We start from the raw sequence: 49,932 nt of genomic DNA on the forward strand, positions 1-49,932 counted from the left end.
AGTTTATTGCAATAATTATCGCTATGACTGAGGCAAGAACCGATGTGATGCCATTAACTCCCCAAGCCCAGGCAATAAAACTAGGATAATGCTGCTCAATTTCTCTAATTACAGTGGGGAAGGGCATACCAAGTAGGATACCAAGAGGAATTAATCCAATAAGCGTTATACAACAGCGGGTGACTAAAGAGTAATCCATAGTCAGAGGTTGTACTAGGTTAATGAAGACCAGCCACAATATGATCGTAAGTGCTATTGCTGGCATGATAAATAAAATCATCCTACGCTGCGGCATTCCTGAAAACTTTGTAGAAATAGCGCTGCCTATACCCGTAGAAAGTAAAAGGCCAGCTAAGATAAGCGATAAGGAATGCATTGGATCACCAATATAAGCACTTACAACTTGCATCGCCCCGATTTCCAAGGTCATAAATCCAAAACCTAAGCAAGAAAAAAACAGAATCAGGGGAATTACACCTGGTGTTTTTAAGCCACGACTTTGGAAAATTGCCAAAGGCAGAAAGATGCTAATCGCGCAGATCATGAGGCAGTTAATTAATAAGATATACAAAATAGTGGGGCCACGAACTTTAGTTACTGTGAGATCTTGCATGAAGCTATCTTTGTGGTATTCGAAAAAAAACGGACGATTATCGTAAACTGGATCAATACGAAATTGGTAATCGCCAATAAATTGGTTTCGTTCTTCATCTGTAGCATTGATGACCTTGTTAAAGGCCATACGCGCAAAGTTTAATTGCTTGAATTTAGAACTTAGGTCTTCCTCAATTTTTTCTTGCAAGCCCTTTGGATAAATCTTCGGAAGATAGATGATCGCCATCGATGGTTCCTTCGCTACCAAAGAAAGAACTTGATTAACTTCTGCTTGGCTAAAGGCTGTTTTCTTGAAAAATGTTGCTCCCCAAAGAAGCCAGCCAAGATTGTCTGCAACCACCATAATTGATTGTTCAGGATGGGCAATTCTCAGTTCTTGTGCAGCTTTAACATAGATGGATGCTAAGCGCAAAGTTTCACGCGGCTCTGGGAACAACCAGCGATATATTCCTACAACGCCATTAGGTTTTATCGCTTTGAGATAATCTTTGATTGCCTCTACGGTATAAAGATAATTTTCTGATAAGACATAGGCACCTGAATTTAATGCAGAAAAGGTATCAATGCCGGTCATAACAATCGTGTCGAAATAGTTGGATTTTGCATGGATATAGTTTCGCCCTTCTGCGCGAACTAGTTCAACTCCAGACCAATTTGGCCATTGAACATAATTGCGATAAGGGCCGGTAATTAAGGAAAAAGTGGCGGGATTAATCTCAACGCCTATCACTTGCTCAGCGCCCATTAGTTTGGCCGTCAGCATGTCTATGCCGCCCCCAACCCCAATAACCAAAGCCTTGTGTGGATTCTTGTTAAGATAATAAATCAGTGCGATTGCTCTTAGGAGCTTTCCTTTAGGGATATCTCGGATCAGAGAGTTGACAAAATGAGGGCCAAGTAAGGGAGTTGGTGCCGTAGCATCCTGAGTTATTACTTTTATGTCAGCTGGTGGAAAGGAAAGAAGATCGCCTGGGTATGACGAAGCAGTCGCCAGATCGATGCGGGTAATGGGCGTCCAAACTGTTTGCTCAATCTGTACGCCTCCTTTCTTCTCCATATCGCCCAAGGTTTTATAAGCCTCGGGTTTGTTGCTAAGTAGACTGTTATTGACTAATAACAGGGCGCCAAGATAGATAAGGCTAATTGACCAAAGCCAGGATTTAGCAAAAAACGTATAGCTGTAGAATATAAAACCGAATAAAACAATAGCGCTACATAACCACAAAAACCAATCAGCACCGAGCGGATACAATAGAAAGACGAAGGCAACGACAGCTAGGCTGCTACAAACTAAATCTGTGGCATATAAGCGATTGATCGATTTAGCATGGTGCATAAAGATCCATCCAAGAGCAGCACCAAAGAATAAAAAGGGGATCACCAACAAGATATAGGAGCTGAGAAGTTTGCCAATGTTAAAGTTATAAGATTGAAAATACTCCGGAATGCGGCTAACAAAGAACAGGCAGATGAGAGGGGAAAAGACAGAGCCTAGGGTTAGTAAGGACAGGACCAACTGCTTATTTTTAGCTTTATCAGCGAATAAGCTGACTAAAACACCAGAAATACCAAAACCAAGTAAGGCAATGGTAACAGTCAAATAAACGATATTATTATAATAAAGAAAAGAAAGTATACGTGTTTGAACTAACTCGATACCCATTGTGGCAGCAGCTAGACAGCCAACCAGAATGTAAACTGGAAGCGAAGTAAAACAACTATCAGGATCCTTTGTAAGCATTTCAAATCAGTCAATTAGCTCGAGATCGCTACTATAGCATCGATAAAAGATACAAGGATATGGAGAAAATCTTTAGTTTCAGATAATTAAGAAGAATAGGCTATCGTCATTACGAGGAACGAAGTGATGAAGCAATCCAGAGTTTGGAGCTCTGAACCTTGGATTGCTTAACTCTGTTCGCAATGGCGGCAAGAGTTAAGACATGACATTAGCTTGTGATTTCTTTATGCTTAGCTCTCACTTAATCCATGGAGAGCTCTAAATGAAAAAAATAACGTCTCTGTTGCTCAGCTTCTTTTTAGCTACAGGCTTTATATCAGCACAGGCAGAAACTGCAATTATTAAGACGTCCGAAGGGGATATAACCTGTGAATTATTTACTAAGGAAGCCCCCAATACAGTTGGTAATTTTGTGGGATTAGCAACAGGAACTAAAGAGTTTAAAGATCCAAAAACTGGCGAAATGGTTAAGCGTCCTTTCTACAACGGTCTAACCTTTCATCGAGTGATTCCCGGTTTTATGATTCAAGGTGGCGATCCTCTAGGTAATGGAACTGGTGGACCTGGTTATCAATTTGATAATGAAAATACCAATGCAAGTTTTGCCAAACCTGGTGTGCTTGCGATGGCTAATGCTGGACCTAACACCAATGGTAGCCAATTCTTTATTACAGTTGCGCCAACCCCTCACCTGCAAGGTGGTTACAATGTCTTTGGTCAAGTTATTGCGGGGCAGGACGTTGCTGACAAAATCAGCAAGCTAGCAACAGATCCGCAAGATAAGCCTGTGACGCCGGTTGTTATTGAAAGTATTACAATTCAAAAATAGTTTATGCGGAAAGTAGCTGACATCTGGGGGTTGTGGTCGGAACTCCCGGAGTGAGCTATTACGCCCGTCATCCCGCACATAGTGAGGGATCTCCGGGATTAGCACTGTGCAACACATCAGGAGATGTCTCTCTGCGTTCGACATGACGTACGTCTTTGGGAGCATAGCGAAGGATCTCCGAGACTGGCACAATGCCGCATTCAGGAGATCCTTCGCTACGCTCAGGATGACGGAAGGGACGTGACCTATTACAGTTAGATAGAAAAATGCGATGAGTCACAATCTGGATCGTAGCTTTTATCCTTGTCTTTCCCGTTTCCATCCTCAGGAGTGGTTCTAATAGCTACCCTAAACATTTCTGGTATCACCAAGGGTACTTTAGTCGTCGTTGTTGTAGTTGAGAGCGTTGGTACATCAAACAAGATTTGATTAACAAGATCTAAGTCTTCATCCAAATGAAAAATAATATCAATCACCCGAGGAGCGAACCATTTTTGGAAATAGTGATTGAAATCCCCTTCAGGTAGTTCATCTAAGCGATACAAGTTATCAAGATAGAGCGCGCAATGCTCAGTTAGATTTCTTGTTTTTCGTAAATAGTCATATTTGGGACCCAGATATTGAGTTGGAAAATCTAATTTTGACTGGTCCATTTTTGCATGAATTTTTTCCAGATGCTGTAAGGCTTGGGCAGTACAGTATCCTAGCGCATAAAACAATTCCTGATCGTTAATTAACAGTTCTGTCAGGCAAGGGCCTCCTTGCGTAACATGAAACTGATCCCATTCTTCTAGGGTTTTAAATGGCTGCCCAGCGACTATATAACCTTTCTCCAATAGACATTCCCGTGCATTAGCAAGCGCCTCCTTTGCAGCTAAAACACGTTTTTTCGCCGTCATGCAATTTTCCTTAATTGGCGCTTCATGCAAGAGGTGGGCTAGATGACGAATATTTTCAAACCCGACATAATGATTTTGTTCTGCCAATTTTCTCTCTGCTGCTTGCTTTTGCGCTTCCTGCCTTAATTTTAGACGTTCTTTTTCGGGCATTTTGCCTTTGCTGACAGCCTTGTTGATAATCGTGGATAAGGCCGCAAACTCATCTCTATTTTCTCCTCGCTGAGGCAAATATCGTTTTAAAGTTCCCATTGTTTTAGTTTCAGGGATAGGGCCCGTTCCATCAAGAATCACTCTAAACTGTGTAATTACTTCTTGCGGAGCATTCTTAGTTTGCAAATTCCTTATCACTCTTTCTTCCTCGTCCTCACTAACTCGTCGTTCCACTTCCTTTACAGGCTTAGACTGTTTCCTAGCCTCTTCATTGCTAACAGCGAAGTCTCTTAAACGAGACCAATGATTATTAGGATTGCCATCATAGGAAAGAGTCTGCTCACGGAGGCTAAGAAGCTGATAGATTCTCTTTAGCAACTCAGGAAGATCGGTATCCATGATTTGCTCTAATAAACCGGTATTATCCATGAGAAGAGTCTCGATTTTATGTTTATTATCCCCTTCATCCTGGTGGACTATTGCGTCTCTAATTTCAATAAAAGCGCGCCAATTTACGCTATTATCCAGGCATAAAAGGCTGCTTGAGAGGTTTTTTCCAGTGATTAGTTCGCCAATCAGTTGTAGGCGTCGTAGAGCAGCAAATCGGCCTGTTCTTGTCGATAAATTAAGCATATCCTTGTAGCCTTCGCCGGGTTCTGGGGTTCTAAAGAAAACCAAGCTAGAAACTGTCTTTCTGGTGGCTGGGGAATCTGATAAATCGGTTTGAAATGTAGGTTGTGAATAATCGAGTAAGCTTAATAACTTTAAGAGTATCTCATTATCCATCATTCGAGTGGTCAGGGTTTTCATAGCCAACAAAGAGACTTTAGAGACGTTCGATGGTTGATTGAGAATCTCCACTGCAAAAATTTGAGAGAAAAAGTTTTTCAAGCTCAAAAGATCGCTGTTGATAATATCTTTGGTTGCATGCTCTATAACTACTCTGCTATCTAATATTTCCCGGTATAACTTACTGCTGTATAACTGACTGCCTTGCTTGGAAATAGACCTGGGGCATGGAAAGCCAATAATGGCGCCAATAATAGCTCTGGGTTTGGCAAAATAAGCAAATTGCTCCAGGGTAATCCATGTGAAAGGGATTGGCTGAAAGCAGTCGTTATATTTTTCCTGTAAGGTCGGCGACAATCCTTTAATTGCTGAACACAGCCGAGTGATATGCCTACTTGCAAGATTGACACTGTAATCTTTATGAGCCTTTTCGAACATTTCATTTGGCAGAGGCGTTTGTAAGGGGACTGCGACCTTGGAGAAGTATTTCGATAAATGATTAATCGTTTTGATAATAAAAATAAGTCGGTCATTATCTGACATAACGGCCTGAGACTGATTAGTCAATCTGGAGTAGCGCGAATGAAGAGTAGCCTCCTCATTTGCAAATTCGTCATTATGTAAGGATTCAAAAATTTGTGCTAGGCGTTGTTCCTTCTCTAAGAGATTATTATCCAGTTCTAACGCTGTTAACTCGATTAACTCCTGGCTAGTGAACTTGGCTCCGGCTTGTTCTAACAATTTCAATACGATTATATGGTTATTTCGTAGCGCATAAATGACAGGACGTTGGTAATGGTTTGCTGCGCTCTGATTGACATCAAGAGCAAGAGTCTGTCGCTGTTCAATTAACAACTTAATAAACTGAAATAGTGGATCCTTTTCATAATCACAATCGAAAACACATTGTTCACAGGCATATAACAAGGCATCCTGATACTGTTTTTTATTAGTTAAACGCTGAAGTTTTTTTCGAATATATGGGGTCTTAATTTCATGGATTGCAGCTTCCAGTTTTTCACGCATTGGTAGATCTCCAGTATGGTTAATACAAACCGGTATGCACTGCCATTAAGTTAAGGGTATTTGTCTTCCCGCGAAGGCGGGAAACCATCTCTACATTGGCACTGTGCTTAGCTAGAAATAGTTTCCCGCCTTCGCGGGAATGACAAAACCTTCCTTAACTTAATGGTAGTGAGACAGGTATGGGCATGTTGTGTATTAACCTTTAGTCTGAGCAAAAAAAGGACAGAGTATAGTTTAATACAAATGGTTATGTAAACCTTTGTTGTTTAAAAAAAGCGCTATAAAAACTGCTTAGGCTGAGTTGTGAAGCCTTTCACAGTGAGGCTGATAGTGAAAAGCAAGGCTAGGTATTCTGTACAGCTTAACATTCTGGCTCTAAAATAAATTTTTCAATAAAGGATGAGAACTAGAATGACAGGGGAATATCAGCTTATTAACCAAATGAATAAGGATCTAATAGTAAAGGCCATTGCTGATTTGGAAGTGATAAATTACGAAAGCGTTTCAGAATTATTGCCGGAACTCCTGGCAAGCAAACAATTAAAACTAGACCATTCTATTTACCAACCTGTCAATCTGGCAACAGCTGAAGCCTGTGGTATTGGACGATTCCTAATCTATGATCATCAAGATGAGAAGAATCCTTTTTCAATCTGGGTCTTTGCTTTCGCTAAACTGCAAAAGACTTCAATCCATGATCATTTATATAAAGGCACGGTTTCAGTTCTACAAGGCCCAATTACCGAGAAATTCTATCAACCAACAGAGGGAATGAAGGCAAAATTGGTTGGCTGCATTGACCGGCCAACCTTTCATACAAACAGAGATGATTTGAATGGTTTTTTTGTCCATCAGCTAAAGCGTAGAAAAGGCATTGAGGAAGGATTCAGCGTGACTTTGCATATCTACAATATGGCCGCTCATGTCATTGGGCCGGATGGAGGGCTAACTGACAGAAGGAATCTCAGCAAAATCTATACTAAGGATAAGCCTGCTAAGGAAAAAGAAAACACGGTTGAGCAAACTGAGAATAGCTCTCTGTCTATGTTGAACATCTTCTGAATATTTGAAACAATCGGTCGGTGCATTGTGCACAATCTTCAGGGCAGGGTGAAATTCCCTACCGGTGGTAAGCGTTAAGCAAGCCCACGAGCGCCTTTTAAGGGTCAGCAGATTTGGTGAAAATCCAAAGCCGACGGTTAGAGTCCGGATGAAAGAAGATTAACGTTCATTATCACCAATCAAATCTGAAGTGATCGTTGTCTTATAGCCCTATGTCCCTAAATTTAGAAAGGATATAGCGATGTCAGTGTTAGAGCAATTCGGTAAAAATTCTATAGAGCGCGTTAATAAAGCCTGTCAGGGTTTAATGAAGGGTAAAGGGATCGTTTTAATTGATGATGAAGATCGGGAAAACGAAGGGGATTTAATTTTTTCTGCAGCGCATCTCTCAATCGATGATGTTGTAAAAATGCTCCAGGATTGCAGCGGTATTATTTGCCTTTGTCTAACTGAAGAAAAAGCAGCGCAACTGTCACTAAAGCCAATGGTGGAAAAAAATACGAGTCTTTATCAAACAGCCTTTACAGTAACTATCGAGGCAAAGGAAGGAATTACAACGGGTGTATCAGCCCACGATCGCTGGAAAACCATCCACACAGCAATTAGCGCTAATTCTGCAGCGCAATTACGCCAGCCTGGTCATGTTTTTCCACTAATCGCAAGGCCTGGCGGTGTATTAGAGCGGCGAGGACATACAGAAGGCAGTGTAGACTTATTAAAATTGGCTAATTTAGCGCCCTATGCTGTTTTATGTGAATTGATGAATCGCGATGGGACAATGAAAAAACTTCCACAACTAATAAACTATGCTCATGAACATCATTTACCCTTAGTGTCTGTGGAAGATATCTACCAATATCGTTTAAGCCAAAGCAGAACGCTTACTGAGGCTTTGGCATAGGCGGGAAGGGCACGTTCTAACATAACACGTCATCCTGAGCGCAGCGAAGGATGACGTGGGGGGACGTGACCAATTACGATCCTTCACCGTGTTCAGGAAGACTTTTAAACCGAATGACTCACCGTATTTTCATCACTAAGTTGTGTTGTGAACTCATTAATGGCTTCCATTTCTTTGGATGTCTTGAATAAACCATAAGCGGTTAAACCACCTGCAAGAGCCCCCAGGGATACACTCGTGGCAACAACGGATGCTGCAGCATAGCCTGTTGTAATCGCTGCGAAAAATGCACCAGGTCCTGTCCACCAACTAAGAGCGAAGCCAATACCAAAACCAATTGAGCCAGCAACTACAGTAACAAAGGCTGCTGCAGCAACTGCGGCTACAGCTCTTAGAAGACCAGACTTTTCGCCGTCTAAGATAGCCTCGCAATTCGAGCTAAAAGCGTTAATTGTATTCGCTTTAGTTTGTGGCTCAGTACGAGGGGCAGAAATGTGTTGTTCCAGGGTCTCTAATTGTAAGTTAATTAAATTTTTCTTTTCTTGGGATACATCCTTTAATTCCGTTAACAATCTAGCTCGAGCCTCTGCATATACCGAGGGTTTGGGAAATTTATCGCCAAGAAGAGAAAAAAGCTCTTCTGTATTTACCCCTGCTTTTGCGGAAGTAATTACAGAGGCAGCGAATACCTTATTTTCTTGAAGTTGATTATAACGAGTGACGTTAGCATTTTGGGCGTCTGCTTTTGTGCCGACTAAAATAATCGGGGAATCTGGATTATATTGTCGAAAGAGCTTTATTTTTTCCTGGATATATACATCATCAATGTCTGTTGTCAAATCAATACAAAATACACCAAGCTGGCAATCCCTTAGGAATGGTTCGGATAGCTTTTCAAATCGCTCTACGCCAGGAAAATCCCATAATTGAAACAGCTTCATCTCATTGTTTTTACTACTCTTACCCTTGGGGGGCTCTTGGTTACGTACTAAAAAATCAGGTCCTACACTTGGGCGCGAAATCTCTTCAAATCTTGCTTTATTTTTGTAGACGATCTTATTGATAAGTTGAGTTTTCCCGCTAGCTTCTTTACCCAAAAACGCGACTTTAATTGTCATTTTCTACCCTGTAATGTAAAAAAATAGCCACATAGTAACAAAATAAGCCTGTCAAAAAAAGACCATAGAGCTCATGTTGCTAATGCACAAACACAGAGAAAAATTTCTAAAACACACCATTTCACCTAAATCATTATTTTTGTATGGTTTTTGTAAAATTTTCTACAAATGAACTAATTTCTGACGTATTCCTGTTTAATCCTTGGTGGTAGGAGGGGCACTGCCGTTAAGTTAATGAAGGTTTTGTCATTCCTGCGAAGGCGGGAAACTATTTCTAGCTAAGCACGGTGCCAATGTAGAGATGGTTTCCCGCCTTCGCGGGAATGACAAATGCCCTTAACTTAATGGCAGTGGCAGGAGGGATGACCCTATACACCTCAATATTACGTAGAACTTGTCATTTTTAGTTCATTTTGTCCATTTAAAATAAAGTTTTAAAGCTAGGAGAATCATAATGAGTTGTTTTAAACGAAAGATCTTTTCCTTAATTAGTTTATTTGTTTTTTCAACAGGCGGTTTTGCGGCAAGCCCGGGCGATCCAAATCATATTGATTTTGCGCTGATTTCCGATCCTCATGTTGATATTAATAATTATAGAGCCGTCAATATAAATCCTAGTAGCGGCGATAAAGGTCGCGATTTAGACAAGCCATCCTTTGTTACTCTGACATCCAAAATGGGTAATGAATTAGAAGAGTTACCCGAAAATCCATCCTTTGTGGTCGTTCTTGGTGATATACCATCGCATAATGCAGGAAAGAGACGGTCTCAAGCCCTGACTACCGTTTTTCAAACCTTTTATGATCAATTTAATCCAATGCCTATGTTTTATACCTTTGGGAACAACGATTCCCTGACTGGCGATTATGGCCCGTTCAAGTCTAGGGGTAACTCGGCCTATGAAATAGACAAAAGTGTAAACGAAAAAGACGGTTTTCTTTCCAGTGGTGAGCTCTGTCCTTTTGCAGGCCAGCCCTGTCTTTCTAATGAAAATAAGGATTATGGCTATTACAGCGCTTACATTGGTGACCATTTGAAACTTCTTTCTCTCAATAGCGTGCTCTATAGTTCAAAGCCAGGATTTACACCTTCACATGAGGGGGACCAGCAGCAATTACAATGGTTATCTAATGAACTCAAGGACAGTCAGGCTAAAAATGAGCAAGTCATTCTGACCATGCATATTGCACCAAATATCTGGCTTCCTGAATACAAGACTCAGTTCCAGAATATGCTCAAAAGCTATCCAAATGTTATAGTTGGCATATTTGTGGGACATAGCCACCGCGATGAATTCCGCGCAATCAAAACAAAACAGCAAATCATTCCCATTATTTTTGCTGCTGGTTTTAGTCCTACTAGCGGCAATTCAGCCTCTTTTAAAACGGTTAGTCTGGGGAGGTCTTCCGAGAGCAGCCCCTGGTCAGTTGATAATTACAGCACTTACTATTTTAAAGGTGACAAAGCCAATAATAGTGTTGTAACAAAATACTATGATTTTGATTCAGCATTTTGTCCGTCAAATAATGGATTTCTAACTAGCTGTTTAAAAATGCAAATGAAAGGTCGAGGTAGTCGTTACACCTTTAGCCCCCAGGCAAGCCAATTATTCAGCCAGCATATTAATGCAAATCCTGCTGTGCCAGGCCAAGCTAATGCAAAGTATTGGGTTTTAAATTATTGATTGTCAAATCCTGTGGTACGAATCCCCGGCATCGACCCATAGGTATCTACACAAGTGTCTGTAATAAGGTCACGTCCCTCCTTGTTTCAACACTACGTCATCCAGAGCGCAGCGAAGGATCTCCGGGATTAGCACCGTGCCACATTCAGGAGATCCTTCGCTGCGCTCTGGATGACGTGGCTTAAGGGGACAGGGTCATCTATTACAGACGCTTGTGTAGATACCTATGGGCATCGACCGTGGGATTTCGCAAGTCCTCCCTATCTTGAAAAGACAAGATCTTATATTGCATACTGCAAAGCCATTTTAAGAACAAAGGCTGTCGTGAAAAATCTCGAGAAAATTACCTGCCCAACCTGCGGCAAACAAAATACCTGGCGACCTGAAAATGCGTTCAGGCCTTTTTGCTCTGAACGTTGTAGGTTAATTGATTTAGGGGAATGGGCAAGCGAAAACCGAAAGATAGCAGCTGATCCCGACGAGTCTGAGGGAGTGGCAGGACCGGAAGAGTCGGATGACTAGCAAGGGGTCGTAGAGCCTAATTAACTGAATATTTAACCGGAAAGAACTTCGAACCAGCAACCCCTCATCCGCCCTTCGGGCACCATCTCCCTTCGCCCCCTAGGGGAGAAGGTGGCGCGAAGCGGCGGATGAAGGGTGGTTCTAGCACTATCCCTCAGGCAACTTTTCCCAACGCTTAGGTGAGGGAAATAGTGAGAACCGTTCTTTGAGAGGAGACGCATAACGCCGTCTCGAAGCCTTAAGATTAATTGAAAGAGCAAGTGTAGGAATTTGCTCATAAAAAGCAATAGATTTATTTTTAATCATACTATCATTTTTTTATCCATCTTAATATTTTCTTAATCATATAGTCCTACAATATTTAAATGATAAAAGACTATGATTTCCTATGTGGAAACGACTTTACCTGGGCCAAAATTGCGCTGGGTAATGACGCTTACCATGCGATCAGAGTACAGGCTGAATTAGCGCGAACCATTGATTTTTCAGATGGTCTTAGGAAGGTTGATGAAATTATCATCGATAGATGCCCTAAATTAACGCAAATTCTATGGCCAGAAAATGCTCGCAATATCAAACGCCTTAAGATTGGCAACAGCTCAATGCTGACTAGTCTCGATCTCTCGTGCTTAGTCAATTTAGAAGAACTTTCTATAATTAATTGTAAGAAATTAATGAAGTTAGAAGGTTTGGGTGAGCAGATAGGATCGATCAATATACAGGGTTCAAAGCTAGATACCTTGGAGCCGGCAGCTTGCAAAAAGATAAAGCAACTTATATTAACAACAAGTCAATCTGATTTTTATATCAATTTTGCCAATAATGATTTTCTTACTAGGGCGATTATTGCAATAGAGGGAGGCCGCGATGGCAAGATAAATTGTCTATTTTCTCAATGCAAAAATCTTCAGACACTTCAGGTTAAGACAGACAATACCTCAGCAAAGGTCGATACTTCTGGTTGCGAGAAACTGGGTAAGTCAAAAGAAAAACCAGAAGATATAGAGAGTTACGTCCGTGCTTACAAAAAAAAGGCATTAAAGCTGCCAGAAAATCCTGATGATACTGAAACAGTGGTGCAAGAAAATGGGCGGCTCGGAAAAAACAGGGCTTGCCTGGTTAAATTCCAATTACTAATGGATGCACCAAAAAAGTATTATCAAAATAATTACGATAATCAGGTAGAAGAAAATTCTAAAGCGAGTATTGGGGTAGTAAATCTTGCTCACCTCCAAAGTAGCCGACAAGAGAAGCTAATAACTGAGCCGCAAAGCGCTAAAAATAATTTAAAAAGAGAAGAGGATTATTACTCTACAAAAGAGCTTTTATCAGGCAAAAATCCAGAGAAAAATTCAAAGAATGATCTGCTTCACAATAGTAACTCCTCTCATTTGCCCAATTATGTTCAAGCCCTAGAAGAGTTAGAGCTAAATGACTCAAACCCAAATAATTTTGATTTTTCAGAAACTAAGCAAGACCTTTTTCTGCATAAAAATAATAATAAAATCAAAGAGAACAATGAAAGTGTTGTCAATAAACTAGTTCGGAAAGCCTACAATAATTACCTGTTTTATGTGCCCAGGGAAACTAGAGATAAACGATTTGCGCACTTGGCAAAAAATGGTTTAGCAAAAGCAAAAGAGGATGCTAATTCAAACATTAACCTTAAAGGCAGCCTGGGGAAAACAGAGTTAGCGGCAAGACTTCCTATTAGCGGTCTTGAAGAAAATCAGAACGATTTGAATTCTAAGGATGAGCTTTCTTCGCCCAAGGATTTAGGCGATATTGCCAAAAAGAAAGCTGAGGGTCGCACTCTTGCTGGGCCCCTTTCTTTGGCACCCTCTGTGACGGAGGACAAGGCCTTGATAGCGCAAGATGTGCGCGAGGGTTTGGCGCCGGCTGGAGACCTGAACGCAGTTACAAAAATAAAGGCGAAGGGAGAACCATTAAAGAGACTGCCCTCTTTGCAGGCTAACATGCCTGAACCAGAGGCCTTGACGGCTTTAGAAATAAAAGAAAAATCGCTTAAGCCCGGCAGTTTGTCTAGTGCTGAAAAAATAAAAGCAGAGGGCAGCCCTCTGGCAGAATTTCCTCCTCTTGCGGACTATGAACCTGATGACAGTTTTTTACTGCCTTTAAATCTAATACAACCAAGCAAGGTGAAAGTTGAAGGCAATCCTTTAACAGAGCCTCCCTCACTGATTAATCATGAAATTGAGAGTCAGACCTTAGTTTCTATAAACGAAAATCAGGGGCTTAATTCTTCAGAAATTTTGCTCCCTACAGCAAAAACAATAGTAGACAGTGAAGATCTAAGCGCAAAGCCTCTGCTCCATGCTGTTGAGCTGGAAGCGACTAGCTTGCTTGATTTAACTGTGAGTAAACACTTAGCTGATTTAGAAGCAGTTGAAAACGCCATAGCAGAGCCTGAGGCTTTAGTTTCAGAACCCCTGCTTAGTGCTTATGAGGGCAGTGATATTCATTTGCAGTCCTTGCAATTGGAAGAGCCGGTTAATGAAGAGCCTGAATTTGAATTCCGTATAGCCAGAGCTCTAGTAGATCTAAAGCCTAAGGATCAAGATAGTCAATTTGATGACTGGACCGCTTATTATCTGGATGAAATTAACCAGCGATACAATTTCTATGAACCAACAGAGTTGCTTGCCGTTGAAAAAATAAAAGCCGAGGCTGAGGCCTTAGAGGCGGAACTCCAGCTTTGCAGTTCTGAAGGTCAAGAAAGCGATTTAGCCGCTTTAGCGATAAAGGACGAATTGCAGCCGCCCTATGAGGCACCTGAATTTGAATTCCATATAGTCAGAGCTCTTGTTGATCTAAAACCCGAGGAGCGAGATAACCAATTTGATGACTGGACCGCTTATTATCTGGATGAAATTAACCAGCGATACAACCTCTATGAACCAACAGAGTTGCTTGCTGTTGAGAAAATAAAAGCCGAAGCGAAGGCCTTAGAGGCGGAACTTCGGCTTAGCAATTATGAAAACGAAGAAACCTTTTTAGCTGCTTTAGCTATAAAGGCAGAATTGCAGCCCCCCTATGAGGAGCCTGAATTTGAGTTCCATGTGGCCAGGGCTCTGGTCGATTTAAATCTGGAGTCTGGGGATTTTGCTTATGATTATCCTTCACTGGCCAATTTTGGTGATTGGATAAATGATAAGCCAGGTAATCTTCCAGCGAATTTAACAGCTGTTGGAAAGACAAAAATAGAGGCAGATTACCTGCAAGCTGCTCCACAATTGTCTGATTATGAAACGGCAAACAGTCATTTACTCGCTATCTCAATCATTGAGGATTTCTCCAAGGTTCCAGATAATGCTGATGAATCGGCAGATCTTAAACAGTTTGTTGACTCTAACCTGCCCAATGAAGTCCTGAACGATGAGGCAGGCACTTGGCTAGAGCATATTCTTACTGAGTTCAAGAGCACTGAAGACGGTAGTTTGCTGATTGAAGAAGAAGAGGAAGAGACTGGCCTTTATTTTGAGCCGGATAGTTTTGCCGAGCTCGATGAGGATGAGTCCTCTGATGCACTGGATAGAATTGATAAATTTGAAGGCCTTAAGCAATTTCTTATTGACTCCGACCTGCTCGATGATGTGTTGAACGATGAGACTGGCACGCTGCTAGAGCATATTCTTACTCGGTTCAATAGTTCTGAAGACAGCAGTTTGCTGCTTGAAGAGGAACTTTATAAAGACCTCCGTCATCCCGAACACAGTGAGGGATCTCTCGATATTCAGGAGATGTCTCACTACGTTCGACATGAGGTAGCTCTTTTGGAGGAGCCCTCTGATGCGCCGGATAGTATTGATAAATTTGAAGCCCTTAAGCAATTTCTTATTGACTCCGACCTGCTCGATGATGTGTTGAACGATGAGACTGGCACGCTGCTAGAGCATCTTTTTGATAGGTTCAATAGCCCTAAGGACAGCAGTTTAGAGCCTGAGGAAGAGTATTCTACAAAGCCAGAATTAGAGATTAATTTAAAGAATGTTGACGAGGAAAACGTTGGAAAGTTGCTGCAATTTTTTGATTCCCAAGAACAACTAGGCATTAAAGCTTGGCAGAAGGGCAAAATTTATAGCTTTGAGGATGGAACCGAATTCACCTTTAAAAATGATGTGTTCCAACGTTTAAGGAAGGAAGGCCGCGAAGGCGTTCGTTATGAAGCCATTTCTAACAAAGCACAGATCGGTGAAGGTGCTTTTGGGAAAATCAGACGAATTAAAGGAACAGTGGCTCTCGATGCAGAGCATGGCGCAATTCGATTTAAAAAGCAGGGAAAAGAGGGAAACAGGCGAGTTGTCAAAGTTCAAAAGCACAGCGAGGATTTTAACGCCCTTCCACAATTTTTAAGAGGTTTCGAATTTGCGAAACGAGCTGCTCATCTTGCTATAAAAGATCCCACAATTGTAGACAATAACTGGTTTTCCCAAACCAGTTATACCGTGATGGATGAAATTAGAGGACGTGAATTATTTGATATCAATTCAGATGATTTTGATGGCATCGATTTCTTATCAACTCAGGAACGCATCGAGCTGACCTGGGCACTTTTAGTCGCGCTTAAAGAGCAGGTTAGCGATCAGGGTTTTATCCATCGCGATATCAAACCAGAAAATATTCTCGTCGATTTGGGACCACCGATTTCCGTTAAGATCATTGATTATGATTTAAGTATTGATACACCAGATGGCGCGCTAGCAGGCACAGAAGGTTTTTACGCGCCGGAGGTTGAGACAAACGCCATGAGCACCAGCGCCAAGTCAGATGTCTATTCAATGGCTCGGGTTATTGCCTTGGTTTGGCGGGTAGGATTTACAACCTATTATGGTGGAGATGATTATAGCTATACCCCATCGCTCTACAGCATTGAAGAAACCCTAGAAGGGCTTTTCTCTGACATTCATGATTTAAGCGAAGACGATCAGGCTATTATTAGGCAGACTTTGGTTGCTATGTTGGAGCTCGATCCAGAGCAACGATTTTCAATTGAAGAAGCCATTGATAGCTTTGCTGAGGTTGGCCGAGAAAATAGAGCTGCACTCTTATATAACGAGGCTTTAGATGTAATGGCAGCTCAGCTCACTGAGTTGATGGAGACTAATCAACTCAGTGATCTTGAAGAAGATGCAGCCTTAAATTTATTAACTGCTTCGGAGACGGTTGGTTATCAATTTTTTGATGATGAATTAAGAATTTCCTTAGAAGAATTTATAATTCAAAGCGATGAAGCACTTGAACAAGCGCAGTTAATTTTAGCCGAGCATCCGTTTTACCTGTCTTTCGTTGATGATCTTAATCAAGTTCAAGCTCTGTTAAATCCTCTCAAGCCGGAATTAATAAGCGCCAGTGATAGCTTTCGCTTTTTCCAGCCAATGGGTGAGCTAGACAACGATGAGCCCTATTTAGATATTAGTCTAAAGAGTGGGAGTGATTCTATTTAAGCTTCTCATCGGTGTAACCTTCTCCCTCAGGGGGCTCTAGCACGATCTCTCATCTATCCTTCAGACACCGTTCTTTGAGAGGCGTGTGCGTTAGCACACGTCTCGAAGCGTCACAGAGTGCAAGGCTTCGAGACGGCCTAAAGGCCTCCTCAGCCCGAACGGTTTTGAGGTAGAGTCCTTAACTTAATGGCAGTGCCTCCAGGGGGAGCAGTTTGCCTAAGCAAACTCATTTTGTTTTACAGTCTTTCCGCAAGATTAAGCCATACAGGCGACAAGCGATTTAGCCGATTCATCGAGATCATTAGCCCTATTAATTGAGTCAGTATTAAAGGTTAATGGAATAAAGAAACGCTGATTAATTGCATAGTTGATGCCGCCGGCAACCGCATAAGCAAGTCCCGCAGTAGCTACCGTAAGTAAGGCAAGAACGGCTAGCCCGGCATAACCGAAAATCTCTTTGGCATAACCGCGATGATTCTTCAGTTCAGAATCACGAGCGGTAGAGATTGCCGTTGTTGTGGCATCGTTGAACGCTTTTTTATCGAAGTCGATATAAAATTTGTTAGCGGCAATATTGAACGCATAGTGGAGATCGGAGGCAGCTTCCGAAGCCTTGCTATAGCTATAGTAATCCTCATCTTGTTCATCGCCTTCACGATTTTTATCATAAAGACCATCCGCATAGCCTTGTAATTCACTGGCCTTTAATTCTATGTTCTTCAAAGCAGAAGCAAATTTTTCTTTGGCAATTCGCATTGCTTCTGATTCTGGTGCTGGTTGCGGTTTGAGTTTTTGCTCTGATTCAAGTTCGGGATTCGGCTCGGGTTCTTGCTCTAACTGTTCTTGCTGTTCATCAAAAAACTTTACCCTACGTTGTTTTTTCTGCTCAGATTCGGGTATCCCTTGTGTCGCAGTTGCCGTAGTTAAAATAGCGTTTGGCTCAGCAAGGTTTTGCTCTTGAGGCTCGGAGATTAAACTCAGCAGGTCCGGTGGAGGTGATGCTGTGTCTTCCGCTGCCATTTCTAATTCTCTGAGGGCCTGAGCAATATTTTCTTCATTCTCTTCATCGTCTTCCTCCTGGCTTCTACTCGATGCAGAACTAGTGCTTCCACTAGCCCACGAACCAGAAGCTGCCTCTCGGCTATTGAAATCGCCCAAGCCCTGAAGCAAGCTTTTTAAACTGTCCAGGTCATCGGGAGCCTCACTTGGTTCTGGAGCCAGCAGCGATACTCTATTTCTAAGCTTGTTTACCTTCGTTTTGGTTGCTATTGGGTATTCTACGGTAGGTTGATAATTATTGAGATCCACGCCTGCTAAACTAGCCAAATCTTTTACCGTTTGGCGGTAATTTTTATCGATGATATTAGTTTGCCCTTCAGGGCTCTTAACAACGCTATAGCGGCGAGCTTCACCTCCCTCATAATGATGTGTCTGTAAGGTTGTATTAGGAGGCAATAAATGAGGGTTTGTACGAAAAAATTTGGTTACCGCACCAAGTATATCCTTCTTATCATCATAGAAGTCAAAAACGAGTTCTTCGCCAGGATGCTTAGCGGCAATGCGATGTAATTGGGCATAAATAATGGTGACCTTTGTTTTATCAAAGACCCAATCAGCATGATCTAGCTCAGCAGCTGCGTCATTTGTTGCTCGCCTAAACGATTCGCCATCGGGCAAATCGCCAAAAATATCTGCCATCAGAAAGGTATCTAAGGTGCTGCCTAAATAGTCACTTATTGCTTGTATTGCAGTGAAGCAAGAGCCCTTAGCCCGGTTATAAAAATCGATGAGCGTCGATTGCCTATTTGAACCAATGAGGGTATATACCTGGCTATATTTAGCCTTTTCCGCTTTTATTGCATCAAAAAATTCACGATTGTGGGCAATAACATCTCTATCTGGGGAGTCAGTATAAGAGGTGTGAAAAAGACAACCATCAAAATCAAAAGAAAGTACTCGAACTGTCATTCTATTTTCCGTCCTTGTTAGTTTAAATAAAAAAATCCAATTATTTTCAGTGATATAGTAATACTAAAAGACTGGTTTTTGCATCGATTGATTTTGGATTTGTGATGAGGATAAGACGATCCCGCGGTCAAGCCGCGGGAATTCGGGGGAACGGTCATTGCGAGCAAAGCGAAGCAATCCAAGGTTCGAAGACTATATGTCTTCTCTCCCCTTGGGGAGAGAGTTAGAGAGAAGGGGGAGATGCGGCATAAATTTTCTTAAGTTGATACCATTGATAGGTCACGCCCCTGTCCCTATATTCCGTCATCCAGAGCGCAGCGAAGGTTCTCCTGAAGGTGGCACAGTGCTAATCTCGGAGATCCTTCGCTGCGTTCTGGATGGCGGGACTGGGGCTAGTTGGGTGAATGAGGAAATAAGTCCTGGCCAGCCAAGGATAAAGCTCCGCCAGAATGGATGATTAATATATTCCCCATTAATTGCTTTGCTTCAATATAGTTTCTTGCAGAGTAGAATAATTTTGCAGAATAAATCGGATCAGCTAGCAGACCCTCGTCCTTAGCCAGGCGCTTTATTTCCAATTTGATCGTTTGATTGACTGCGCCGAAAGACTTCGCGGTATCCGGGTAAAAACAATGAGTATGGCTAGGGATTTGCTTAATCCATGTCGCAAGTTTAGATCTAAAAATAGTTTCATCATCAGCTAATAAAAGGACATGTATCTCGGCTGGATGATTTAATTCGCTAAGCCCCTTGATTAAAGCCGCAGCAGAAAAGCCTGTTCCTGCATCGACAAAGATATGCTGAAACTGAATTCCAGCTTCTTGCTCATTAAGCAAAATGTCATTGGCAAGGCTCAGAGCACCAGGCATTGCTGCTGGAACACTAGCTCCTTCACTGAGAACAAAACCAGGTTCGGCAAGCGTTTTAAGATAATTATCAGCGAGCGCCTCAACCTGTGGCCAATCTTCTCGGTTGACCCAAACAATATCCTCTTCATCCAAAAATAAACGACTTAATTTGTAATTACCCTGGAGTTCTAAATTGCGTGCTTGAATTAAAAAGGCAGTGACCTCGAGCTGAAACTCCCTAGCCATTTGCAGTGCGGCAAGTAAATTATTAGATTGATGACCTGCAATAATAATTAAACGACGAATTCTCTCCTTCATTAAATAAGGCATTAAACTCGCATATTTACGCATTTTTGAACCGCTAATCCCACAACCTAATTCATCGTCCCTTTTGACATAGCAGACCTGGCCATTATTGGGAAAATGATTCAGTTTATGAATGCGGCTTGATAAGTTCCACATATTTTTAAGACTTCGCTGTGGCAACATAGCGTCCCACAAGCAGGGAAATAACAATGGCTAAATAGGCTTGGCCGCAGAAGGCCTCCATCCAGGACAGGCATTGCATGATAGGTCCCGTTGCGACTACATCACCAAAGCCGACCGTAGTCAGGGTTATAAACGAATAATAAATTGCTCGGGTTTCAAGGTAAGGTTCGAAGCCAGTTATTGATTGTGGATAGAATAGATAGATCAACAAATATAAATAAGCGAAAGTGAGGCCGATAAACAAATAGGCAGAGAGGGAGCCAAATAAGGTTGTAATACTGATGGTTTTATCTTTTAAGGTTAGTCTTAGACAAGCGATAGTCATCAATAAGAAAAATAAGACTGCAAACAATAGTTTTAGGCTGTGTATTGGAAAATTAACTGACCAGAAGTTCATCAAAATCAGGCTTATTTCAATGGCTCCAAGTAAGAATAAGCTGTAGATAAATTTTTGCTTTTGTTCAGCAATTCCAATCAGGCTTAGAACAATAAGGACAAGAAAAAAGATATCGAGAATAGGTCTTTGCCCTGTTTGCGCCACAATAGCTCTGAGCAGGCAAAAGGCCAAAATGACAATGAATAAAAAAAGGAAGCGTAGTTTTTTTAAAAGAGTCATCATTTAGAGTTTTTTCTTATAAAGAACTTGTGTTAAAAGAGCTCCGCCCTCGTAAAATTCTTCCAGCTTGGTTAAGTCAGTGAGGGTAAAACCCAGGGCCTCATAGAATTTACAAGCCTGTAAATTATCTTTTAAGACCCAGAGAAAGACTGTTTTATAACCGCTGTTTTCTAACTCGGTGAGAGCTGCCCAGCATAATTTTGTGCCTAAGCCTAGACGCCAATAATCCGGATCTAGGTAGATAGCGCTAATTTCTCCCATCGATTGATCGGCCATAAAATCACGAAAGGTGCAAATAGAGGCAAAGCCAACGATTTGATTATCGATTTCGAGCACCAGGATCTTCACTTGCTCTTCTAGGAGTTGTTGCCATTGTTGAGTACGTTCGTCGACTGATAAATTGTCTAAAATCGTTTCAGGTATAAACTCACTATACATTTTTTGCCAGGAGCGGATATGAACCCGGGCAATGGCCTGAGCATCTTGAAGTGTTGCAAGTCTGATGATAGAGGATGTCATAATTAAGCAATTAAAAAATAATTCATCCTATTTACCATTAATTGATCTTAATTTCTATGAGTTGAGAGCGATGAATGATATTGCAGTTGTCATAAAAACTGTAATAGGTCAGCCCTATCACCCTAATGCAACGTCATCCAGAGCGCAGCGAAGGATCTCCGAGATTAACACTGTCAACGTCTAACATAAATTTGATAGCGATAAAAGCGTTTGCTGGTTTGCTTTACCTTAATCTCAGAAGTCATTGTTTTGACCAGTTTGTATTGCCCAGTGGTTGCTAATTTCTTGCTCAGACAAGCATCTGCAGGAGGAGAAAATAGCAAGTCTTGGCCCTCTAGTAATGAGGTTAAGACAATGATCTCGGGTTTAGTTGATAGAATCGATTCACAGAAATCAAGATACATGGTCTTCTTTGGGAATTTCCGCATAGCAACATTGTTTAAGCAGTAAGAATCAATAAAAGGATTTGAATCTAAATAGGGAACAAGGCCCACATCGCTGAGCATGATTTTATTTGTAGGAGAACTATGGTTCTTTAGCCAAAGAGCAAGAGCTCTTCTCAGGTGTTCATCATTCAAAGTATTTTGCGCTGTTTGGCGATAGTTAGTCAGGCTTATCGATTGAGCGAAAAAGAAGGCCACTAAAAAGGCCGCAAAATACATCGCCACATTAATAACGTCATCATCCTTATAATAACGCTGAATAATAATTAGCAGACCCAGGATAGAAAGGGGTAATAGCAGACAAAAGGGCAGAAGAAATAAACGATTGGCAAAACTTGATAGGGGCTCTGAGCCGAAAAGAAGAATAAGGTAAATCAAACTAGGTAGCCATAGAAACTGAAAACGGCGATCTTTGTATCTAAAGATTGCAATGGCTGCAAGGCAGGCAAAGGGCCAGGCAAGTTGCAGATAGCCTATATCCAGAGAGGGATAAACTCCTGAAAGCCCTTTGCAATAAACAGGGTTGGGAAAAAGGTAACCAAAATAATGCCAGCGCCAGAAGAAATAAGGTAGATAGGCCAACGCGATTACCCCGGTAAAAAGGAATAATCCTCGTAGATAGTTAGGGCTCATTGGGCGAGGCCTATCAAGCCCTAACAAAAGTAGACTCATCATCATGAAAACCGGTGCTTCAGGTCTAGTTAGGCCTGCGATAGAAAATAATAATCCAGCTAGAGCAAAAGGCAGCGGGCTTGGGTTTTTAGGTTGGCAGGGGTGAAAGGTATAGCCCTGGCCGCGCAAGAGTAAGAGAATAGCCCAGCAAATCAGGGCTTGATAAACCGTCGTTTCAAGACCGCCGACAGACCAGATAATTTGCCCTGGATAAACCAGTGCAAGTAAACAAGGAAGAAAGGCAAAGCGTGGTGGAAGCCAGAAGCGTGTGAGCTTGTAGATTGCGACTAAGGTTGCGAATAAACCGATAACGCCTGCTCCCTTCAATACTAGTACGGGGTTAAATCCCCATTGCAGAGCCAAGCGAGCTAAGAGTACAAAGCTGAAATTAGAATAGCCCTCAACAGGCGGTTCAGCGATATTCCAGCTTAGGCCATAGCCGTTATACCAATGAGTTGCATAGCGCAAGGGGATATACATGTCATCAATAGTAAAAGGCCAAACAGCGCTAACCTGTCCTATGAATAAATAGGCAAAGCAGAGAACTAACAAAAGGAAGCCTAAAATCACCCTAGGTTGAACCCGTTTTCTCATTGATTTATTCATTAATTTTAGGTTTTTCAAACTCAGGATTCACTGTAATTGGAACCTTCAATGAGTTAGCAATAAAACAATGGCGATGTGTCGTTTCAAAAAGTTTGATCATAGTTTTTTTATCAATGCTGATGTCTTCTCCGAAAGCGACAACAGGATGGAGACTGATGTCTGTAATAATCATTCTACGTTCATCAACCTTGCAAGTGACATGATCTGAGTAGTGATCGATAACATATCCTTTTTTAGAGCAAAGTGCTAGAAAGGTGAGAAGAAAACAGCTGGAAAGTGAAGCTGCTAACAGTTCTTCCGGGCTGTGAAATTGCGGATTACGAATATAATTTGAAGAGGAGTCGACCTCAATTTTAGGTCCCCCATAAAAGAAAACAGTATGTTTCCTGTTGTAAGTTTGATAGTCAAAGTCTCCGGTTTCACGTACCCATTTGAGATGAATATTGTAGTCAGACACGGCTTAAATCCTTGTATTTTTCATGCCTATTTTAAGTTTAATCTATAAATCTGCTTTGTACGGGACAAAAAATAAAAATCTTATAAGTCACTCTTAATCGACGCAGCTTTCACCGGCGCCAGATCCCGCGGTCAAGCCGCGGGAATTCGAGTTTTTTCTGGGATTACACAAAACCCGTTCGGGCTGAGGAGGCCTTTAGGCCGCCACGAAGCCTTTCTCCATGATACAACCCCTTAATACTCCAATAATTTTCTAATACGGTTCGTGTACGGTCCCAGCGAAGTTTCTGCGTCGATATAATTTTTCAGGGGGGTATTAATATCAAAGTAATAAATATTTGCTAAAAAGCCATAACAGCAAGCATCTATTGAATGAATATCACCACCAAAAATAAAGTCCTTATCGCCCAATATGCGGTCCAGAATGGCCAAATCATCAATCCCAGATTGATAAACTTCAGGGGCGTCATAGCGGCTAATGCCCTGATAGTAATATCGATTGCTGTTATATTCTCTTGCACTCTCAAGGAGCTTTTCAGTAATTTGCGGCCCCTGTTTTAGCAACTCTGCTTTAAACAATGGCCAAAAGCGCTCATCTTGCCAGCGTGAATATGACATGACCCAATATAAATGACTATCGAGGGTTCTGGTGATCAGGAATTGCAGAATCCTCTGCGCTTCAATTAGCTGATAATCAATGCTGAGCTTATATTTTTTCGATAGGTGGCTGATAATTTGGTTTGAGTCACTAATAATTTCACCCGCATCGATAATATAAGGCAATTGACCACGCGGTGCGTCCTTCGTGTCGACAATATGCTCGATGCTATAGTCAATTTTGGCTAGGCGCAGGAAGGTATCCACCTTTAATCCATAGGGATTGTTGTCAGGTAAACCAAACATTTCTGGATAAGAATATAACTTAATCATGATTTTCTCGGTCCTTAATCAACCTCTTATACTTATAGACTAATTTTAGAGCTTAGATCGAATCAAGCTTTCATGCCGAATCTTCCAGGGAGTGCTCATTTTTATAAAACAAAGTATTTAATATGTACATAATATATCGTTAATGTACAGATGTTATTATTTGCTTGTAATATATATAACCAATGCGCATTATCATGAAAGAGACTGTAAGTTTTTTCTTTTTAGGCACAGCGTGCCACCATAGTAGTTATCAAGACGCCTTGACGGTATTTCATAAAGCAGCCGCTTTGAATGCTAATAAACCTGGCTCGAAGGTTGCCGTCCATCTTTTTGATGGCGTGGGTTCAGATCCTGGTGAGCTGGCTGATATTCATCCAACGCCAGGGCGATATCTTTATGATGCAGTTAATAATCTAAAGTTAAAAGTTGAGGACGGGATACTAGAGAGTGTAAGAGACCTTATGCAGCAAGTCACTGGATGTTTGGCCGGTGATGGTATGGATGATTTATTGTTTGAAGCAACCCTGTTTCTGGAACAACTTATCCGAGAAAATAATGGGGTAATGCCTAAAACAGTCAATTTGCATGGCTATAGTCGAGGTGCTGATTCCTGTGTAAGGTTGGCTAACTTATTGGATAGTTTATATCCAGATGTCAAAGTAAATTTATTTTTGGTTGATCACGTACCGGGCCCCTGGCGGGCAGATGATCCCAATTCCTATGTTATTCCCAAAAATGTACAACGAATTGACGCTGCGGTGATGCTACATGAAAATACACCTTGCTTTGCTCCCCAAGATAGAAGTAGGTATGTCTTTACAAGCCCGCATACAACCAAGGTCGCCATAAAGGTGTATCCGGGAGGCCATGGGCAAGCAATGTTGTTAACCCCTGAGCAAGAAACCAACCATGTGGCGAAATTAGCCCATGATGATTTTTATCGTTTTTGCCAGGAGACAGGCAGTTTGTCTGAGAGAGATCCTATTCCACCCTACAAAGTCAGGCATACTTGGACAAGTTATAGCGATGAGCCGGCAGAGGTTTTAACAAAAGAACAACGTTTTGAATACTACAATGAGATGCAAGAGTCTTGGTTGTTATACTCAAAAAGCTCTGCAATCAACCCAAGAAATGTGTTAAGCAACCATCAACACTATAGTCAGGATCACCGCCTGTTTGTTAATCAGGAACATGGGGAATTATTTATGGAGCTGTTCCCTAATCTATATCAATGGTTTTATGAAGGCATAAAAGTTGATCGAAAAAGACTGCTAAAGGAATTAGCAATTTTAGAGCACTCTAACAGCAAGTTTTACGAGAAATTTTGTAAAGTTAATGATATTCAACCTGATAGTCTGTTACCAAGGCCGCGAAAACGAAGAACCTATTTTCGCCGTCAATTGGGAAAAACCTTGGTGGATGATGAACGTTCCTTTCTTGAACAGGCGATAATTTCGGTGACTAATTATGAAACGCATCACAATGAAAAAAACTGTGAGACCATCGCCTTTGCCATAAGACGGTTACAGGCCTTCTTAGAGCATACTGCAGAGCAGGACGACAAATATACTTGTTTATATTTAAAACAGAAAATAGCGAATATTGTTAGATATCTAGCTATTTGTGACAAGAAAGACACTTATTTATATCGCCAACTATCTAAGGTTTGCCACTCCTTTCAATACATCGATAGGATTATTGGTGTGCTAGAAGGGCATCTAAAAAATAATCGTGAACTTCATCTTGAACAGCAGAATTATATTGAGAGACTTATAGAAAAACTGCTAGCGATAAAAGATGATGATGGCCTAAATTATATGGATAAACTTAAGGTGGCTAAATCAACGGTAAATAGTCTGTCATTGCACTTGCAAGATCCTGAGGATTATAGGGTGTTGTCCTATAATTTAATGTCACGATCTTTATACCCAATAAATGGAAAGTATACTTTCCCTAGCTTGCTGAAATCACTCAATGAATTAAATTCGCCAGGCTATTCTGAGGCAAGTATTGCTAGCAATATTGCGAAGAAATTTGAGGCTTATTATCTGCGAAATATGTTTTGGGACTCTATTCATAAATTATTGTCTCATATCATTAATATTCCTCCATTTTTTTCAGAAAAAAAATCAGATTTAGCTCAGGAAATCTATCAGGCCTTGCATAAACTTGATGAAAATGGTCTTGGAAATGATTTAACAGAGGTTTCTAAAGTACTTGCTGATAGACAAAAGAAAGTACATGAAGATTATAGAGCCAATGGAAAACAAGTTTTGGGAGACTTCGATAAAATTATGATTGAAGCGAATGGCCAACTTAATATGGAAATAAATGCATTTCCTTTTAAGGAAACTGATGGCGATATTCATAGAGAGCTAATATTGGCTTAATCAAGCCTAAGTATAATCTAAAATTAAATAGAACAATTAAGATAGATGTCTATGACAAATAACAGGAAAAAAGAAAACTTATCTAGTGCGACTTTACATAATCGTAATTGCTACGCTTATCTGTGTGTCCTGAAAGATAAAATACCAGAATCTGTTTTAAATAAACTTGAAACCTTGTCTCCAACACTTGCTGAAAAATTAAAAGAAATTAAGCAGCAAAAAGGTTACAAGTCTAATTATCGTTATGCAGACGTTTATCAATTATTTTTTGATGTTGTTGAAGACAATATAAAGACAATTTTTGATGATGAACGAAAAGCCCTTGTATTAAAACGAAACACTCTAATTGGAACACAGGAGTTTATCAGGCTCAATGATCAAAAAAATCTTGGTTATAGTAGCTTAGCGCGCGCAGCTAAAACCTTTGCATCAGCGGAAAAAATAAGCGAATTAGAAGCAGAGTTAAAGGGTTTGGATGAGTTTATCAATGCTATCTATGCCAATGATAACGGTATCTTAGAGCAAACCTATGAGGTAATTAAAAGCTTAACTCAAGGCGTTCTGTCAAGCGCTGACGCTATTGAAAAAAGTATTACAACCCTTCTGGAAGACAAGACGGGTGATAAGATCAATAAGAAATCACAAACACCTTCAGAGGCTGGCGGAACCTGGGGCTTGATCACTGCCATGGCATCGGACAATTTTAAGCCTCAACATACAGTAAGTCTCGCGACACGCCGTAACTATGAATATAACCGCGGTCTTGATTTAGCCGAATATCGTTTTGGTACTCAGGGACAACGTCATGAGGGAGAGGCTCGCGTTAGCCCCCTATTTGAGCGCTGGCTGGATGTTCAGCAAAGACTGCATCCTCGCCAACCCGGTCAGCATCCCTTTAATCATATTTATATCAATAACCTTGGTTATGATCGCGAAGGTCCCTTGAATTATGAAGGTAAGAAAGAGCGCGCTTTAACTTTGGCTTTGCATGACTTAGAAAATCGACACGATAACATTGCCGTTATTACCCTGCCTGCTGATACAGGCTTAATGAGTAGCTCTGATTATAAGAAAACAAAAGATAGCCATAATTATCAAGCGGTCTATGATGAATTTTTGCAAATTGCCAGCCAAGATCCAGACCTAGAGCGAGAAGTCAAAGATTTCTATATTTCTGACAAGGTTCGTAAACATTTATTTGCTGACGAACAGGGTAGATACAGCATTGAGACAGAAAAAGTACATCTGCAACGGTTGTTGGATAATAGCTTTAGGGCTTTGGGGATTGGAAAAGGAACTCAACTATCTAGTGCTCAACGCCAGGCAGTTTGGTTTGATTTTATTAAATTTGAATTGCCTAACTATATTACTGAGACCTTAGAGCCTAACTCGATTAATTTCTCTTGTAAGGATGCGATTGATAGAGGCGGCGTTTCATCAGCCTATTATAACCTGATGAAATCCTTCACTTTGGGTTGCCCTTTAACACGTGAAGAATTTGACCGTGCTTTGCATGCCGCACCAGCAATGGTTAAAGCACGAGGTATGAATCATCATTTAGATATCATTTGGAATGCTGTTGATGCTTATCTTGCTAATAACTACGATGAGGTCAATCAGAATGAGGGACAACGTTGGCTTATCGAATGGCGTGATGTTAACTGTCCACATGAGCGAGCCTCAGACCTTTTAGCCCTGCGTGTTGCTCAAGTTGAATGGGAGTTGAACAGTATCTATACAGGCGATCTTGATGAGCAACAAAAAATCAGGCTGGATAAATGGAAGGAATTCGTTCAGCTGGTGAAAGAGCAAAGTGATAAAGGGGTTAGTGGAAAGCGTTTGTTGTTAGACGCATTAACCTTAACATCCAAACTTTATGAGGATCCTAACAACGTAGACCTAGTGAAGGCCTACGATAAGATAGCTGATGAATTGGATATTAAGTATCCGGGAGTCTTTAATGTGATCGTTGGTTTTATGAAAGCCTGCGCCGGTTGGCTTTTCTCCAAGATTGATGATTCTGTGATGGAAAAGGGTTGGGCAACCTTGCAAGCTGGGTTAGAGATCGATACGAGAAAGACCTTGATAGCAAATATGAAAGATCGCTTGCTGACTTTAAACAACCCCAGCGTTGAGAGTCACAACGACTTGTTGGAAAACAATGGCGGGATCGATATAACGGTTAACTAAGCGTTCCCCAAAAACTTGTAGAAACCCTTACAGGGATAAGCCCCAATTTTTCCCTTCTCCCCTCAGGGGAGAAGGTGCCCGAAGGGCGGATGCATAGGTATCTACACAAATGTCCCTCCTTGTCTCAACATTAGGTCATCCAGAGCGTAGCGAAGGATCTCCTGAATGTGGCACTGTGCTAATCCCGGAGATCCTTCGCTGCGCTCTGGATGACGTGCGTCTATTACAGTCACTTGTGTAGATACCTATGGGGCGGATGAGGGGGGGTGCTATCAGGATAAATACTCACGAGAAAAATCATTGTAGCTCATAGTCTCGTTGGTGCCATAAAACTGACATAAGGCTTGTCGAAATAAGGTGGCTCGGGGTGATAGCCCTTGTTGGCAGTAGACTAAGACCTGCTGATACACTGCATCTTTGAAGGAATCACTCTCAACCTCTGTACCATCCAGGTTATCAATACTGATACGAAAGCGATGATTTGCCGCGATAGAAAGAACCCATTCCAAAGCCTGCGGTTTTACTTCAACTCCTTGGAAAAGCTTTTGCTGCGCTGCGTTGCGTCCGTCTGGTTCATACCAATAACCGAAATCGACTAGCTTTCTACGTTCCTTGCCGGCAATTAGCCAATGAGCGCACTCATGCAAAGCCGAGCTAAAAAAGCCATGAGCAAAATAGATTATATGATGGGGGCGTTTTACATCAGCTGGAAGATAAATTGGTTCCTCATCACCTCTAACCAGTTTGGTATTATATTTTTCAGTAAAACAATGGTTAAACAGCTGAATTAAATCTTCATATCGGTGCACAGAACAACTCAAGTCTTCCAAAAAAATGGCATTCAATTTAACATTTACCCAATTTACAGGCAAATATTAACGTCAGTTCGAGCGAAGAGTTTAAACGACTCTTCGCTCGAACTGACGTTATTAGGAGATTTTCACTTGCAACAGGTATTTTTCAATAATAATCAAGGGATTTCAGTTTCGAATATATTTTGCATCGGTCGTAATTATGCCGCGCATATTTCAGAACTTGGCAATAAACCCTCAGATACGCCGTTGGTGTTTTTAAAACCGACTTCCGCCTTGAATATCACAAAGACAATCCAATTACCGGCTTTTTCCAGTGAAATTGATTATGAAACTGAGCTAGTGCTGCTTATAGGGCGTTCTGCTAAAAATCTTAGACGAGAAGATGCTTGGTCCTGTATTTCGGGTTATGGAGTTGGTCTTGATCTCACTGCCCGTGATCTGCAGGCCCTTGCAAAGAAACAAGGTCTACCCTGGACTTTGGCAAAGGGATTTGATGATTCAGCTACAGTCTCATCCTTTATACCTGCGAATGAAATTACTGATCCCCAAGGACTAAGTTTCCAAATGACCCAGAACGGAATTCTGCGTCAACAGGGTTTTGTTAATCACATGCTCTTTGATATTCCCTATCTTATTGAGTTTCTAAGTACAAGGTTTAGCTTACAACCTGGTGATTTGATCTTCACAGGTACTCCGGAGGGTACGGGGCGGATTCAGCAAGGCGATCGAATCGAAATAGAGCTGGCGGATAAGCTTAAAGTCGATTTTTCTGTTCTTGCATGATGAACCGCCGTCATTGCGAACGGCGTGAAGCAATCCAAGGTTCAGAGCTTCGAACCATGGATTGCTTCGTCACTTTGTTTCTCGCGGGTGCCTTAGGACCTGATTTTACTCCAGATCACAATCCTCCTTACCATCAGCACTCCAATGCGCCTTAATCGTTCTGACTGAATTACAATCATCGTCCTTGCAAATTTTGGTTGCTGGTCTTAACTGACAGGCGCTAGCCCAGCCGCCATTATTATAAGCAATGGCAATAGCTTTAGTTCCTTTAGGCAAGTTTGCTGTTCCTTCGCGTTTGTCGATGGTGGCAGCTCCAATCCAGTTTTGTGAACCGTCCAGGTTATAACTCAAACTCAGATTAGTAATTTTCTGCAAATCACCGGCGTTAAAGTTAACGGTAACTGCTTTGGGCAAAGCATTCCCTTGAGGTGGTTTATTACCGCCAGTGATATCAACCTTTTTAGGGGTTGGATACTCTTCCCCAGTTAATTTTCCAAGGTATTGAAAGGGATTAAATTTGAATTCATTCATTAATACCCAAGCATTGGATGTTGTACTAGGAAGGGTGTTGGCATTCCAGCCAAAAGGAATTGCAGCGCGTTTGCTCGCATAGAGATAAGCCTGGCCAGCGCTTTCTGGTAAGGTGACAAAATATTCTTTTGGCGTTGCTCCATCGAAATTGGCTGAGAGGTATTGATCATTGCGAAGATGGCGGATTCCCTCTTGCATGCTGGCCAGATCAGCCTTTAATTCACTGGTATCGTCCCCTTGTTTGTCGTAATAATCAATTAATGAAAACAAGGTATTAATTGCTCCAGCAGTCCATTCAGTCGACATAATTTTCTCAGGCTGGCTACCCCCATTATTGTTTAGGGTATAGCCTACTCCCCAAAGTTGGCCATTATTAAAATATCCGCCTTTATTTCGAACGTTTTTCCAAATTTTTAGGGCAGTTCCCTGGCCAAACCATTTATCGATGTTTTCAACTCCCAGGGCAGAGGTTCCCCAGGTATTAATATCAACAGCCATAGAGCCGCTGACTTCAGAGCTATCGGGTACCCAATCGTTAGTAGACGAGGGAGTGGCGGCTGTACCATGGGTATGGAAGATACCCCTTTGGTAGTCAAAGGCGCCATTATAAAGGAAACTTAACAAGCCTATCGTTTCATAGCCATTGACTGTGGTTCCGCCATTTAGCATGACATCGATATCAGTTAGCGCCTTAGTGACTTCAGGTGTTTGATCGGTATTTTTTAAGATTTGCCTTAGGGTTTGCAAACCACCCAAAACGGAGAAATTGTTTTCTACAGAAATTTCACCTTGGGGAATAGAGCCTTGGTTTCCTTGTGAACCGCCTGGTGCATAGTAAAACGCCCCTATCCCTGCCTGCATGGCTGAAAAGGCATAGAGGCTTCTGATTGCATTATCGAGAGCAGAGGAGTCTGCTGCAACCTTGCCGTTATTGAGTAAAGCTTCGGCTTGTAGCGGACCGAGTAATTGGGCCCAGGCATTTTCACCAGTAATTGGTTTCCAATCAGACCAGGTATTTACATATTTAAAATAGTCAGCGGAATGATGCTCAGGATCATTCTTTGCTAAGAGTTCTGGATCATAATCCCAGCTGACATAATCCTGGAATTTGCTCTGATAAAAGGGGTCTTTATTTTGAAAATTAGTAGCGATCATGCGAAAACTAAAGGCAACTTTAGGATCTGTTATGGCCGTTGTATAGCCGTACTTAAAGGATTTGTCAGTCGCACGATTTTGGCTATTGGTGATGGATTGCGATTGGTTTGCAATTAATGCGTGTGCCGTATTTTGATCTAGATAACCATTTTTAGCTGCTATAGCCAAAGCAATTTGCCAGGTGGCTGCATCATAAATATCAGCCCCATATTTCATGTCTGTGCGTTCAATTTGCGCCTGTGCTTGAAGAATTTCTTGGGCACTACCTTTATTGGGGGGTAAGCCTCGGCCAAGGATAGCGTAAGGATTAGAATATAAACTGTCTACAACTGAACAGCTATCATCAGCCGAACAGATATAATCCCCAAAATATTTGGCAATATCGTCTGGGTTGCCAATATAGTAGCTAAGTGGAACTAATTGTGAGTTTTTAGATGAAATAAGTAATTCCTGAGAGGTTAGAAAACGTACAAGGTCTTTTATTTCATTAGAGTTATCAGCAAATACAGGATTGAAACTACTCAATAGTAAACTGCTTGTTGCTAGGAGGCTTGTACATTTTTTCATATTATTGTCCTACATAGAATTAACTGGCGCGAGTATAATGGGTGATAGTCAGAAAAATAGATCTAGATTTGTTTCTTTACTCTTGATTAACAAAAAAGAATTTCGTAGAGGGAGAGGTATACCTCAAAGAGAGTTTTTAGTTAGAATATTCAATTTTGACATTGCTAATTCTGACTAACTAAGCGAGTGAATCATGCCATCTTTTGATATAGTTTCTGAAATTAATGAGGTAGAACTACGACATGCAGTCGAAAATGCTGTTCGTGAAATGGGAACCCGCTTTGATTTTCGTGGTGTGCAATCAAGTATCGAATTGAAAGAATTAATAGTCACTTTGAAATCTGAATCTGATTTTCAGGTCAGACAGCTAGAAGATTTGTTTCGCAACCATTGCAGCAAACGCAATGTGAGCGCTGCAGGGGTAGATATAGAGGATAAGCCGGTGCACAGCGGTAAAACCTTTTCCCTGAATATGACTTTCAAACAAGGTATTGATCAACCAACAGCCAAAGAAATCGTGAAATTAATCAAAGAAAGTAAAGCCAAGGTTCAAACCTCTATCCAGGGTGATAAGGTGCGTGTAACAGGGAAAAAACGTGACGATCTGCAGGAAGTTATTGCTTTGTTGAAGAACTCAGATATTGAAATACCTCTGCAATATGAAAATTTTCGCGACTAGGGTGGATTGAAGGTAGCCTGGATGCGGACAAAAAAACAGCAGATTTTCAAGCCCCGCGTCATTATTAGCTATGCTCATCTAACCAGATGATTCATTTGGTGTAAATATAAAGTTTTTTAGAGCGCAAATGCTTATGCAGAGTTTAGAAAGCGGATAATTTCACCTGGTGATTACAAAAATTGGTCTCAATGGTCTATTATAAGACATATAGGTGATGACTGTCTCTGACTGAACCAAAATGCAATTATATAGATAGGGAGATCGGTTTTGAGATGTGGTGTGTATACCTGTTAGGCAGGAAACCTAAAACACCTCATAGGTCGCCGTTGTTAAGCGTAACTATTGTGGCTCATGAATCAGGGAGTCGTTACCTGTATCTTATTTTATATACTCTTTAGGAATGAATTTTAGGTTTTTAGGCTATCGGCAAAACCTAAAATTTATGTAATAGCTCCTGCTCCAGTATCGAACTCCCGTGGCTTGACCCATAGGTATCTACATAAATGTCCCTCCTTGTCTCAACATTAGGTCATCCAGAGCGTAGCGAAGGATCTCCTGAATGTGGCACCGTGCTAATCCTGGAGATCCTTCGCTACGCTCTGGATGACGTGTGTCTATTACAGTCACTTGTGTAGATACCTATGGGCTTGACCGCGGGATCCGCTAGTTAGAAGCTCTCCACTCTGAGCCCATAGATCCCACAGTCAAGCTGCGGGAATTCGGGATGGGGGTGACCTATTACAAATTCACTCTTATAGAGTATTTTTGTCTCCATATTTTCCTTTTAATTCCAAGAGATATATTTTTAATCTAAATTTTGTTTAATTTATGATCGTGTCGTATAATTAAATTGCAAACCTTCAACAAGGAAGCGATCATGAAAAAAACAATTATCGCAGCATTAGTGTTTGTACCTACAACTTTTCTCGGTGGTTGTACTGTTACGGAAGCAAGCTATTATCCCAGTAATGATTATGTTTATTCTGTTGGCTATTATGGATATCGTCCCTATTGGGGAAATTATTATACCGGTGGCTGGGGTAATGTTGGCTATTGGCGTGGTTATCGTGGTTACTATAATCGTGGCTGGTGGGGTGGCCGTCGATGGTAAGAGACCTATAGCAGAGTGTAGCTTTCAGTGAACGCGCTATAAAATGGCTAGCTGCCTCTGCTAATTCTAAATCTGTTTATGTTAGAGTAGAGTTTCGCTGATTTAACCTATGTTCCGTACTCTGGGTACAAATTTTGAGGCAGCAAATGAAAGGTTGGATCCTATATAAACGAAACAAGCAAGAACTGACAGAAGCCGATCATGGTGTAAACAGGTTTTTAGCCGTCGCAGAGTCCCTGGATATTTCTCTCGAGGTATATAGGCCCGAAGAATTTGAATTAGTCATAAGCCGTGATGATAAGAAAAGCATCCTTCTTCATGATAAACGTGTTGCCCTGCCTGATTTTTTATTGCCAAGATTGGGAGCGGAAACCTCTTATTTTGCCTTAGCGATTATTCGGCAATTAGAAAAGCTAGGGGTTCATACCTATAACCGTTCTACCTCTGTTGAAATAGTCAAAGATAAGATGCTACTTAGCCAGATGCTTGCCCAAAGTGATTTACCTGCCCCAAAAACCATGTTAGTTAAATTTCCTGTCTCAGTTGCTGTTGTTGAGCGCGAGATTGGTTTTCCTCTGGTTATTAAAAATATTTCAGGGGCTCGTGGAGTGGGTATTCATCTCTGTGAGTCAGCCCAAAATTTTAGAGACTTAATGGAGCTTATTGCTAGCCATAGTGCTAGTAGTAATCAGATGATTTTACAAGAATTTATTGCCAACAGTTATGGACGAGACTTAAGGGTTTTAGTCTTGGGCGGAAAGGTTATTGGTTGCATGCAGCGCACAGCCAAGGATAGTTTCAAGGCTAATTACTCACTTGGTGGAGAAGTATCGCCCTATGTTCTTACTCCAGAAATTGAATCTCTGGCGATCAAATGTGCTGATTTATTTAATTTGGAAATTGCAGGAATAGATCTCTTATTTGATGCACAAGGCTTTAAGGTCTGTGAAGCGAATTCTTCTACAGGATTTAAGGGAATGGAGCGAGCTACAGGCAAGAACATTGCCTTACAAATTTTGGAATACGTGAAAGATTCAGTAATTGCTAAAAGGATTTCGTAGCCTGGATTCCGCTTCGTTGCATCCAGGCTACATTTATCTATGCTTATTCTTTCGCACGTGAAACGTATTCGCCTTTGCGTGTATCTACCTTAATCAATTCGCCTGTTTGCACGAATAAAGGTACGCGAACAACGGCGCCTGTTTCTAAAGTAGCTGGCTTACCGCCACCACCAGAGGTATCACCTTTGAGGCCGGGATCTGTTTCAGTAATTGCAAGAACGACAAAGTTTGGCGGGGTGACCTGAATTGGTTCATTATTCCACAATGTCACGACACAGATATCCTGTTCTTTAAGCCATTGTGAGGCATCTGCAATACTCTCATTGGTTATTGCATATTGCTCAAAGTTGTCGGGAACCATGAAATGCCATAATTCGCCATCGTTATAGAGATATTGCATTTCTACATCTGCCACATCGGCAGAAGTCAGGGTTTCATTGGATTTTAAGGTGCGTTCAACCACGCGGCCGGTTTTCAGGTTACGAATTTTAATGCGGGTAAAGGCTTGACCCTTACCAGGTTTAACAAATTCGCATTCGACGATGTTGCAAGGCGCCCCATCTACCATTACCTTCAAACCATTCTTGAGATCATTACTGCCATAGGTAGCCATTTGTGCTCCACTGTTGAGATTTTGTTGCAATTTCGTTAGAGTTCGCGCAGTTTATCAATTTTGTACAACTAATGCGAGATTACTCTGTGACTTGGCAAAAAATTCTGGCGCAAGGATTCGCTTCCGTCAATGAGTTGCTGGAATTTTTATCATTACCTCCAGAACTGGGGAATCAACTAGCTGAAAAGCAATTTAAAACTCGAGTTCCTCGTGGTTTTGCTGCGCGCATGCAAAAGGGGAATCCTAGGGATCCTTTATTGCTGCAAGTACTTGCGTCAAACGAAGAGTTAGAGCCAATCGAGGGCTATGTTGCTGATCCTCTGGCAGAAAAGACAGTCAATCCCATTGAAGGATTAATGCATAAATATAAGGGGCGAGTGCTGCTGACTTTTACAGGGGGCTGTGCCGTTCATTGCCGCTATTGTTTCCGCCGTCATTTTCCCTATCAGGAAAACAACCCTGGGCGTAATGGTTGGCAGAAGGTTCTTGATTATATTCGTCAGGATCAAACAATTCATGAAGTGATTTTAAGTGGTGGCGATCCGCTTTTGGCTTCAGACAAGATGTTTGCTGATTTTCTCCAAGAATTACAAACGATTCCTCATGTACAAATACTACGCTTTCATACTCGTGTTCCAATCGTTTTGCCTGAACGGATTAATGAATCTTTGCTGTCCCTGCTTGCTGAAACTAACTTAGCCAAAGTGGTTGTTTTACATGCGAATCACCCGCAAGAGCTAGATGAAAATGTACAAGATGCTTGTGTGGCTCTGCGCCAGGCAGGTTGCCATCTATTGAATCAATCGGTGTTGTTAAAGGGAGTTAATGATAAGGCCGATGTTTTGGCAGACCTCAGCGAACGTTTATTCATCTGTGGCATTCTGCCCTATTATTTGCATGTACTGGATAAGGTAGCAGGCGCTGCTCATTTTGATTTAGCCGAAGAAACCGCACTAGCGATTCACAGTGAATTACAGGCACTTTTACCCGGCTATTTAGTACCTCGTCTGGCAAGAGAGGAGGCGGGAAAGCCACATAAGACTCTTTTATTCTAATTCCCTTCGCTCCTCCGGGGAGCACTGCCATTTAGTTAATGACAAAACCTTCCAAATTAATGACAGTGCCTCCGTGAGGGAAGGTGCCCGAAGGGCGGAAGGCGGCTCAGAATTAATCACTCCTCACCCTTCGCATACAAAAGCATCAATTTTTCTTGAGCACTATAGTTCCCGCTTATCACAGGCTTGTAGCTGCCATCAGCTTGCATTTCCCAGGCACGGGAATTGTCCTTTAGATAATTTTTAAAAATCTCATTTTTAATACGCTTACGACAATTCTCATCAAAGATGGGAAACATAATTTCAATACGAGTGTAGAGATTTCGCTCCATTAAGTCGGCACTTGAACAGTAGAAATGTTCTTCTTCGCCTATGCGGAAATAATAGATCCTATGATGTTCAAGAAAGCGGCCTACTATCGAAATAACACGGATATTATCTGAAATACCCGGAATTCCTGGTTTTAGGCAACAAACACTACGGACTAACAAGTTAATTTGAACTCCTGCCTGTGAAGCCATATAAAGGGATTGGATCATCGTTTTGTCAGTTAACCCATTGACCTTAATGTTAATTTCCGTTTCCTTGCCTTCACTCGCTGCCTGTTTGCAAGCATCAACGAGCTGCAGCAGGTTTTTTTGCAGGGTAAACGGTGAATGGCTGATTGCTTTAAGTTTTACTGCTTTACCAAGACCTGTTAGTTGCTGGAAAATCGATTGTACGTCGGTAGTAATAGTCGGCTCGCAGGTTAGGAGGCCAAAATCCGTATAACGTTTTGCTGTTTGTTCGTGATAATTCCCCGTGCCTAAATGCACATAACGTTTTAACTTGCCATGGGTTCTGCGCACAACAAGGGTCATTTTGGCATGCGTTTTATAGCCCATAACACCATAAAGCACCAAAACACCTGCCTCATGCAAGCGATTCGCCAACTTGAGATTGGATTCCTCATCAAAACGCGCGCGCAACTCGACGACGGCTGTAACCTCTTTTCCTGAGCGTGCTGCTTCGACCAAAGCCTTTACCATGACTGATTCAGAATGTGTCCGATAAAGTGTTTGCTTGATCGCAAGAACAGCAGGATCAGCGGCAGCCTGGCGAACAAAATCAATCACAACATCATAACTTTGGTAGGGATGGTGCAATAAAATATCTTGCTCATCGAGGACATTGAAAACGTTACGTTTTTGATGAATAAACTCGGGATATTGCACAATCAGCGGGCTAAAATTCAGGTCCGGTCTATCAATATGGTTGATCACACTATAGTAGCGTTGCAAATTTACTGGTCCATCGGAATGGTAAGCATCCTCGTGATGTAAATGATGCTTTTGCAATAAAAAGTCAACAATATGAGCTGGACAATTAATATCAACCTCTAACCGCACAACATGGCCATAATGGCGGGCAAATAATTCCCGTTGTACTGCAACGGCTAAATCTTCTATTTCTTCTTCACGCAAGAATAGGTCGCTGTTGCGTGTAAGTCTAAAGGGATAACATCCATTGATTTCCATGCCTGGGAACAGGCTATGGATATGGGTTTGCAGAATTGATGATAGATAAACAAAATAGCTCCCGCCATCGACGCAAAGTTCTGAGGGAAGATGAATCAATCTCGGAATAGAGCGAGGGGCGTGGACAACCGCATAATCAATATTACGGTCAAAGGCGTCTTTCCCCTGTAGGGAAATAATAAAATTTAAACTCTTATTGAATAAGCGTGGAAAGGGATGAGCCAGGTCGAGGGCTATTGGGCTAACTATGGGTAGAATCTCATTTTTAAAATAATGCTTTGCCCACAAACGAATATCATCAGTCCAGTCCTCAGTAGAAAGAAAGTGAATATTCTCTTTTCTCATTGCCGGTAATAATTCTTTATTAAAGATGTTATACAGCTCATCACTGAGTAAATGCACTTTTTTACTAATTTGGCCGAAAATTTCATCTGCCCTGAGGCCATCAATATTGAGTTTCCTCGAAGAGAGCGCGATTTTCTCTTTTAAACCGGCAACGCGAATCTCAAAAAATTCATCAAGATTACCACTACAGATACAGAGGAAACGCATGCGCTCAAGTAAAGGGATGCGCTCGTTTTTGGCGAGTTGCATGACTCGCTCATTAAAGGCAAGCGCGGTGAACTCGCGATTGATAAAATATTCAGGATTATCTAAATCATTACTCACAGTTTAGGTCCTCTTTTTTAATTTGCCTTTACCAGGAAATAGCAAATCCCAATGAAGGCGAGAAACCCCCAAAAAGGCGAAAGATCAAAATAAACCAAGGCTAGGAAAAACAAAATACTAGCAAGGGCAATAGGCCAGGAATAGTAGAGATCAACTACGCCCTGGGCTACAGAATAAGAAGCAGCGGCTAACAAGGCTAAAGCCCCATACTGAACGGCCACCATAATTCTTTGGGTAACGGGATTGGTATTCGTTGAAAGGAGCTGATAACCAAAAAATGCCAGAACTAAACCGGGTAAATTCAGGCTTAATAAAGCAATAATCAAACCGAGCATGCCAGCTGCTTTGTAGCCAATAAGAGCAGCCATTTTGACACCTGTTAACCCAGGAAAAAGAAAGGTAGTGCCAACCATACCAACGAATTCTTCGTTGTTAATCCAATGGCGATAGGTTACTGCCTCATATTCTAGTAACTTCAACATGGAATTACCGCCACCCAAAGAGATTATGCCAATTTTGCCAAAACTGAGCATGATAGCGAGCAAGGTATTCATCATAAGGTTAAAGACTGTTTAAGAAAGCTGACATAGTCGCAGGAAACCTGCGTTCCCAGCAAGTGTTTTGCAATTAAACTAACGAGAAATTGCGAGCGGCCTTCAACGCAAAGGCTGAAATAAACCGCTTCCTTCAGTTTTAATCTTGCCAGCTCCAGTTTTATAGTCGGCTCACTCGGAAATTTATAGATCAGTGCTTCCTTGACAAGGTCAACTGTAGTTTGATTTTTCTCTATCTGCTCTATGAGGTCTTGTGCCCTAACTCCATTGCTTCCAGGCAAGATTTCATCGGCCAAGCATTCATCTAGATCAATTTTCTTGCCATAGGCTCGCAAACCTTCGACCTCGGCAAAAAGTGGCTTATAAAGCCATTGCATACGGCGTTGTTTGATATTGAAATTATGATTCGCCAAAAGCGCATAGCGATCCTGCCTATGTTTGGCCTCATAATCGGAAAGAGCAAGAAAACGCTCATCCAAGCCATTCAAACTGATGATGGTTTCACCTGGCCAAAAATAGCGCGCCTCCCAGCGTATGTCCTCGCGTTCAGCACTAAGGTTTTCAAAATTCAATAAATTATTTTGATTAATCTCAAAATTCCAAACCAGTCGCGTATTCATAAGATCGTTCCTGAGCGGATACCTGATAAAAGCGTTTACGCTAGAGGATTCTTCACCTTAAAGCAATAAGGAGTTTTTTTATCTTTTCCGAAATCCCGCTGCGTCCAGTTACAAATAGCCCCGAGTATTACTCGCAAAATGATTTGAGACAGGTATATACTTATTATTTTACAAAGCTTGAAAGGGATTAACATGGCTACTCTGTTGTTTCTCATCTATCTGATATTTACCCTCATCGTTTTATACCGTGGTATGAATGCTATTCACTGGGAAATTGGTTCCGCCCTCTATTTGTTTATTGCTACCTTTATTGTTGGCATGCACTGGCTTGGGGGACTGCTCATTTGGTTGGTCGTGATTGCAGCAGTAGTTCTTATTAATGCCGAACCGATTCGGACAGCGATCAGCGACTTTTTATTCCAAAAAGTCGGAAAATCAATACCCAAACTCTCTAAGACAGAAGAAGACGCCCTAAATGCAGGTGATACCTGGATTGAAAAAGACATTTTTACCGGTACTCCTGATTGGGAACGTTTGATGCGCGTTTCTTCTGAACTGAGTGCAGAAGAGCAGGCTTTCATCGACAACGAGGCGCAAGCTTTGTGTGCAATGCTGGACGAATGGACGATCAAGCAAAATGGTGATTTACCCGCAGAGGTATGGGCATTTATTAAAGAGAAGGGTTTCCTGGGGTTGGTTATTCCCAAAGCCTATGGTGGAAAAGGATTCTCAGCGCGAGCTCACTCAGATGTCGTGATGATGGTTGCCAGCCGTTCTGCAGCTGCGGCGGTCACTGTGATGGTTCCTAACTCCTTAGGCCCTGGCGAATTGCTAAATTATTATGGAACTGATGAACAAAAAGCTAAGTATTTACCCAATCTTGCCAAGGGGATTGATATTCCCTGTTTCGCATTAACTGAGCCTGGCGCAGGTAGTGATGCCACTTCAATTCAGTCTGAAGCGATAGTTGTTAAAAAGAAAATAAATAATAAGACAGTTTTGGGTCTTAATATTACTCTGAATAAGCGTTGGATTACGCTGGCACCAGTTGCAACGCTTATTGGGCTTGCAGTTAATTTGAAAGATCCGGACGGCTTACTCAAAGGAGAAGGTTGCGAAGGTATTACCTGTCTTCTGATTCCGCGCGATACGGAGAATTTGCAAATAGGAAATCGCCATTTACCTGCTGAGCAAGCATTTATGAATGGTACTATCCGCGGCGAAAATATTTTTGCGCCAATTGATACCATAATCGGTGGCCAGAAGAATGCAGGGCATGGATGGCAGATGTTGGTTGAATGTCTGTCTATTGGTCGCTCGATTTCCTTACCTGCTTTAGGCTCGGCATCGTCCTCAATAGCGTATTTAGCTACAGGGGCCTTTGCTAGAATTCGCCGCCAGTTTAACGTTGAAATTGGTAATTTTGAGGGAGTTGAAGAGAAGCTGGCGGAAATTGCGGGGCTGAATTATTTGGTCAATGCAACAAGACTCCTAACAGTGGCAGCAGTGAATGAACACAAAAAGCCCTCTGTTGCTTCAGCAATTACCAAATATTTTAATACGGAGTTAGCACGCATTACTGTTAATAGTTCGATGGATATCCACGCTGGCCGTGCGGTAGTAACTGGTCCACGAAATTATATGTTTGAGTTTTATCAAAGTATTCCTATATCGATTACTGTCGAAGGGGCGAATATTATGTCACGGAATTTATTGATCTTTGGTCAAGGTTCTATGGCTTGTCATCCCTATGTTCGTGATGAATTTTATGCAATTTCCCAAGATGACAAATTGGCGTTTCGCAAGCTGATTTGGGAGCATATTTCTTATTTTATGCGCAACTTTGCCAAGTCATTTTGCTCGTCCTGGACCGGAGGCATCTTTATAGATGCACCTACAAAGGCGTTAAAAAGAGAGTACCAGCGCTTAACACGATTAAGCCATTCTTTTGCCTGGCTAGCTGATTTATCATTAATGTATTTAGGTGGTGATCTAAAACGAAAAGAGCGGCTCTCAGCAAGATTGGCTGATGGCATGGCCTTTCTTTATATCGCTATGGCAGTCCTAAGATCCTATCAACAAAACAATGAAAACCCTGATGAAAAACTACATGCTGAATGGGCTTTGGCTTATTGTTTTTACCAGGCACAAAAATCAATGCTCGCTTTTTGCCGAAACTTTCCGTCTAAGCCTATAGGTTTTTTGATGCGTCTATTCGCCTTCCCCCTTGGCCAAACTATGCATTATCCCTCGGATAAGCTGGATCATCAGTTAGCACATCGTATGATGCAAAATAACCAATATCGTGAACGCATGAAGAAACTTATATTTTTAAGTGGAGATACAAAACAGGCTGTTGACAAGATGGAACATGCTTTGCAGTTAATTATCAAAAATGATGCGCTCTATAAAAAAATTCCCGATCTAAAACGTTTCAAATTTGCAGCGCTAAAAGAAAAACTCGCTGAAAAGCTTAGTAAGGGCGAGTTAACGCAAGTTGAAGTGGAAGCCATCACCGCGGTTGAACGAGCCTGCTGGGATGCAATTCAGGTTGATGAATTTTCGATGGAGTCTATGAAGAAGAAAAACTTTGCTTCTTTGGCAGATACCTTTCCTAATCCAATGGATTAATAACAGGCATGGAAGTGAGCAATGCTATATTTCCCTTCTCCCCCTCAGGGGAGAAGGTGCCCGTAGGGCGGATGAGGGGGGCATCCTTCCACAAGCATAAATCTTGCTATTCAATACAACTTTTACATTCTCTTAACGATTAGGGACCAATTAAATTGTCCGTGAACTAAGACGAATTTGCTATAATGACCTAAAACAAGCTATCTTGATTTATTCTGAGGCAGATTGAATTAAGTAATTAATTGAGGGATAACGATGGACACCTATTTACCTACTCTTGACGATATTTCTAAGGGGGCTGAAGTCGCCACAACACCAGAGTCAAAGAGCTATTTACGTCATTCGTTTACAAAGCGCATTAGTAAAGCTGATAAAGCGATGCAAGCAGCATCAGTAGGCATCATAGAGAACCTGAAAATCAATGAGGATATGGCAACAGAGTTAAACTCTGATAAAGCCTGGATTAATGGTGAAATGCCGCAGAAGACTCGGGAAACGGGTGCTGAAAGCAAAGCGCTTAGTATAGGCTTGCATCGAGCGATGGAGACTAATCATATAGAAGAAATCGATGTCGATCTGGCTATTAGCAAAAAAGATGGTGAAATAAAGTATGCATCTAGTTTTAATCATAATCCCTTAGAAGGTGACCCAGCCGCTATAACCAATGATCTACTTCTCAATCACTTAGAAGCTGGTCATTATCAAGTAGATGTTAGAGATGAAAGATCTTTTCTCCAATATGATACAGGCAAGGCGGTAAAAGGTGATGACGTTGACGAGGCCGTAGAAATGATTATGAATCCGGAGACTGGTTTCGAAGCCTATCTTCAGCAATATGGAACCAGGGCAACAGTAAGAATGCATCCCTTCCCAGGAGAAGAGCCTTTGGCTATTCCCAGTGCAGAAGCACCAGGGCTAGAGAGTAGGCATAGCCCGGACGACGACGAAGTCTTTACAATTGAGTAGACCTAAGTTTTTGAGCTATTGGCGTATCTCAGGCGTTCAGCAGAGCCTATATCAATCCAAAGACCTTGATACAATTCACCTGTAGCAAGGTTTTTTTGCGCTAAATCCCGTAATAAGGGGGTTAGGGAATACCTGCCCGCTTTACACAACGCAAAGGCATTGGGGTGGTAACAGGCAATACCTGAATAAGTATATTGCCTATTTAGGTTGCTGAGCCATTGTCCATCAATCAAGTCAAAATCACCCTTGTGATTGTATTGAGGATTTTCTACTAAAATCAGATGGGCCATTAGCCCCTCTTGTAAGTTTAAGCGACGAAAATCAAAGTCAGTAAATACATCAGCATTAACTGTGACAAAAGGTTTTTTACCTAACAAGGCTAAGGCATTATAAATCCCGCCTCCCGTTTCAAGTCCGCCAGGAGGTTCCGGTGTATAACAGATCTCAACTCCCCATTTTTGCCCCTTACCAAGATGACGGCGAATTTGGCCGCCTAAATAAGCATGGTTAATGACAATTCGTTCAAATCCTGCCTCAGCAAGCCTTTGCACATGATGTTCAATAAGAGGTTTTTGCTGAACAAGACACATCGCTTTGGGCCGTTTCTCGGTCAGTGGCCTCAAGCGCTCCCCACGGCCAGCAGCCAGAATCATTGCAATTTTCATGGTAGACGAATCCGGGTATGCATAAATTGATAAAAATCGTGTAACTCTTCACGACCTTCCAAACAAGCCATTACATAATGCAAGGTTAAGGGCAAGTCTTGTAAATAATTGGGTTTGTTATCACGTAAATAAAGTCTTGAAAACACGCCAAGCACCTTCAAATGCCGCTGCAAGCCGCAATAATCAAAGGCGCGAGCAAAGTCAGCGAAACTGTACTGCTGAGCCAAAGGTGTATGTTCATAAAAATAACTAAGCCAGGCCATAACCTGCTCGCGCGGCCATTGGATATAACAATCTTTCAATAAGGAAACCAAGTCATAGGTTAAAGGTCCATTCATAGCATCTTGAAAATCGATAATACCGAATTCAGGTTCATCATTAAGAATCATAATATTACGTGAGTGGTAATCACGATGGATAAAGACCTGTGGCTGCTGCAAGAGTTGATCACTTAGCCAGTCGAAGGTCTCATTGAGAAGCATTTCCTCGGCCTGGCTTAAATTGATTTTTAAATAAGCGCTTAAAAACCACTCTCTAAAGATATTCAATTCATACAAAATGAACTGCTTGTCAAAAAAGGGTAGCGTCTCAGTTGCTGCCTTTTGCATAGTGATTAAAGTATCGATTGCTGCAGTATAGAGCTTATTAACGCTCTGTGGATTGAGCTTGGCAAGCAAGAGCATATCGCCAAAATCTTCAAATACTGCAAACCCCTGTTCTTTATTTAAGGCGTACAACTTTGGTGTATGAATGCCGGCACTACTTAATAAGCTGGCGATTGCCAAAAAGGACTCAATAGATTCTCTATCTGGCGGTGCATCCATAATAATGCGAGTTGTATCATCATGATACAAACGGAAATAACGTCGGAAGCTGGCATCACCGGTTAAAGAGGTGATTGAAAACTGAGGTGGAATGAGAGTTCCTTCCAACCACTTGTTAAGTGCGTTTTGTCGATTTTGCATGCTATACTCCACAACCTTTAAGCTCGTTGATCATAAGGTATTTTGGTTGCGGTGAACATAATAAGCCAACGAATAAGAAAAATGATTTGCCATCGCTATCTGTTTGCAGGCCTGGCTGCTGCTACATCCGGATTGGCTGCCGTCATGTATCATGTGGTTTCTCATGCGTCTGAAGTGATGATTGAACCTGTGCAGGCTTGTGTTATTGCTCGTGATCTTGAGCTAACAGCTGTTAACCGTGAGCGAATTGCCCAATGTCTGGGCTGGCAAGAAGAGAATGCCTCAACACTTTGTAGAGGGTCATACAAACCTATTGAAATCACTCCTCTTTCTGATGATGAAGAAGTACGTATCATGGCAGATAACGTTTCTTTTTATCGTGAAGGCCGCTCAGAATTATCGGGAAATGTTGAAGTGCAGCAAACAGGGCGCGTGGTCAATGCGCAGACTGCTTATGTGTATCGTGATGCTAAAACAAATCAGGTCACGCAAATTGAGCTACTGGGGTCAGTTAAATATTTAGAAGCAGATCGATTAATGATTGCCAGAAAGGCGACTATTAACCCCCAAGACAAATCCGGTAAGGTTGAAGATGTTTTATACCGCTTTAACTCACAAAGACGTGCCGCTGTTTTACCTTCCTGGGGGCGTGCGAGTTTGATTGAACGCTTTGCTAATAAAGATTATTTCTTAGAAAAGGCAACCTATACAACCTGTCAACCTCAGAATGACTCCTGGCATATTGGTGCTAAGAGCATCAAGTTAAATAATGCCAGCGCTACAGGCGTGGCGCGGCATGCCAAACTCTATGTGCGAAATTGGCCCATACTTTATACCCCCTACTTAAGTTTTCCGACCTCTAAAGAACGTAAGTCAGGTTTTTTAATGCCGGTTATTGGTAGTTCCAATGTCGGGGGTTTTGATTTAGCACTTCCTTATTATTGGAATATTGCTCCAAACTATGACGCCACGATAACACCACATTTGTACACAAATCGTGGCATGATGATGGAGGGGCAATACCGGTATTTGTCGCTCAATTCTTATAGTACTATTCAGGGCAGCTTCTTAGGGCATGATAAGGCTTACAATCATTTTTTACGTGATAGTGAATTGCAATATCCGAGTTTGCGAGGAAAACGCTCCGATCGCTGGTCGGTTGATCTAAAAAACAGCACAGCGATTACCCAAAATGTTCATCTCGGTATTAATTTCCAACAAGTGTCAGATGATTACTTTTTAGAAGATTTTAGTACTAACTTTGCCATCATGACTGCAAGACAGTTACTTCGCCAGGCAGACCTGTCTTATACAACGGACCATTGGTTTTTCAAGGGTATGGCGCAAAGTTATCAAACCTTGCACCCCATTAATCAAACCCCAGTAGCAGAAGTTTATCAGCGCTTACCCCAATTATTAGCTGCAGGCTCTTATGATGATCTGCCTTTTAATGCAAGTTTCTCCTTGTTAGGACAATACGACAATTTTATCTGGCCTGTAGATAGAGCAACTAAGCCAGAAGGGCCGCGATATCATTTAAATCCTATTCTGTCTTTACCACAGATCAAACCTTGGGGGTACTTCACACCCTCGATAGAGTTAGTTGAGAATTATTACGATTTAAATGCGCGAGCAAGTCATTTCAAATCAGATTACAATCGTTTAATTCCCCGGTACTACATCGATAGTGGCCTTAATTTTGAGCGCAGGACATCCTTTCTACACCAAGGGTTTACTCAAACATTAGAGCCCCGCCTTTTCTATCTTAATGTTCCATACCGCAATCAAACGCCTGTGCCTGTTTTTGATTCGGGTTATATGATTTTCAATGCTGATCAGTTATTCAGAACTAACCGTTTCTCAGGGTTTGATCGTATAGGTGATGCTAATCAACTGTCCTATGCTCTAAGTTCACGTTGGTTATCCGATGTGACAGGAGGGGAAAAAGCGAGCTTTACCCTTGGCCAAATTCGCTACTTTGATAAAAGAAAGGTATTGCTCTGTCAAAATCCTGATGGACATTGTCATGAGAATCCGTTGACCTTGGGACTGTTATCGACAACTTCAAAAACTTCACCTGTTGTCGGCCGCGCTCTTTACCATTTCAACTCAAACTGGGTTATGACTGGGGACTATGCCTGGGATCCCGCAACCCGTGCAACCAATAATGGTCATGTGAACTTCCATTATGAGCCAGAACCAAACAAAATCCTTGTTGCTGGCTACTCCTACCTTGTAAATGGCGATGTGACTCGGGTAGCATATACCAACATTGAAGATAACCCATTGAATCAGATTACCTTTTCATACGCATGGCCCTTTAGTGCCAAGTGGAGTAGCTTGGGTGGATACAATTACAACATTAGTAAGCGCTATGAAATGATGTCCTTTTTGGGGGTGCAGTATGATAATTGTTGTTGGGCTGTACGGTTGATCGGCGGACGGGCGTTCCGTTATCTGGATTCGCAGGCAAGACCTCACTATAACAACAATGTATATCTACAAATTTTATTAAAGGGACTTGGTTCGGTTGGAAACTCAGATCCAGCAAGTAGATTACGTACCTTTATACCTGGTTATATGGATCAGTTTCATCGCTGAGTTATATAAATGAATAGGCTTTATATGGGACAAAAAGCTGTAGTTCCAGAAGAAAACCGAATTCCCGCGGCTTGACCGCGGGAGTTGACTGCAGTGAAAGCTACGTGGTCAAGCCGCGGGAATTCGAAACAAACTAGCGGATTTCTATTTTTTGCCCTGTGCAAAGAAGAAGGGGTTGATTTTGGTTCAATTTAAACAAAGTTGCTTGTATTTTGTTTAAGAATATCCTAAATTGCCTGGTTAACGATAAAAGTAGAGGATTAATGGCATGTTTAAGTGGATTTTAACATTGTTATTGCTAGTGCCGGCATTAACTGTTTCGGCTCAACCTTTGGACAAGGTAGTGGCTGTCGTCAATGATGGCGTTATTACTTCCAGTGAATTAAGTGCTCAGGTTGAGTTGTTAAAAAAACAAATTGAGGCTAAGCAGATGCAGCTACCCTCAGAGCAGGTTTTACGTAAACAAGTTTTACAACATTTGATCGATGTTGATTTACAGTTACAGTTGGCAAAGCGGAATGATATTACTGTCGATAGCACTGATCTAAATGATGCTATTGCTAAAATCGCAAGCAATAATAAATTAACTTTAACCCAGCTACGTGAAGAGATTGGCAAGCAAGGTTTAACCTGGGAAGAATTCCGTGAAAATATTCGCAAAGAAATCCTCATAAGCCGCGTACAGCAGAAAGCAATTAATACAGATATTACTGTGTCAACAGAGCAGGTTGACGATTATCTTAAAACTGTAAAAAACGAGAATAAACCAGAACAAACTTACCATATACAAAATATTGTTATCCGCTTACCTGAGGAACCCACTACAGAACAGTTGAAAAAAGCACGTCAAAAGGCTAATGACTTGCTAAGTAAAATCAAGCATGGCGCTGATTTTAGCCAATTGGCGATCGCGGAGTCGAGTGGTGAGTTTGCACTAGAAGGCGGTGATTTGGGCGAACGTCATCTGGCTGAGCTACCAGATGTTTTTGCTAAACAAGTCGTTAATATGAGTGTCGGGCAAGTCTCTGGTCCTATTCGCACTGGAAATGGTTTTCAATTGATTAAAGTTATTGCCGTAGCTGGCGGTGAGCAACGACATGAAATTACTAAAACCCATGTGCGCCATATTCTGGTTAAGCAAGCGTCCAATATGACTAGTGATGATGCAATTCAGCAAGCGAATAACTTATACCAACAAATTAAATCAGGAAAAGATTTTGCGCTGTTGGCAAAACAATATTCTCTTGATTCTGCTAGCGCGGTAAAAGGCGGCGATTTGGGTTGGGTAAATCCTGGAGAACTGGTGCCCGAATTTGAAAAAGCAATGAATGAATTAGCCTTGAACCAAGTTAGCAAACCAGTTAAGTCGGTATTTGGTTGGCATATCATTGAGGTTTTGGATCGTAAAAAGATTGATGATTCAGAAGCCTTCAAACGCCAACAAGT

35 protein-coding genes and 1 riboswitch (2 of these 36 cut by a window edge) are annotated in these 49,932 nt (G+C 41.6%); of the genes, 17 read left to right on the top strand and 18 right to left on the bottom strand.

Annotation, left to right across the window (positions count from 1 at the left end):
* Positions 1–2,356: the 5' portion of a spermidine synthase family protein gene (locus tag BN1094_RS03725; protein ID WP_043873018.1), read on the bottom strand. Its footprint begins 107 nt before the window's first position; only the first 2,356 of its 2,463 coding nucleotides appear in the window; its start codon is at positions 2,354–2,356; its stop codon lies beyond the left edge, outside the window.
* A gap of 262 nt (positions 2,357–2,618) precedes the next feature.
* On the opposite strand from BN1094_RS03725, the gene BN1094_RS03730 reads away from it, so the two are divergent.
* Positions 2,619–3,185: a peptidylprolyl isomerase gene (locus tag BN1094_RS03730; protein ID WP_043873019.1), complete on the top strand. Its 567-nt coding sequence runs from the start codon at positions 2,619–2,621 to the stop codon at positions 3,183–3,185.
* A 254-nt stretch (positions 3,186–3,439) separates the two neighbouring features.
* On the opposite strand, the gene BN1094_RS03735 is transcribed toward BN1094_RS03730, so the two are convergent.
* Positions 3,440–6,049, bottom strand: coding sequence for a ribonuclease HepT family protein (locus BN1094_RS03735; protein WP_043873020.1), 2,610 nt, complete (start codon positions 6,047–6,049; stop codon positions 3,440–3,442).
* A 411-nt stretch (positions 6,050–6,460) separates the two neighbouring features.
* Between BN1094_RS03735 and BN1094_RS03740 the strand changes: the two genes are divergently transcribed.
* The gene (locus BN1094_RS03740; RefSeq protein ID WP_043873021.1) at positions 6,461–7,111 is read left to right on the top strand and encodes a cupin domain-containing protein; all 651 of its coding nucleotides are present in this window, start codon (positions 6,461–6,463) and stop codon (positions 7,109–7,111) included.
* Between the two features lie 30 nt (positions 7,112–7,141).
* Positions 7,142–7,275, top strand: a riboswitch (FMN riboswitch).
* 77 nt (positions 7,276–7,352) lie between these two features.
* Entirely contained in the window at positions 7,353–8,012 is a 660-nt protein-coding gene (ribB, locus tag BN1094_RS03745; protein WP_043873022.1) for a 3,4-dihydroxy-2-butanone-4-phosphate synthase, read from the top strand.
* 104 nt (positions 8,013–8,116) lie between these two features.
* Here the strand turns inward: ribB and BN1094_RS03750 are convergent, their stop codons facing one another.
* Complete coding sequence (locus BN1094_RS03750; protein WP_043873023.1) at positions 8,117–9,130, bottom strand: GTP-binding protein; 1,014 nt, start codon at positions 9,128–9,130, stop codon at positions 8,117–8,119.
* Positions 9,131–9,584: 454 nt separating this feature from the next.
* Here BN1094_RS03750 and BN1094_RS03755 point away from each other — a divergent pair, with 454 nt between their 5' ends.
* From BN1094_RS03755 to BN1094_RS18710, 3 genes are all read left to right on the top strand, one after another.
* Positions 9,585–10,814, top strand: coding sequence for a metallophosphoesterase (locus tag BN1094_RS03755; RefSeq protein WP_043873024.1), 1,230 nt, complete (start codon positions 9,585–9,587; stop codon positions 10,812–10,814).
* Positions 10,815–11,138: 324 nt separating this feature from the next.
* Positions 11,139–11,336, top strand: a complete 198-nt coding sequence (gene yacG / locus BN1094_RS19455; RefSeq protein WP_043873709.1) for a DNA gyrase inhibitor YacG — start codon at positions 11,139–11,141, stop codon at positions 11,334–11,336.
* A 365-nt stretch (positions 11,337–11,701) separates the two neighbouring features.
* Positions 11,702–16,801: a protein kinase domain-containing protein gene (locus tag BN1094_RS18710; protein WP_052403118.1), complete on the top strand. Its 5,100-nt coding sequence runs from the start codon at positions 11,702–11,704 to the stop codon at positions 16,799–16,801.
* Positions 16,802–17,056: 255 nt separating this feature from the next.
* Here BN1094_RS18710 and BN1094_RS18715 read toward each other — a convergent pair whose 3' ends face one another.
* The 7 genes from BN1094_RS18715 to BN1094_RS03800 form a co-directional block, all read right to left on the bottom strand.
* Complete coding sequence (locus BN1094_RS18715) at positions 17,057–18,769, bottom strand: hypothetical protein (protein ID WP_052403119.1); 1,713 nt, start codon at positions 18,767–18,769, stop codon at positions 17,057–17,059.
* Between the two features lie 392 nt (positions 18,770–19,161).
* Positions 19,162–20,079 carry a pyridoxal-phosphate dependent enzyme gene (locus tag BN1094_RS03775; RefSeq protein ID WP_043873712.1) on the bottom strand — a complete coding sequence of 306 codons (918 nt, stop codon included), beginning with the start codon at positions 20,077–20,079 and terminating at the stop codon, positions 19,162–19,164.
* 4 nt (positions 20,080–20,083) lie between these two features.
* Positions 20,084–20,725, bottom strand: coding sequence for an ion channel (locus BN1094_RS03780; protein WP_043873025.1), 642 nt, complete (start codon positions 20,723–20,725; stop codon positions 20,084–20,086).
* Positions 20,726–21,241: a GNAT family N-acetyltransferase gene (locus tag BN1094_RS03785; RefSeq protein WP_043873026.1), complete on the bottom strand. Its 516-nt coding sequence runs from the start codon at positions 21,239–21,241 to the stop codon at positions 20,726–20,728. It abuts the gene before it with no gap.
* A 173-nt stretch (positions 21,242–21,414) separates the two neighbouring features.
* The gene (locus BN1094_RS03790) at positions 21,415–22,950 is read right to left on the bottom strand and encodes a hypothetical protein (RefSeq protein ID WP_043873027.1); all 1,536 of its coding nucleotides are present in this window, start codon (positions 22,948–22,950) and stop codon (positions 21,415–21,417) included.
* Between the two features lie 4 nt (positions 22,951–22,954).
* On the bottom strand, positions 22,955–23,419 hold the full coding sequence (locus tag BN1094_RS03795; RefSeq protein WP_043873028.1) for an OsmC family protein: 465 nt from the start codon (positions 23,417–23,419) through the stop codon (positions 22,955–22,957).
* A gap of 233 nt (positions 23,420–23,652) precedes the next feature.
* Positions 23,653–24,348, bottom strand: coding sequence for a glutathione S-transferase C-terminal domain-containing protein (locus tag BN1094_RS03800; RefSeq protein WP_043873029.1), 696 nt, complete (start codon positions 24,346–24,348; stop codon positions 23,653–23,655).
* Positions 24,349–24,542: 194 nt separating this feature from the next.
* Between BN1094_RS03800 and BN1094_RS03805 the strand changes: the two genes are divergently transcribed.
* Both BN1094_RS03805 and BN1094_RS03810 read left to right on the top strand, forming a co-directional pair.
* The gene (locus BN1094_RS03805) at positions 24,543–26,738 is read left to right on the top strand and encodes a DUF5621 domain-containing protein (protein WP_043873030.1); all 2,196 of its coding nucleotides are present in this window, start codon (positions 24,543–24,545) and stop codon (positions 26,736–26,738) included.
* Positions 26,739–26,789: 51 nt separating this feature from the next.
* On the top strand, positions 26,790–28,928 hold the full coding sequence (locus tag BN1094_RS03810; protein ID WP_052403120.1) for a hypothetical protein: 2,139 nt from the start codon (positions 26,790–26,792) through the stop codon (positions 28,926–28,928).
* A gap of 272 nt (positions 28,929–29,200) precedes the next feature.
* Here the strand turns inward: BN1094_RS03810 and BN1094_RS03815 are convergent, their stop codons facing one another.
* Positions 29,201–29,737, bottom strand: coding sequence for an elongation factor P hydroxylase (locus BN1094_RS03815; protein ID WP_043873031.1), 537 nt, complete (start codon positions 29,735–29,737; stop codon positions 29,201–29,203).
* 135 nt (positions 29,738–29,872) lie between these two features.
* Here BN1094_RS03815 and BN1094_RS03820 point away from each other — a divergent pair, with 135 nt between their 5' ends.
* Positions 29,873–30,526, top strand: a complete 654-nt coding sequence (locus tag BN1094_RS03820; protein ID WP_043873032.1) for a fumarylacetoacetate hydrolase family protein — start codon at positions 29,873–29,875, stop codon at positions 30,524–30,526.
* A gap of 105 nt (positions 30,527–30,631) precedes the next feature.
* Here the strand turns inward: BN1094_RS03820 and BN1094_RS03825 are convergent, their stop codons facing one another.
* Positions 30,632–32,779: a hypothetical protein gene (locus BN1094_RS03825; RefSeq protein WP_043873033.1), complete on the bottom strand. Its 2,148-nt coding sequence runs from the start codon at positions 32,777–32,779 to the stop codon at positions 30,632–30,634.
* Positions 32,780–32,972: 193 nt separating this feature from the next.
* On the opposite strand from BN1094_RS03825, the gene BN1094_RS03830 reads away from it, so the two are divergent.
* From BN1094_RS03830 to BN1094_RS03840, 3 genes are all read left to right on the top strand, one after another.
* The gene (locus tag BN1094_RS03830) at positions 32,973–33,458 is read left to right on the top strand and encodes a YajQ family cyclic di-GMP-binding protein (RefSeq protein ID WP_043873034.1); all 486 of its coding nucleotides are present in this window, start codon (positions 32,973–32,975) and stop codon (positions 33,456–33,458) included.
* Positions 33,459–34,335: 877 nt separating this feature from the next.
* Positions 34,336–34,569: a hypothetical protein gene (locus tag BN1094_RS03835; RefSeq protein WP_043873035.1), complete on the top strand. Its 234-nt coding sequence runs from the start codon at positions 34,336–34,338 to the stop codon at positions 34,567–34,569.
* 146 nt (positions 34,570–34,715) lie between these two features.
* The gene (locus BN1094_RS03840) at positions 34,716–35,630 is read left to right on the top strand and encodes an ATP-grasp domain-containing protein (RefSeq protein WP_043873036.1); all 915 of its coding nucleotides are present in this window, start codon (positions 34,716–34,718) and stop codon (positions 35,628–35,630) included.
* Between the two features lie 43 nt (positions 35,631–35,673).
* On the opposite strand, the gene efp is transcribed toward BN1094_RS03840, so the two are convergent.
* Positions 35,674–36,243: an elongation factor P gene (efp, locus tag BN1094_RS03845; RefSeq protein ID WP_043873037.1), complete on the bottom strand. Its 570-nt coding sequence runs from the start codon at positions 36,241–36,243 to the stop codon at positions 35,674–35,676.
* A gap of 71 nt (positions 36,244–36,314) precedes the next feature.
* On the opposite strand from efp, the gene epmB reads away from it, so the two are divergent.
* A complete protein-coding gene (epmB, locus tag BN1094_RS03850; protein WP_043873038.1) occupies positions 36,315–37,298 on the top strand; it encodes an EF-P beta-lysylation protein EpmB in 984 nt (327 codons plus the stop codon).
* 116 nt (positions 37,299–37,414) lie between these two features.
* Here the strand turns inward: epmB and ppk1 are convergent, their stop codons facing one another.
* The 3 genes from ppk1 to BN1094_RS03865 are packed head-to-tail and all read right to left on the bottom strand — an operon-like array spanning position 37,415 to position 40,658.
* Positions 37,415–39,484 carry a polyphosphate kinase 1 gene (gene ppk1 / locus BN1094_RS03855; protein ID WP_043873039.1) on the bottom strand — a complete coding sequence of 690 codons (2,070 nt, stop codon included), beginning with the start codon at positions 39,482–39,484 and terminating at the stop codon, positions 37,415–37,417.
* 17 nt (positions 39,485–39,501) lie between these two features.
* Positions 39,502–40,041 (bottom strand): chromate transporter, encoded by a 540-nt coding sequence (locus tag BN1094_RS03860; protein WP_043873040.1) that lies wholly within the window; start codon positions 40,039–40,041, stop codon positions 39,502–39,504.
* On the bottom strand, positions 40,038–40,658 hold the full coding sequence (locus BN1094_RS03865) for a hypothetical protein (protein WP_043873041.1): 621 nt from the start codon (positions 40,656–40,658) through the stop codon (positions 40,038–40,040). The genes BN1094_RS03860 and BN1094_RS03865 overlap by 4 nt, the downstream gene beginning before the upstream one ends.
* A 192-nt stretch (positions 40,659–40,850) precedes the next feature.
* On the opposite strand from BN1094_RS03865, the gene BN1094_RS03870 reads away from it, so the two are divergent.
* Together BN1094_RS03870 and BN1094_RS03875 are read left to right on the top strand one after the other, a co-directional pair.
* Positions 40,851–43,289: an acyl-CoA dehydrogenase gene (locus BN1094_RS03870; RefSeq protein ID WP_052403121.1), complete on the top strand. Its 2,439-nt coding sequence runs from the start codon at positions 40,851–40,853 to the stop codon at positions 43,287–43,289.
* Between the two features lie 255 nt (positions 43,290–43,544).
* Positions 43,545–44,255 carry a hypothetical protein gene (locus tag BN1094_RS03875; protein ID WP_043873042.1) on the top strand — a complete coding sequence of 237 codons (711 nt, stop codon included), beginning with the start codon at positions 43,545–43,547 and terminating at the stop codon, positions 44,253–44,255.
* A 2-nt stretch (positions 44,256–44,257) separates the two neighbouring features.
* On the opposite strand, the gene murU is transcribed toward BN1094_RS03875, so the two are convergent.
* Together murU and BN1094_RS03885 are read right to left on the bottom strand one after the other, a co-directional pair.
* Positions 44,258–44,920: an N-acetylmuramate alpha-1-phosphate uridylyltransferase MurU gene (murU, locus tag BN1094_RS03880; protein ID WP_043873043.1), complete on the bottom strand. Its 663-nt coding sequence runs from the start codon at positions 44,918–44,920 to the stop codon at positions 44,258–44,260.
* A complete protein-coding gene (locus BN1094_RS03885; protein ID WP_043873044.1) occupies positions 44,917–45,885 on the bottom strand; it encodes an aminoglycoside phosphotransferase family protein in 969 nt (322 codons plus the stop codon). The genes murU and BN1094_RS03885 overlap by 4 nt, the downstream gene beginning before the upstream one ends.
* Before the next feature lie 81 nt (positions 45,886–45,966).
* Between BN1094_RS03885 and BN1094_RS03890 the strand changes: the two genes are divergently transcribed.
* Complete coding sequence (locus BN1094_RS03890; RefSeq protein WP_043873045.1) at positions 45,967–48,486, top strand: LPS-assembly protein LptD; 2,520 nt, start codon at positions 45,967–45,969, stop codon at positions 48,484–48,486.
* Between the two features lie 268 nt (positions 48,487–48,754).
* Positions 48,755–49,932 carry the 5' portion of a peptidylprolyl isomerase gene (locus BN1094_RS03895; RefSeq protein WP_043873046.1) on the top strand. It continues 106 nt past the right edge of the window, so 1,178 of the gene's 1,284 nt are visible here — the first part of the coding sequence; it begins with the start codon at positions 48,755–48,757; its stop codon lies beyond the right edge, outside the window.

It is taken from the genome of Legionella massiliensis (genome assembly GCF_000756815.1).
Lineage (GTDB): Bacteria > Pseudomonadota > Gammaproteobacteria > Legionellales > Legionellaceae > Tatlockia > Tatlockia massiliensis.

What these genes read in the sequence shown, in the direction of transcription:
- BN1094_RS03730 (WP_043873019.1), top strand. Translation starts at nt 2,619, where the DNA reads ATGAAAAAAATAACGTCTCTGTTGCTCAGCTTCTTTTTAGCTACAGGC.
- BN1094_RS03735 (WP_043873020.1), bottom strand. Translation starts at nt 6,049, where the DNA reads ATGCGTGAAAAACTGGAAGCTGCAATCCATGAAATTAAGACCCCATAT.
- BN1094_RS03740 (WP_043873021.1), top strand. Translation starts at nt 6,461, where the DNA reads ATGACAGGGGAATATCAGCTTATTAACCAAATGAATAAGGATCTAATA.
- ribB (WP_043873022.1), top strand. Translation starts at nt 7,353, where the DNA reads ATGTCAGTGTTAGAGCAATTCGGTAAAAATTCTATAGAGCGCGTTAAT.
- BN1094_RS03750 (WP_043873023.1), bottom strand. Translation starts at nt 9,130, where the DNA reads ATGACAATTAAAGTCGCGTTTTTGGGTAAAGAAGCTAGCGGGAAAACT.
- BN1094_RS03755 (WP_043873024.1), top strand. Translation starts at nt 9,585, where the DNA reads ATGAGTTGTTTTAAACGAAAGATCTTTTCCTTAATTAGTTTATTTGTT.
- BN1094_RS18710 (WP_052403118.1), top strand. Translation starts at nt 11,702, where the DNA reads ATGATAAAAGACTATGATTTCCTATGTGGAAACGACTTTACCTGGGCC.
- BN1094_RS18715 (WP_052403119.1), bottom strand. Translation starts at nt 18,769, where the DNA reads ATGACAGTTCGAGTACTTTCTTTTGATTTTGATGGTTGTCTTTTTCAC.
- BN1094_RS03775 (WP_043873712.1), bottom strand. Translation starts at nt 20,079, where the DNA reads ATGTGGAACTTATCAAGCCGCATTCATAAACTGAATCATTTTCCCAAT.
- BN1094_RS03780 (WP_043873025.1), bottom strand. Translation starts at nt 20,725, where the DNA reads ATGATGACTCTTTTAAAAAAACTACGCTTCCTTTTTTTATTCATTGTC.
- BN1094_RS03785 (WP_043873026.1), bottom strand. Translation starts at nt 21,241, where the DNA reads ATGACATCCTCTATCATCAGACTTGCAACACTTCAAGATGCTCAGGCC.
- BN1094_RS03790 (WP_043873027.1), bottom strand. Translation starts at nt 22,950, where the DNA reads ATGAGAAAACGGGTTCAACCTAGGGTGATTTTAGGCTTCCTTTTGTTA.
- BN1094_RS03800 (WP_043873029.1), bottom strand. Translation starts at nt 24,348, where the DNA reads ATGATTAAGTTATATTCTTATCCAGAAATGTTTGGTTTACCTGACAAC.
- BN1094_RS03805 (WP_043873030.1), top strand. Translation starts at nt 24,543, where the DNA reads ATGAAAGAGACTGTAAGTTTTTTCTTTTTAGGCACAGCGTGCCACCAT.
- BN1094_RS03810 (WP_052403120.1), top strand. Translation starts at nt 26,790, where the DNA reads ATGACAAATAACAGGAAAAAAGAAAACTTATCTAGTGCGACTTTACAT.
- BN1094_RS03825 (WP_043873033.1), bottom strand. Translation starts at nt 32,779, where the DNA reads ATGAAAAAATGTACAAGCCTCCTAGCAACAAGCAGTTTACTATTGAGT.
- BN1094_RS03830 (WP_043873034.1), top strand. Translation starts at nt 32,973, where the DNA reads ATGCCATCTTTTGATATAGTTTCTGAAATTAATGAGGTAGAACTACGA.
- BN1094_RS03835 (WP_043873035.1), top strand. Translation starts at nt 34,336, where the DNA reads ATGAAAAAAACAATTATCGCAGCATTAGTGTTTGTACCTACAACTTTT.
- BN1094_RS03840 (WP_043873036.1), top strand. Translation starts at nt 34,716, where the DNA reads ATGAAAGGTTGGATCCTATATAAACGAAACAAGCAAGAACTGACAGAA.
- efp (WP_043873037.1), bottom strand. Translation starts at nt 36,243, where the DNA reads ATGGCTACCTATGGCAGTAATGATCTCAAGAATGGTTTGAAGGTAATG.
- epmB (WP_043873038.1), top strand. Translation starts at nt 36,315, where the DNA reads ATGCGAGATTACTCTGTGACTTGGCAAAAAATTCTGGCGCAAGGATTC.
- BN1094_RS03860 (WP_043873040.1), bottom strand. Translation starts at nt 40,041, where the DNA reads ATGATGAATACCTTGCTCGCTATCATGCTCAGTTTTGGCAAAATTGGC.
- BN1094_RS03865 (WP_043873041.1), bottom strand. Translation starts at nt 40,658, where the DNA reads ATGAATACGCGACTGGTTTGGAATTTTGAGATTAATCAAAATAATTTA.
- BN1094_RS03870 (WP_052403121.1), top strand. Translation starts at nt 40,851, where the DNA reads ATGGCTACTCTGTTGTTTCTCATCTATCTGATATTTACCCTCATCGTT.
- BN1094_RS03875 (WP_043873042.1), top strand. Translation starts at nt 43,545, where the DNA reads ATGGACACCTATTTACCTACTCTTGACGATATTTCTAAGGGGGCTGAA.
- murU (WP_043873043.1), bottom strand. Translation starts at nt 44,920, where the DNA reads ATGAAAATTGCAATGATTCTGGCTGCTGGCCGTGGGGAGCGCTTGAGG.
- BN1094_RS03885 (WP_043873044.1), bottom strand. Translation starts at nt 45,885, where the DNA reads ATGCAAAATCGACAAAACGCACTTAACAAGTGGTTGGAAGGAACTCTC.
- BN1094_RS03890 (WP_043873045.1), top strand. Translation starts at nt 45,967, where the DNA reads ATGATTTGCCATCGCTATCTGTTTGCAGGCCTGGCTGCTGCTACATCC.